Origin of the sequence: Streptomyces albiflavescens (assembly GCF_014645835.1) — a bacterium.
Taxonomy (GTDB): Bacteria; Actinomycetota; Actinomycetes; order Streptomycetales; family Streptomycetaceae; genus Streptomyces; species Streptomyces albiflavescens.
Map to the genome: position 1 here is coordinate 172,281 of NZ_BMMM01000009.1, position 56,357 is coordinate 228,637.

55 protein-coding genes and 2 pseudogenes (2 of these 57 cut by a window edge) are annotated in these 56,357 nt (G+C 70.3%); 34 read left to right on the plus strand and 23 right to left on the minus strand.

Annotated elements, in window-relative coordinates; genetic code table 11:
* The 4 genes from IEY95_RS24545 to IEY95_RS24560 all read left to right on the plus strand — a co-directional run.
* Positions 1-205, plus strand: partial view of an ATP-binding protein gene (locus IEY95_RS24545; protein ID WP_189188276.1) — the final stretch only. The gene continues 2,342 nt to the left of window position 1, outside the view; the window shows 205 of its 2,547 coding nt (coding positions 2,343-2,547); its start codon lies beyond the left edge, outside the window; its stop codon occupies positions 203-205.
* Positions 202-885, plus strand: a complete 684-nt coding sequence (locus IEY95_RS24550) for a response regulator (protein ID WP_189188277.1) — start codon at positions 202-204, stop codon at positions 883-885. The genes IEY95_RS24545 and IEY95_RS24550 overlap by 4 nt, the downstream gene beginning before the upstream one ends.
* 181 nt (positions 886-1,066) lie before the next feature.
* On the plus strand, positions 1,067-1,465 hold the full coding sequence (locus IEY95_RS24555; protein ID WP_189188278.1) for an OB-fold nucleic acid binding domain-containing protein: 399 nt from the start codon (positions 1,067-1,069) through the stop codon (positions 1,463-1,465).
* A gap of 3 nt (positions 1,466-1,468) precedes the next feature.
* Entirely contained in the window at positions 1,469-2,233 is a 765-nt protein-coding gene (locus IEY95_RS24560) for a DUF3159 domain-containing protein (RefSeq protein WP_189188279.1), read from the plus strand.
* A gap of 162 nt (positions 2,234-2,395) precedes the next feature.
* Here IEY95_RS24560 and IEY95_RS24565 read toward each other — a convergent pair whose 3' ends face one another.
* The gene (locus tag IEY95_RS24565) at positions 2,396-3,073 is read right to left on the minus strand and encodes a potassium channel family protein (protein WP_099506151.1); all 678 of its coding nucleotides are present in this window, start codon (positions 3,071-3,073) and stop codon (positions 2,396-2,398) included.
* Positions 3,073-3,744, minus strand: coding sequence for a potassium channel family protein (locus tag IEY95_RS24570; RefSeq protein WP_189188280.1), 672 nt, complete (start codon positions 3,742-3,744; stop codon positions 3,073-3,075). The genes IEY95_RS24565 and IEY95_RS24570 overlap by 1 nt, the downstream gene beginning before the upstream one ends.
* A 415-nt stretch (positions 3,745-4,159) precedes the next feature.
* Here IEY95_RS24570 and IEY95_RS24575 point away from each other — a divergent pair, with 415 nt between their 5' ends.
* Both IEY95_RS24575 and IEY95_RS24580 read left to right on the plus strand, forming a co-directional pair.
* Positions 4,160-6,268, plus strand: coding sequence for an APC family permease (locus IEY95_RS24575; protein WP_189188281.1), 2,109 nt, complete (start codon positions 4,160-4,162; stop codon positions 6,266-6,268).
* Positions 6,269-6,371: 103 nt separating this feature from the next.
* Positions 6,372-7,700 carry a class I SAM-dependent RNA methyltransferase gene (locus tag IEY95_RS24580; RefSeq protein WP_189188282.1) on the plus strand — a complete coding sequence of 443 codons (1,329 nt, stop codon included), beginning with the start codon at positions 6,372-6,374 and terminating at the stop codon, positions 7,698-7,700.
* A gap of 129 nt (positions 7,701-7,829) precedes the next feature.
* Here the strand turns inward: IEY95_RS24580 and IEY95_RS49180 are convergent, their stop codons facing one another.
* The 3 genes and pseudogenes from IEY95_RS49180 to IEY95_RS24590 all read right to left on the minus strand — a co-directional run.
* Positions 7,830-8,255, minus strand: coding sequence for an abortive infection family protein (locus IEY95_RS49180; protein WP_229703287.1), 426 nt, complete (start codon positions 8,253-8,255; stop codon positions 7,830-7,832).
* Positions 8,256-8,320: 65 nt separating this feature from the next.
* A pseudogene (locus tag IEY95_RS50750) lies at positions 8,321-8,740 on the minus strand (Cap15 family cyclic dinucleotide receptor domain-containing protein); the annotation flags it as partial.
* Positions 8,741-8,798: 58 nt separating this feature from the next.
* Positions 8,799-8,960 (minus strand): annotated as a pseudogene (locus tag IEY95_RS24590) (phage terminase small subunit); the annotation flags it as partial.
* A gap of 606 nt (positions 8,961-9,566) precedes the next feature.
* Between IEY95_RS24590 and IEY95_RS24595 the strand changes: the two are divergent.
* A complete protein-coding gene (locus IEY95_RS24595; RefSeq protein WP_189188285.1) occupies positions 9,567-10,361 on the plus strand; it encodes a hypothetical protein in 795 nt (264 codons plus the stop codon).
* A 435-nt stretch (positions 10,362-10,796) separates the two neighbouring features.
* Here IEY95_RS24595 and IEY95_RS24600 read toward each other — a convergent pair whose 3' ends face one another.
* Entirely contained in the window at positions 10,797-11,342 is a 546-nt protein-coding gene (locus IEY95_RS24600) for a PAS domain-containing protein (RefSeq protein ID WP_189188286.1), read from the minus strand.
* A 511-nt stretch (positions 11,343-11,853) separates the two neighbouring features.
* Here IEY95_RS24600 and IEY95_RS24605 point away from each other — a divergent pair.
* From IEY95_RS24605 to IEY95_RS24625, 5 genes are all read left to right on the plus strand, one after another.
* On the plus strand, positions 11,854-12,024 hold the full coding sequence (locus tag IEY95_RS24605) for a hypothetical protein (RefSeq protein WP_229703289.1): 171 nt from the start codon (positions 11,854-11,856) through the stop codon (positions 12,022-12,024).
* Positions 12,025-12,062: 38 nt separating this feature from the next.
* On the plus strand, positions 12,063-12,740 hold the full coding sequence (locus IEY95_RS24610) for a DsbA family oxidoreductase (RefSeq protein WP_189188287.1): 678 nt from the start codon (positions 12,063-12,065) through the stop codon (positions 12,738-12,740).
* Entirely contained in the window at positions 12,737-13,915 is a 1,179-nt protein-coding gene (locus IEY95_RS24615; RefSeq protein WP_189188288.1) for an FAD binding domain-containing protein, read from the plus strand. The genes IEY95_RS24610 and IEY95_RS24615 overlap by 4 nt, the downstream gene beginning before the upstream one ends.
* Before the next feature lie 167 nt (positions 13,916-14,082).
* On the plus strand, positions 14,083-14,979 hold the full coding sequence (locus IEY95_RS24620; RefSeq protein WP_189188289.1) for a LysR family transcriptional regulator: 897 nt from the start codon (positions 14,083-14,085) through the stop codon (positions 14,977-14,979).
* A 277-nt stretch (positions 14,980-15,256) separates the two neighbouring features.
* Entirely contained in the window at positions 15,257-16,237 is a 981-nt protein-coding gene (locus IEY95_RS24625) for an aldo/keto reductase (protein ID WP_189188290.1), read from the plus strand.
* Between the two features lie 134 nt (positions 16,238-16,371).
* Here the strand turns inward: IEY95_RS24625 and IEY95_RS24630 are convergent, their stop codons facing one another.
* The 3 genes from IEY95_RS24630 to IEY95_RS24640 form a co-directional block, all read right to left on the minus strand.
* Positions 16,372-17,178: a thioesterase family protein gene (locus IEY95_RS24630; protein WP_189188291.1), complete on the minus strand. Its 807-nt coding sequence runs from the start codon at positions 17,176-17,178 to the stop codon at positions 16,372-16,374.
* Between the two features lie 143 nt (positions 17,179-17,321).
* Positions 17,322-17,651 carry a branched-chain amino acid transporter permease gene (locus IEY95_RS24635; protein WP_189188292.1) on the minus strand — a complete coding sequence of 110 codons (330 nt, stop codon included), beginning with the start codon at positions 17,649-17,651 and terminating at the stop codon, positions 17,322-17,324.
* The gene (locus tag IEY95_RS24640) at positions 17,644-18,387 is read right to left on the minus strand and encodes an AzlC family ABC transporter permease (protein ID WP_229703291.1); all 744 of its coding nucleotides are present in this window, start codon (positions 18,385-18,387) and stop codon (positions 17,644-17,646) included. The genes IEY95_RS24635 and IEY95_RS24640 overlap by 8 nt, the downstream gene beginning before the upstream one ends.
* Positions 18,388-18,467: 80 nt before the next feature.
* Between IEY95_RS24640 and IEY95_RS24645 the strand changes: the two genes are divergently transcribed.
* Positions 18,468-18,908, plus strand: a complete 441-nt coding sequence (locus tag IEY95_RS24645; protein WP_189188294.1) for an Lrp/AsnC family transcriptional regulator — start codon at positions 18,468-18,470, stop codon at positions 18,906-18,908.
* 27 nt (positions 18,909-18,935) lie between these two features.
* On the opposite strand, the gene IEY95_RS24650 is transcribed toward IEY95_RS24645, so the two are convergent.
* Complete coding sequence (locus IEY95_RS24650) at positions 18,936-19,640, minus strand: alcohol dehydrogenase catalytic domain-containing protein (RefSeq protein WP_373294536.1); 705 nt, start codon at positions 19,638-19,640, stop codon at positions 18,936-18,938.
* A 56-nt stretch (positions 19,641-19,696) separates the two neighbouring features.
* On the opposite strand from IEY95_RS24650, the gene IEY95_RS24655 reads away from it, so the two are divergent.
* The 6 genes from IEY95_RS24655 (at position 19,697) to IEY95_RS24680 (ending at position 25,542) form a co-directional block, all read left to right on the plus strand.
* Complete coding sequence (locus IEY95_RS24655) at positions 19,697-21,508, plus strand: helix-turn-helix domain-containing protein (RefSeq protein ID WP_189188295.1); 1,812 nt, start codon at positions 19,697-19,699, stop codon at positions 21,506-21,508.
* 109 nt (positions 21,509-21,617) lie between these two features.
* Positions 21,618-21,863, plus strand: coding sequence for a hypothetical protein (locus IEY95_RS24660; protein WP_189188296.1), 246 nt, complete (start codon positions 21,618-21,620; stop codon positions 21,861-21,863).
* A 66-nt stretch (positions 21,864-21,929) separates the two neighbouring features.
* Positions 21,930-22,376: a cupin domain-containing protein gene (locus tag IEY95_RS24665; RefSeq protein ID WP_189188297.1), complete on the plus strand. Its 447-nt coding sequence runs from the start codon at positions 21,930-21,932 to the stop codon at positions 22,374-22,376.
* A 160-nt stretch (positions 22,377-22,536) separates the two neighbouring features.
* The gene (locus IEY95_RS24670; RefSeq protein ID WP_229703293.1) at positions 22,537-23,229 is read left to right on the plus strand and encodes a TetR/AcrR family transcriptional regulator; all 693 of its coding nucleotides are present in this window, start codon (positions 22,537-22,539) and stop codon (positions 23,227-23,229) included.
* Between the two features lie 270 nt (positions 23,230-23,499).
* Positions 23,500-24,036 carry a DUF7144 family membrane protein gene (locus IEY95_RS24675; protein ID WP_189188299.1) on the plus strand — a complete coding sequence of 179 codons (537 nt, stop codon included), beginning with the start codon at positions 23,500-23,502 and terminating at the stop codon, positions 24,034-24,036.
* A 165-nt stretch (positions 24,037-24,201) separates the two neighbouring features.
* On the plus strand, positions 24,202-25,542 hold the full coding sequence (locus IEY95_RS24680) for a hypothetical protein (protein WP_189188300.1): 1,341 nt from the start codon (positions 24,202-24,204) through the stop codon (positions 25,540-25,542).
* Here IEY95_RS24680 and IEY95_RS24685 read toward each other — a convergent pair.
* From IEY95_RS24685 to IEY95_RS24715, 7 genes are all read right to left on the minus strand, one after another.
* Positions 25,497-26,183 carry a response regulator gene (locus tag IEY95_RS24685; RefSeq protein WP_189188301.1) on the minus strand — a complete coding sequence of 229 codons (687 nt, stop codon included), beginning with the start codon at positions 26,181-26,183 and terminating at the stop codon, positions 25,497-25,499. The genes IEY95_RS24680 and IEY95_RS24685 overlap by 46 nt on opposite strands.
* Positions 26,180-27,436, minus strand: a complete 1,257-nt coding sequence (locus IEY95_RS24690; RefSeq protein ID WP_189188302.1) for a sensor histidine kinase — start codon at positions 27,434-27,436, stop codon at positions 26,180-26,182. Before IEY95_RS24690 ends, IEY95_RS24685 begins: the two co-directional genes overlap by 4 nt.
* A 112-nt stretch (positions 27,437-27,548) precedes the next feature.
* Positions 27,549-29,756, minus strand: a complete 2,208-nt coding sequence (locus IEY95_RS24695) for an MMPL family transporter (protein ID WP_189188303.1) — start codon at positions 29,754-29,756, stop codon at positions 27,549-27,551.
* A gap of 91 nt (positions 29,757-29,847) precedes the next feature.
* A complete protein-coding gene (locus IEY95_RS24700) occupies positions 29,848-30,222 on the minus strand; it encodes a hypothetical protein (protein ID WP_229703295.1) in 375 nt (124 codons plus the stop codon).
* A 54-nt stretch (positions 30,223-30,276) separates the two neighbouring features.
* Positions 30,277-31,047, minus strand: coding sequence for an SDR family NAD(P)-dependent oxidoreductase (locus IEY95_RS24705; RefSeq protein ID WP_189188304.1), 771 nt, complete (start codon positions 31,045-31,047; stop codon positions 30,277-30,279).
* A 91-nt stretch (positions 31,048-31,138) separates the two neighbouring features.
* Positions 31,139-32,881: a hypothetical protein gene (locus IEY95_RS24710; protein ID WP_229703297.1), complete on the minus strand. Its 1,743-nt coding sequence runs from the start codon at positions 32,879-32,881 to the stop codon at positions 31,139-31,141.
* A gap of 97 nt (positions 32,882-32,978) precedes the next feature.
* Positions 32,979-33,398: a TOBE domain-containing protein gene (locus IEY95_RS24715; RefSeq protein ID WP_189188305.1), complete on the minus strand. Its 420-nt coding sequence runs from the start codon at positions 33,396-33,398 to the stop codon at positions 32,979-32,981.
* A 227-nt stretch (positions 33,399-33,625) separates the two neighbouring features.
* On the opposite strand from IEY95_RS24715, the gene IEY95_RS24720 reads away from it, so the two are divergent.
* From IEY95_RS24720 to IEY95_RS24735, 4 genes are all read left to right on the plus strand, one after another.
* On the plus strand, positions 33,626-34,015 hold the full coding sequence (locus tag IEY95_RS24720) for a cell division protein SepF (RefSeq protein WP_189188306.1): 390 nt from the start codon (positions 33,626-33,628) through the stop codon (positions 34,013-34,015).
* A gap of 126 nt (positions 34,016-34,141) precedes the next feature.
* Positions 34,142-35,296, plus strand: a complete 1,155-nt coding sequence (locus IEY95_RS24725) for an AAA family ATPase (protein ID WP_229703299.1) — start codon at positions 34,142-34,144, stop codon at positions 35,294-35,296.
* The gene (locus IEY95_RS24730) at positions 35,293-35,634 is read left to right on the plus strand and encodes a nucleotide pyrophosphohydrolase (RefSeq protein WP_189188308.1); all 342 of its coding nucleotides are present in this window, start codon (positions 35,293-35,295) and stop codon (positions 35,632-35,634) included. Before IEY95_RS24725 ends, IEY95_RS24730 begins: the two co-directional genes overlap by 4 nt.
* 203 nt (positions 35,635-35,837) lie before the next feature.
* Complete coding sequence (locus tag IEY95_RS24735) at positions 35,838-36,317, plus strand: DUF6099 family protein (protein ID WP_189188309.1); 480 nt, start codon at positions 35,838-35,840, stop codon at positions 36,315-36,317.
* Between the two features lie 168 nt (positions 36,318-36,485).
* Here the strand turns inward: IEY95_RS24735 and IEY95_RS24740 are convergent, their stop codons facing one another.
* The 3 genes from IEY95_RS24740 to IEY95_RS24750 all read right to left on the minus strand — a co-directional run bounded on the left by IEY95_RS24740 (position 36,486) and on the right by IEY95_RS24750 (position 38,379).
* Positions 36,486-36,650, minus strand: a complete 165-nt coding sequence (locus tag IEY95_RS24740) for a hypothetical protein (protein ID WP_189188310.1) — start codon at positions 36,648-36,650, stop codon at positions 36,486-36,488.
* A 222-nt stretch (positions 36,651-36,872) separates the two neighbouring features.
* Complete coding sequence (locus IEY95_RS24745; protein WP_189188311.1) at positions 36,873-37,796, minus strand: LLM class F420-dependent oxidoreductase; 924 nt, start codon at positions 37,794-37,796, stop codon at positions 36,873-36,875.
* A gap of 97 nt (positions 37,797-37,893) precedes the next feature.
* On the minus strand, positions 37,894-38,379 hold the full coding sequence (locus IEY95_RS24750) for a DUF5990 family protein (RefSeq protein ID WP_229703301.1): 486 nt from the start codon (positions 38,377-38,379) through the stop codon (positions 37,894-37,896).
* 180 nt (positions 38,380-38,559) lie between these two features.
* Between IEY95_RS24750 and IEY95_RS24755 the strand changes: the two genes are divergently transcribed.
* The 8 genes from IEY95_RS24755 (at position 38,560) to IEY95_RS24790 (ending at position 49,986) form a co-directional block, all read left to right on the plus strand.
* Positions 38,560-39,546 (plus strand): alpha/beta fold hydrolase, encoded by a 987-nt coding sequence (locus tag IEY95_RS24755; protein WP_189188312.1) that lies wholly within the window; start codon positions 38,560-38,562, stop codon positions 39,544-39,546.
* A gap of 165 nt (positions 39,547-39,711) precedes the next feature.
* Positions 39,712-41,076, plus strand: coding sequence for an MBL fold metallo-hydrolase (locus tag IEY95_RS24760; RefSeq protein ID WP_189188313.1), 1,365 nt, complete (start codon positions 39,712-39,714; stop codon positions 41,074-41,076).
* Positions 41,077-41,460: 384 nt separating this feature from the next.
* Positions 41,461-42,204 carry a sulfite exporter TauE/SafE family protein gene (locus IEY95_RS24765; protein WP_189188314.1) on the plus strand — a complete coding sequence of 248 codons (744 nt, stop codon included), beginning with the start codon at positions 41,461-41,463 and terminating at the stop codon, positions 42,202-42,204.
* Between the two features lie 50 nt (positions 42,205-42,254).
* Complete coding sequence (locus IEY95_RS24770) at positions 42,255-42,617, plus strand: rhodanese-like domain-containing protein (RefSeq protein WP_189188477.1); 363 nt, start codon at positions 42,255-42,257, stop codon at positions 42,615-42,617.
* Between the two features lie 223 nt (positions 42,618-42,840).
* Complete coding sequence (locus IEY95_RS24775; protein ID WP_189188315.1) at positions 42,841-45,018, plus strand: MMPL family transporter; 2,178 nt, start codon at positions 42,841-42,843, stop codon at positions 45,016-45,018.
* Positions 45,019-45,124: 106 nt separating this feature from the next.
* The gene (locus IEY95_RS24780) at positions 45,125-45,391 is read left to right on the plus strand and encodes a metal-sensitive transcriptional regulator (protein WP_189188478.1); all 267 of its coding nucleotides are present in this window, start codon (positions 45,125-45,127) and stop codon (positions 45,389-45,391) included.
* Between the two features lie 528 nt (positions 45,392-45,919).
* A complete protein-coding gene (locus tag IEY95_RS24785) occupies positions 45,920-47,383 on the plus strand; it encodes a 3' terminal RNA ribose 2'-O-methyltransferase Hen1 (protein WP_189188316.1) in 1,464 nt (487 codons plus the stop codon).
* Positions 47,380-49,986, plus strand: a complete 2,607-nt coding sequence (locus IEY95_RS24790) for a polynucleotide kinase-phosphatase (protein ID WP_189188317.1) — start codon at positions 47,380-47,382, stop codon at positions 49,984-49,986. The genes IEY95_RS24785 and IEY95_RS24790 overlap by 4 nt, the downstream gene beginning before the upstream one ends.
* Before the next feature lie 62 nt (positions 49,987-50,048).
* Here IEY95_RS24790 and IEY95_RS24795 read toward each other — a convergent pair whose 3' ends face one another.
* Positions 50,049-50,942 (minus strand): NAD(+)/NADH kinase, encoded by an 894-nt coding sequence (locus IEY95_RS24795; protein ID WP_189188318.1) that lies wholly within the window; start codon positions 50,940-50,942, stop codon positions 50,049-50,051.
* Positions 50,939-52,018 carry an SPFH domain-containing protein gene (locus tag IEY95_RS24800; RefSeq protein ID WP_189188319.1) on the minus strand — a complete coding sequence of 360 codons (1,080 nt, stop codon included), beginning with the start codon at positions 52,016-52,018 and terminating at the stop codon, positions 50,939-50,941. Before IEY95_RS24800 ends, IEY95_RS24795 begins: the two co-directional genes overlap by 4 nt.
* 164 nt (positions 52,019-52,182) lie before the next feature.
* Here IEY95_RS24800 and IEY95_RS24805 point away from each other — a divergent pair, with 164 nt between their 5' ends.
* From IEY95_RS24805 to IEY95_RS24815, 3 genes are all read left to right on the plus strand, one after another.
* Entirely contained in the window at positions 52,183-53,406 is a 1,224-nt protein-coding gene (locus IEY95_RS24805; RefSeq protein ID WP_189188320.1) for an arginine deiminase, read from the plus strand.
* A gap of 72 nt (positions 53,407-53,478) precedes the next feature.
* Positions 53,479-54,486 (plus strand): ornithine carbamoyltransferase, encoded by a 1,008-nt coding sequence (gene argF / locus IEY95_RS24810; RefSeq protein ID WP_189188321.1) that lies wholly within the window; start codon positions 53,479-53,481, stop codon positions 54,484-54,486.
* Between the two features lie 291 nt (positions 54,487-54,777).
* Positions 54,778-56,229, plus strand: a complete 1,452-nt coding sequence (locus IEY95_RS24815; RefSeq protein WP_189188322.1) for an amino acid permease — start codon at positions 54,778-54,780, stop codon at positions 56,227-56,229.
* Here IEY95_RS24815 and IEY95_RS24820 read toward each other — a convergent pair.
* A protein-coding gene (locus IEY95_RS24820) for an ATP-binding protein (RefSeq protein WP_189188323.1) crosses the window boundary here: on the minus strand, positions 56,189-56,357 show its end. Its footprint extends 284 nt past the window's final position; 169 of the gene's 453 nt are visible here — the last part of the coding sequence; its start codon lies beyond the right edge, outside the window — the gene reads right to left on this strand; it ends in the stop codon at positions 56,189-56,191. The two genes, IEY95_RS24815 and IEY95_RS24820, sit on opposite strands and share 41 nt — an antisense overlap.

Below are 56,357 nucleotides of genomic sequence, written 5' to 3' on the forward strand. Positions count from 1 at the left end.
GCGCTACGGCGACGCCCCGCGCGGCACCGGAGTCGGCCTCGGCCTCGCGGTCGCCCGCGGCTTCGCCGAGGCGATGGGCGGCACCCTCAACGCCGAGGACACCCCCGGCGGGGGACTCACCATGGTGCTCACGGTCCGGGCGGTGGCCGGCCGGCCCGACCTGGCCACGGCAACAACAGCAGCAGCGGAAAGGCAGGTCTCATGACCCGGGTCCTCGTGGTCGACGACGAGCCGCAGATCACCCGAGCCCTCGTGATCAACCTGAAGGCACGCAAGTACGAGGTCGACGCGGCCCCCGACGGAGCCACCGCGCTCCAGCTCGCCGCCGCCCGCCACCCCGACGTCGTCGTGCTCGACCTCGGCCTGCCCGACATGGACGGCGTCGAGGTGATCAAGGGGCTGCGCGGCTGGACCCGGGTGCCGATCCTGGTGCTGTCCGCCCGGCACTCCTCGGACGAGAAGGTCGAGGCGCTCGACGCGGGCGCCGACGACTACGTCACCAAGCCCTTCGGCATGGACGAGTTGCTCGCCCGGCTGCGCGCCGCCGTCCGCCGCGCGGAGCCCAACGGGGGCGGCGAGGACGACGTGATCGTCGAGACCGACGACTTCACCGTCGACCTGGCCGCCAAGAAGGTCAACCGCGCCGGGGGCGACGTCCGCCTGACTCCCACGGAGTGGCACCTCCTGGAGGTCCTGGTGCGCAACACGGGCCGCCTGGTCAGCCAGAAGCAGCTGCTCCAGGAGGTATGGGGCCCGTCGTACGGCACGGAGACGAACTATCTCCGGGTCTACATGGCACAACTGCGCCGCAAGCTGGAGGTGGACCCCTCGCATCCTCGGCACTTCATCACGGAACCCGGGATGGGATACCGGTTCGAGAAATGACTTCGAGTAATGGCTCCGAGGAATCGCACCGAGGAATCGCACCGAGGATTGGCTCCGAGGATTGGCTCCGAGGATTGGCTCCGAGGCTTGGCCGCGGCCTTCACGGGCGAGGAGCGAGCGGTGATTGAGGGGGCGGTGCCGCGGGTACGTCGCTGTCGGCGCACCCCGGTAGGCTTTCGGTATGAGTGCTGTTCCTCGTTCCGAAAAGCCGGCGGGCCGGTTCCGGCGCATGATAGACCGGCTCTCCTCGTCCCAGGAGGACCTGGAGTCCGAGGAGCTGCGGGAGGACGCCGAGACCGCGGGCTGTACGCGTATCGGTGACTGCCACGACCGACAGATCGTCACGGTTACTGGTACGTTGCGCACGGTCACTCTACGACCACGGGCCGGTGTCCCGGCCCTGGAGGCCGAGCTGTTCGACGGCTCGGCCGCCTTGGACGTGGTCTGGCTCGGCCGGCGCTCCATCGTCGGGATCGAGCCGGGGCGCAAGATGATCGCCTCGGGCCGCATTTCGATGAGCCGGGGCCGTAGGGTGCTGTTCAACCCGAAGTACGAACTCAGACCGCTTGGACGGGAGTAGCCGGTGACGTCGCTCGACAAGCCGACCGAAGACGCCCAGCAGGATTCGAGGGCGGTGACCGAGGCCGCGCTCTTCGAGGCGTTCGGCGGTGTGCGGGGCATGGTCGAGACAGTGGTGCCCGGCCTCCTCTTCGTCACCATCTTCACGATCAACAAGGACCTGCACTGGTCGGCGATCGCCGCCCTCGGAGTGTCCCTGCTGCTCGTCGTGGTCCGCCTCGTGATGCGGGACACCGTCAAGCACGCCTTCAGCGGCGTCTTCGGCGTCGCCTTCGGCGTGGTCTTCGCGATGATGACGGGCAACGCGAAGGACTTCTACCTGCCGGGCATGCTCTACACGCTCGGCCTGGCCATCGCCTACATCGTCACGACCCTCGCGGGCGTCCCGCTGATCGGCCTGATCCTCGGCCCGGTCTTCAAGGAGAACCTCTCCTGGCGCACCCGCAACCCCGGCCGCAAGAAGGCGTACGCGAAGGCGAGTTGGGCCTGGGGCCTGATCCTGCTCGCCAAGTGCGCGGTCCTCTTCCCGCTCTACTGGTGGGCCGACACCACCAAGTTCGGCTGGATCCTGATCGCCCTCAAGATCCCGCCGTTCCTGCTCGCCGTCTGGCTGACCTGGGTCTTCCTGGCCAAGGCGCCCGCCCCCATCGACGTGTTCGCCGAGATGGAGGCCGAGGAGAAGGCGGAGAAGGAGCAGGCGGAGAAGGAGCGGGCGGTCGCCGTCGAGGGGAACGAGACGACAGCGGCCCGGCACCGTCGAGAGGCGTAACCGGCACACGTGTCGGCGTCGCTGGGGCCCTACCCCCAGACCTTCGTATCGGCCTGACCAGACCTTCGTATCGGCCTGAACGGCCTCGTCCACGGACGCCGGACGGACTGAAAATGGGGCACCCGGAGATTTCCGGGTGCCCCATCGTTCGTACGGCCGCGATCAGCTCGTCGCGTCCTCGCGACGCACCGACAGCAGGTCCTCCAGCTGCTCCTCGCGGGCCTGCGCGGCCACGAAGAGGAGTTCGTCGCCCGCCTCCAGGGAGTCCTCCCGAGAGGGAGTGAGGACGCGGGTGCCGCGGATGATGGTCACCAGGGAGGTGTCCTCCGGCCACTCGACGTCGCCCACCGTCGTGCCGGCCAGGGCGGACTCCGGCGGCAGGGTCAGCTCGACGAGGTTGGCGTCGCCGTGGCTGAAGCGGAGCAGGCGGACGAGGTCGCCGACGCTGACGGCCTCCTCGACCAGGGCCGACATCAGACGCGGGGTGGAGACGGCGACGTCGACGCCCCAGGCCTCGTTGAACAGCCATTCGTTCTTGGGGTTGTTGACGCGGGCGACGACCCGCGGGACCCCGTACTCGGTCTTCGCGAGCAGTGAGACGACGAGGTTGACCTTGTCGTCACCCGTGGCCGCGATGACCACGTTGCAGCGCTGCAGCGCGGCCTCGTCCAGGGACGTGATCTCGCAGGCGTCGGCGAGCAGCCACTCCGCCTGCGGGACGCGCTCGACCGAGATGGCGGTCGGCGCCTTGTCGATCAGCAGAACCTCGTGGCCGTTCTCCAGGAGCTCGCCCGCGATCGAGCGGCCCACGGCGCCGGCACCGGCAATGGCGACCCTCATCAGTGACCGGCCTCCTCTTCAGGGCCCTTGGCGAACGCCGCCTCGACCTTGTCCACCTCGTCGGTGCGCATCATCACGTGCACCAGGTCACCCTCCTGCAGCACCGTCTGGGAGGAGGGCAGGATCGCCTCGCCCAGCCGGGTGAGGAAGGCCACGCGCACGCCCGTCTCGTCCTGGAGCCGGCTGATCTTGTGGCCGACCCAGCCGGCGGAGGTGTGCACCTCGGCGAGCTGCACGCCGCCGGTGGGGTCGCGCCACAGCGGCTCGGCGCCCGAGGGCAGCAGCCGACGCAGCATCTGGTCGGCCGTCCAGCGGACGGTGGCGACGGTCGGAATGCCGAGGCGCTGGTAGACCTCGGCGCGGCGGGGGTCGTAGATCCGCGCCGCGACGTTCTCGATGCCGAACATCTCGCGGGCCACCCGGGCTGCGATGATGTTCGAGTTGTCACCGCTGGAGACGGCGGCGAACGCGCCGGCCTCCTCGATGCCCGCCTCGCGCAGGGTGTCCTGGTCGAAGCCGACGCCGGTGACACGACGGCCGCCGAACCCGGAGCCCAGTCGTCGGAAGGCGGTGGGGTCCTGGTCGACCACGGCGACCGTGTGCCCCTGTTGCTCCAGGGTCTGGGCAAGAGCGGAGCCCACTCTTCCGCAGCCCATGATGACGATGTGCACGACCGTCCTTCCGCATGTGAATGGTTACGGCTCAGGCTAAACAGGGTCTCAGACCGCCGCCCAAGCTACACAAGCGCGGTCTGTCGGGGGCACCCCTGTGCACGTTCGCCTGCGGGTTTTCCTCGGCCGACCGCGAGTGGGGAAGATCAGCGGCGTGTGATGCTGCGAACGCTGGCGATGGTCAGGATTCCGAGGCCGATGAGTCCTGCGGTGGCGCCGATGAGTTCAGCGGTGGCGTGCATGGAACCTCCAGAGCCGGTCAGAGATGGGGACTTTTGTCATATAGGCATGCGGATGTCCCCGGCCGTGGAATCCGCAGCGGGAGCCGTCCCTGTTTTCACCCGGAGAGCAGATCGGAAGCTCATGCGGGACGGCGGGTGGGCGGCCAGCCGTTCGAACGCTTACGATCCTCTGCGTGTCCAAACTGACCGACGTGCCCAAACGGATCCTGATCGGGCGCGCACTGCGCAGTGATCGGCTCGGAGAAACGCTCCTGCCGAAGCGCATCGCACTCCCCGTCTTCGCTTCCGACCCGCTCTCCTCCGTGGCCTACGCGCCCGGAGAAGTGTTGCTGGTCCTCTCCATCGCGGGCGTGTCGGCCTACCACTTCAGCCCCTGGATCGCCCTCGCGGTGGTCGTGCTGATGTTCACGGTGGTCGCCTCCTACCGGCAGAACGTGCACGCGTACCCGAGCGGCGGCGGCGACTACGAGGTGGCCAACACCAACCTCGGTCCCAAGGCCGGACTCACCGTCGCCAGCGCCCTGCTCGTCGACTACGTCCTCACCGTCGCCGTCTCCATCGCCTCCGGCATCGAGAACCTCGGCTCTGCGATCCCCTTCGTGGTCGAGCACAAGGTGGCCTGCGCCGTGGCCGTCATCGTGCTGCTCACGCTGATGAACCTGCGCGGAGTCAAGGAGTCCGGAAAGCTCTTCGCGATTCCGACGTATGTCTTCGTGGCGGGCGTCTTCATCATGATCGCGTGGGGCGCCTTCCGCGGACTCGTCCTCGACGACACCATGCGCGCACCCACCGCCGGCTACCACATCAAGGCCGAGCACCAGGGGCTCGCCGGGTTCGCTCTTGTCTTCCTGCTCCTTCGCGCCTTCTCCTCCGGCTGTGCCGCGCTCACCGGCGTCGAGGCCATCTCCAACGGTGTCCCCGCCTTCCGCAAGCCGAAGTCGAAGAACGCCGCGACCACCCTCGCGATGATGGGCCTGCTGGCCGTCACCATGTTCTGCGGCATCATCGCCCTGGCCATGACGACCAAGGTCCGGATGGCCGAGAACCCGGCCACCGACCTGATCCACAACGGCGTCGCGGTCGGCGCGGACTATGTCCAGAACCCGGTGATCTCGCAGGTCGCCGAGGCCGTCTTCGGCAAGGGCAGCTTCCTGTTCATCGTGCTGGCCGCCGCGACCGCGCTGGTCCTGTTCCTGGCCGCCAACACCGCGTACAACGGCTTCCCGCTGCTCGGCTCGATCCTCGCCCAGGACCGCTACCTCCCGCGCCAGCTGCACACCCGCGGCGACCGCCTCGCCTTCTCGAACGGCATCGTGCTGCTCGCCGGCGCGGCCATGCTCCTGGTCGTCATCTACGGGGCGGACTCGACGCGCCTCATCCAGCTCTACATCGTCGGCGTGTTCGTCTCCTTCACGCTCAGCCAGACCGGCATGGTGCGGCACTGGAACCGCCACCTCGCCACCGAGAAGGACCAGGCCAAGCGGCGACACATGGTCCGCTCCCGGGCGATCAACGCCTTCGGCGCCTTCTTCACCGGCCTGGTGCTGGTCGTCGTCCTGGTCACCAAGTTCACGCACGGCGCCTGGGTCGCGCTGCTCGGCATGGTGATCTTCTACGCGACCATGAGCGCGATCCGTAAGCACTACGACCGGGTCGCCGAGGAGATCGCCGCCCCCGAGGGCCCCTCCGACGACAGCGTCCGCCCCTCCCGCGTCCACTCCGTCGTCCTGATCTCCAAGATCCACCGTCCGACGCTGCGCGCCCTCGCCTACGCCAAGCTGCTGCGCTCCGACACACTCGAAGCGCTCAGCGTCAACGTCGACCCGGCCGAGACCAAGGCCCTGCGCGAGGAGTGGGAGCGGCGCGGCATCGACGTACCGCTGAAGGTCCTCGACTCGCCCTACCGCGAGATCACGCGGCCGATCATCGAGTACGTGAAGGGCCTGCGCAAGGAGTCGCCGCGCGACGCGGTGTCCGTGATCATCCCCGAGTACGTGGTCGGGCATTGGTACGAGCACCTGCTGCACAACCAGAGCGCCCTGCGCCTCAAGGGACGACTGCTGTTCACGCCGGGCGTCATGGTGACCTCCGTGCCCTACCAGCTGGAGTCCTCCGAGGCGGCGAAGTTGCGGGCCCGCAAGCGGCAGGACTGGAACGCTCCGGGTGCGGTGCGCCGGGGACCGGCGGAGGAGCGGCCGAAGGAGCCTTCGGCTTCGGGATCCGCCTCGAAGTCCTCGTCCGGTCCGTCTTCCGGCTCGTCCTCGGGGCCTTCGAAGCGCTGACGGTCTCGTGTCGATCGGCCGGGCGACGTCCACGTAGACTGGTGGGCTGTTGTCCGGCCGTTCCCCTTTGCTCGCCCCCCTTCTCAACTGGAGTCACCCCACCATGCAGGCAGAACCGAAGAAGTCGCTGGTGGGGGAGGAGTACGAGGTCGAGATCGGTCCCGTCGCGCACGGCGGGCACTGCATCGCCCGTACGGCCGAGGGCCAAGTCCTGTTCGTCCGGCACACCCTGCCCGGCGAGCGCGTCGTCGCGCGCGTGACCGAGGGCGAGGAGGGCGCGCGCTTCCTGCGCGCGGACGCGGTGCAGATCCTGGACGCCTCGAAGGATCGTGTCGAGGCCCCCTGCCCGTACGCGGGCCCCGGCCGCTGCGGCGGCTGCGACTGGCAGCACGCCAAGCCGGGCGCGCAGCGCCGCCTCAAGGGCGAGGTCATCGCCGAGCAGCTGCAGCGCCTCGCGGGGCTCACTCCCGAGGAGGCGGGCTGGGACGGCACGGTGATGCCCGCCGAGGGCGACAAGCTGCCGGCGGGCGAGGTCCCGGCCTGGCGTACCCGCGTGCAGTACGCGGTGGACGCGGACGGCAACGCCGGCTTGCGCCGCCACCGCTCGCACGAGGTCGAGCCGATCGAGCACTGCATGATCGCGGCACCGGGCGTCAGCGAGCTGGGCATCGAGGAGCGCGACTGGTCAGGCATGGCTGCCATCGAGGCGATCGCCGCGACCGGATCCCAGGACCGCATGGTCATCCTGGAGCCCCGCCCCGGCGCCCGCCTGCCCCTCGTCGAGCTCGACAGGCCCGTCTCCGTGATGCGCGTCGAGGAGAAGGACGGCGGCATCCACCGCGTCCACGGCCGCGCGTTCGTGCGCGAGCGCGCCGACGGCCGTACGTACCGCGTCGGCAGCGGCGGTTTCTGGCAGGTCCATCCGAAGGCCGCCGACACCCTGGTGCTCGCCGTGATGCAGGGCCTGCTGCCGCGCAAGGGCGAGATGGCGCTCGACCTGTATTGCGGCGTCGGCCTGTTCGCCGGTGCCCTCGCCGACCGCCTCGGCGACAAGGGCGCGGTCCTCGGCATCGAGTCCGGCAAGCGCGCGGTGGAGGACGCCCGCCACAACCTCGCCGACTTCGACCGTGTCCGCATCGAACAGGGCAAGGTCGAGACGGTCCTCCCGCGCACCGGCATCACCGAGGTCGACCTCATCGTCCTCGACCCGCCCCGCGCCGGCGCCGGCAAGAAGACGGTCGAGCATCTGTCGTCCCTCGGCGCCCGCCGCATCGCGTACGTCGCCTGCGACCCGGCGGCGCTCGCCCGCGACCTGGCGTACTTCCGCGACGGCGGCTACAAGGTGCGGACGCTGCGGGCGTTCGACCTGTTTCCGATGACGCATCATGTGGAGTGCGTGGCGATCCTGGAGCCGGTCGCCAAGGGGGCCTGACCTGCGGTTTTGTGCGTGCGCATGATGTGGGGTGTGGGCGTTACGGTCGATGTCTTGACGCTGAAATGACGCTCGTGACGTTCATTTGACGCTCGTTTTGATGGGGTGTCAGGTGTGCTGCTGTGCTGGTCAGCCGTCGGGGTTGGTGAAGAGCCGCTGGAGGGCTGCCTCACGGTACGCGTCTGGCCACCTCGCGGGATCCTCTGAACAGACGTCGATGCCCTCGATGCGGACGTTGAAGGTAGCGCGGGCGGCACGTTGGCCGATGGCTAGACCCAGTGCGCGCTGGTCTGCTTCTTCGAGGTTGACGATGTTGGCGGCTTGAAGGCGGTTGGTGAGATCGCCGCCGTAGAACACCCCACCCTCAAGAAGATCGTCGATGAGTGGTTGAACTGCACCCATGAGGACGGTCTGCAGGCGGGCGAGAGCCCATCTGATCCAAATGAGGGCGCCGTGGACGCATATCTCGGCAACCTCGTCGGTGATGTCGTGGACCACAGCGCGGCCGTGACCGGTGCCGTAGCGGTTGCGCAATTCACGGAGTTGGTCAGCCATCTTCTTTGCCGCAGTGGGTACCTGCCGCAGAGGGTCGTTGGCGACGAGGTCTGGTCCTGGCCCGTGACAGAGATGCGGCAGGCTCCTTCGTGCCGCGGGCTACGGTGCTGGTGCTCAACGCGGGGCGTGTTGTCGTAGAGCAAACCGATCTCGGCAGTGCCGGAGTTCTCCGGGCAACTGATGGTGGCGTTCGTCGAGCGGGAGGTGCTCTCTTTGGTGCGGAGCGTGGCGTGCAGGCTCCAGAAGGTCTGCTCGATCGTCATGTACGTGGTGATCGGGCCTCGGTTTCTGCCTTCAGGTATGTGGCTGCCCTGGCTCGGGGACAGGTGCACGCGCCAAGTGCCGGTGACCCAGGGCTGGCCGGTGAATCTGTGGATGCCGGGCCAGTGCCAGGCCCACTTATCGAAGACGACCACGCCGTATCCGACACCAGCCGGGATGCAGGCGAACAAGTATCGGAACTGCGATGGATACAGGCCCAGCACGAGCAGGATGACTGTGTAGAGAGTGGCGATGCTGCATCCGCAGCCAGGAGCGGTCCTCCTAGGTGGCGCCGAACTTCACACCCCTCAGCCGTAGTTCCGACGCGGCAGATGCCTCACCGTTCCACGGACGGGCGTGAATGAGCGCGGTGTCCAGCAGCGAGTCCCAGTCAGTGGTCGAGAAGTGCTCGGCCTGCGGCGAGGACTGCCACATCGTCCACCACTCCCGCGTGCGCTGCGGCTAGTCTCCCTCACTGGCAACTCCGGCAGTACGGCCTGCTCGAAACCGCCGGCTGGTCTGCGGCGCCGAGTCAGCGTTGCGGCGGGCGCGACGAGCGGGGCCACGGCCAACCATTGCCACCCCCTCCTGCGACGAACGTCCTTCGCGTCGTAACGCCCAGTGGTAATCTCATCGTGGCCTTCAGGGGGCCTGTCCTGACGCTGAGTTGCCCCAGTGCAGCGTCATCCACGGGATGAAGAAGCCTTAGCTTCACCGGGTTCGATTTGTGTGTCCGATTGCACCTTTACAGGGTGCGCCGATCAGTCATCGGGCGCTTTGGGGCAGCAGCGTTCGAGGACGGATCGTGCTGTGTCTGCTGGCGGACGCCTCTCCACCCTGGTTCGGACTCGGATTACCTACACCGGTGAGTCGTATCAATTCGCTCTAGAAGCCCTCAAGAACGCGGGTAACCCCACGCCTTTGCCGGACTCCACAGGCGATCAGGCGCTGCTTGAGTCACAGGTCTTGTCGAAACTCGGCGACGGCGGATCCTGGTCTGCTCACCCCGTGGGTATCGCTGGTGTACGTCTGAGCCCAGGCCGGCCCACCGTGGCCTATCTCGACAGTCACGTTGAGCTTTCCCAGGGCGAGGACTATCCCGTGGCATGGCACGCCCTCGATCGCCTCTTGCCGTACACCGAAGCTGACATCCAAGTAGGCGGCGTCTTGGGGCTGCGCATCGCTGCAATCCGTGGGAACGATCTCCACCTCACTCTGGCGGAGACTGAGAGTCGCCTCATCGTCCGCGGCGTCCCCGGCACCAAATGGGAGGACTACCTCGACGACCGATGGAAGGACCTGGTCAGGGCCCACGCCGCGCCCCTGTGGCAATCCCCCTCATTCACCGATCTCGAACGGCAGGACGAGCAGTCGCACCCGCTAGTCCGGGGCACGGAAAAGGACATTGCGTGGGTGGGCGCGGGTTTGCTGCGCAGGATCGCGCTGTTCCACTCGTCCAGCTCTGCCTACTCCACACGATCATGGATAACCGGCAGCGAGTGGATCTTCGAACTGGACACGCGCCGTGACGTGCGTCTTGATCACGACACCCTGCTTGCCAGGCTCACCGACCCCGTTTGGGGGCTGCCACTCCGTGTCGCCGAGCGTCACTGCACCTGTGACGACCCGCCTTTGGAGAACGACCGGTATATGCGGCAGTGCACTTACGAACTGGCGCACAGCGACGGCCCGGGATGCGGGCTCCAGTTCCGATTCCGATGGGGCCGCGCCGCATACGGCAAGGACGCCAGGAAACAGCTCGAAAGGCTCGGCGCCGACACCGGCTGGCTCGATCGTGTACTTCCGGGGGATACGCGAGGCTCTCGCGCGGAGGCGGCCTCGTGAACTGGGACACCATCACGCTTTACGTCTTGGCCAGCTTCGGCGTCGTTCTTCTCGTTCTAGGTCAGCTCCGCGAGCTGTTGGGAAAGGTCGCTGAGGTCGTCAGCGCCTGGCACGAACTTCGGAGCAGCGTGCGCCGGAGTTCCGACCCCCAGTGCACGCCGTCTACCGCGCAGCAGAGCCTCAATGATCAGCGATCCCCACATGCCCAGACCCGTACATCTACCCAGCGGCAATACGCTTGCGGTGTCCGGGCCGCCAGGGGGAGGACCTCCTCCCCTCCCGGGTCGTGAAGCGCAGGACGCTCACGCACTCGGTCGTCGACGTCGACGTTGGCTTCGACGAGCTCCTCGAGGTGCTGCGGCTGCCGGCGCCTGACAAGCCCTCAATTTCCGTGCGAAGGATGGGCTACCAGGGCGGGCAGACCTTGTTGTACCGCTATCTGGGCACGGCCGCGCCGACGCGCCTACCCACTGCCAGGGTACGCAGGCCGGCGAGGGGGGTGCGTAGCTCGTGGGAGGCGTTGGCGACGAAGTGGCGTTGGGCGTCGATGCCGCACAGGCCCAGCACCCGGCCGTCCTCCTCCAGCCGGTGGTAGACCGCACTCCACTGCCGATTCCTGAACGGTGAACGCGTCCGGGTGGTACCCGTGATCGACAGCGCGCGGGGCTGACCGTCATCCAGGACCATGCGCAAGATCTCTTCCGAGCGGTGGATGCCCGGCAGTACTTCGGCCATGGTCCGGCCGTGGAACATCGCCTGTGGCACGCCGCCCATCCGTGCCATGGCGGGGTTGACGTACCGGAAGCGCAGCTGCTCGTCGATGACGGCCACCGCGGCCGACGTTCCGTCCAGGACGTTCCGCAGGATCCGATATTCACGCGCTTGCTCCACCGCCTCCGTGGGAGCGTCGGCCGTCGCGGACACCAACGCGTCCTCGGCGCCAGAGAAGAGCCACCTCAGCGGGAACTGGTCGAAGCCCATGCGGATCCTCCTCATCCGCACCCGGATGTGAACACATCAATCCAGTGTGTCGCCCCCGGCACGGTGCCGCACGCGGGGACCGGTGCCGCCCGGGAGATCGAACATGTCCTTCGTCCCGAGAGCGGGCACATTCTGACGGCGGTCAACCGTCTGCCCGCCGAGTGAGGCAGCGCCGCCACGCTGACCATGCGGCGGTCGCCACCTGCTGGTTCGGGTGTCCATAGGTCGGCCGCACCGGCATCCAACGCGTGACGTACACGTGCAGTGCCTCCGAGGCCAGGCTTTCGTCGATCAGTCGGGGGCTTTCTCACCTGCCCTGGTGTGCGGCGACACCTGTCTGTCGGCACATGTACTCGGCGGAACGCTGTGGAACGGCACAGCTGTCTCTGCGCTGTGCGCTGTCATGCTGGCAATTGGTTCAAGCCATCGCATGGAAAGGCAGCGGATTCCTGATGTCCGAAGCTCGGCTCTCGCCCTTGAAGCTCACGGCGGTCGACACGAACACCGCGGAGTGGGAGCAGCTTCCGCTGACGGAGATCGGTGCGGGGGCGACTACCCGGCCGGCAGCTTCGTCTGGTTCCCGGTGGGCGGCACCATGACCCACGGCGCCACCGAGGACGGCGACTGCACCTTCCTGTTCATCACCAACAAGCCGTTCGACATCCAGTACGTGGATCACTGAGCGGTCCCCCACGCGCCAGTCCGGCGGAGGAGGTTTTCATGGTCAACCTTGATGTGTTCAGCGATCTGATCTGTCCCTGGTGCTACATCGGAGGGCGTCGGCTGCAGAAGGCCGTCGACATCGTGCAGGAGCGCACCGGGCTGGAGTTCCGCATCCGTCACCACGCGTTCGAACTGAACCCGACGATGCCGGTGGCCGGGATGGACCGGCGCGCCTACCGGAGTGAGAAGTTCGGTAGCTGGGAGCGTTCGCGGCAGCTCGACGCCGGTACGGTGCTCGCCGGCCGGGACGAGGGCCTCGTCTTCGACTACGAGGCCATCGCCAGGACGCCGAACACCCGGGCCGGGCATCGGCTGATCGCCCTGGCGGAGCGGGAGTCGGGGCAGGGAGCGGCGATGGCCGACCGCCTGCTCGTGGCCTACTTCTCCGAAGGGCAGGACGTCGGCGACATCGCCGTACTGGCCCGGCTGGGCGAGGAGTCGGGGCTCGGTGACGATGTGGCCGCGCGGTTGGAGGACCCGGCACTGGAGACCGCCGTACGGGAAGACGAGCAGCTTGCCGAGTACCTGGGCCTGCGCGGGGTCCCGTTGCTGATCGTGGGCGACGAGGCGATCAACGGGGCGGTCACGACCGAGGCGCTCGTCGAGATCCTCGAACGCCATGCCACCCAGGTGCCGGACGGAGCCGCGTGCGAGGACGGGGTGTGTTCGCCGTGAGCACAGTGCCGGACATCGAGTCGGTCGGCGTCGTCGGTGGTTCGCTTGGTGGTCTGTTCCAGGCGGTCGCACTAGCGGAACTGGGGCTGGACGTCACGGTCTGGGAGCGGTCCGCGGGCCGCCCCGACGACCGCGGCGCGGGCATCGTGCTGCAGCCGAGTGTCGCTTGGTTCCTGAGCACCTTCTGTGACGTCGACCCCGACCGGATCAGCGTCCCCGTCACCCACCGGCAGTTCTTCGCCCGGGACGGGCGAAGCCACCACACGCTCATGCGGCAGCAGATGATCTCCTGGGGAGCGATCTACAAGTCACTGCGGGACCGCCTCGACAGCGCTCGCTACCACGACGGGCAGTCGGTCACCGCCCTCACGCCCCGCCGTGACGCCGTCGACATCCACGTCGGCGACGCCGTCCACTCCGTCCACTCCGTCGACCTCGCGATCATCGCGGACGGCTCCGCGTCCCGGCACCGCGGCCTCGTCGCGCCCGACAGAGCACCGCATTACGCCGGGTACGTCGCCTACCGGGGCGTGATCGACGAGACCGATCTTCCCGCGGAGCTGAGCGCGGTCTTCCGCGACCGGTTCAGCTTCTACGACGGAGAGCACACCCAGTTCCTGTGCTACTTCATTCCGGGCGACTTCGGCGCCGTCGCGCCGGGCAGCCGCCGTATGAACTGGGTGTGGTATGTACGGGCCGACGCGGCCGGCCTCGACCGCATCACCACCGACCGCGACGGCACCGCCTACGGACTGTCCCTGCCCCCGGGTCTGATCGCGCCGCAGGTGCACGCCGAACTCCTGGACCGTGCACGGACGTTGCTGCCCGAGCCCCTACGGCGGCTGGTCGAGGGCACCCGTGAGCCGTTCGCGCAGGCGATCCTCGACGGCAGGGTGGGGCGAATGCGCCAGGGCCGGATGCTGCTGACCGGGGACGCCGCGTTCGTCGTACGGCCCCACACGGCGGCCAGCGCGGAGAAGGCAGCCGCCGATGCCATCACCCTCTTCACCGCCCTCCAGCAACTCCCCTCCATGGACGCGGCCCTGGCCGCATGGGAGAAGAACCGGCTCGCAGAGGGAACTGCCCTCTACCGGCACGGCATCGACCTCGGGCAGCGGCTCGGGCTCAACGACCCCACACCGACGACGGCTACCGGCGCCGGCCGGACCCTCTGACGTCCGGCATGCGCTCCTCGTGCCGCCGCTCGCGGCGGTCGGTGATGCCCCAGCCGATGTCCCGGCTCATGTCCTGCCACCCCCCTTCCCGCTGAGGTGCTGCCGGCGTCGCTCCGTCGCTAAGATGAAGCAAATCGATGGGTTGCATATGGTGATTGGATAGTTCGATGGATGTGACGTTGCGGCAGCTCGGTGTGTTCGTGGCGATCGCCGAACATGAAGGGTTCGGTGCTGCGGCTGCCGCGCTCGGCATGAGCCAGTCCTCGGTGTCGCACTCGCTCGCCGCACTGGAGCGCACGGTGCAGGGCGAACTCGTACACCGCGCCGCTCCGGTCCGGCCGACGCCGCTGGGCGACGTACTGCTGCCGCACGCCCGCGCCACCCTCTCCGCCGCCCGCGGCTTCACCGCCGCCGCGACGGCGCACCACAGCGCCGCGGCCGCCGGGTCGATCGGGCTGGCGGTCCCGCCGACGGCCGCGCGCGGGCTGCTGCCCGGACTGCTGCGGCTGTGGCACGAGCAGTTGCCCCACGTCGAGATCACACTGTTCGAGGGCCTCGACGAGGAGGTCGAGGAGTGGCTGGAGAGCGGCACGGTCGACGCGGCGATCCTCATCGACCCGGACCCGCTGCCCCGTGGCGCGCTGCACCTGGCGACCGACGCCTACGAGGCGGTGGTGCGCAGCGACCATCCGCTGGCGGGGGAGAAGTCCATCGAGCTGGCAGACCTGCTGGAGGACCCGCTGCTGGCCACCACCTCCGGCTGCGAGACCCAGGTCAAACACCTGCACTCCCTGGCCGGCCTGCCCTACCGGCCCACCCAGCGCATCCGCGAACTCACCACGCTGCTGTGCATGGTGGAGGCAGGTCTGGGCGTCGCCATCGTCCCGTCCCTCGCGGCGAGCATGCTGTCCGACACCCTCACCCTCATCCCGCTGCGGCCGCGCCTGGAGCGCCGACTGGTCCTGACCGGCCCGACCGGCCGCCCCTGGCACCCGAACGTCACGGCCGTCCGCGACCTGTCCGATAAGCGCGGCGCCGACACATCCGCACCTGCGCAGGGTTGATGCCGGCCTCAGGCCGCCCCTGGCGCCCGGCCGCCCCTGGTATCCGAATACGGCCGTGCTGCCGCCCGATGCCCACACTCCTCCGGGTGAGCATCATCGGGGAGCCGGAGGAAGCCGCCGCCAGGGCCAGGCCCATCGATTTTCTGCATCACCCGATGGCGATGATTCATTTGACTCATGTCGGTGGCGCTGGACAGGCTGAAAGCGGCACGAGGGCACAGCCGGGGGCGGTGCATCAGATCGGCCCCCCAACCCTCCATCGACAGAAGGGCGCACCATGTCCATCAGCTACCGTCAGCTCGGCAGCTCCGGTCTGACCGTTTCCACCGTGGGGCTCGGCTGCAGCAACCTCGGCAGGCCGAACACCGCCAGCGCCACCCAAGACGGCAGCACCGCCGTGGTGAGGGCCGCTCTGGACGCCGGCATCACTTTCTTCGACGTCGCCGACACCTATGGCACGCCCCCGGGACTGAGCGAACAGCTCCTCGGGGAGGCGCTGAAGGGCCACCGCGACGACGTCGTGGTCGCCACCAAGTTCGGCATGGACGCCGAGGGAGCCAACGGCCGTGACTTCGGAGTCCGGGGCTCGCGGCGTTACATCACCCGTGCCGTCGAGGAGTCGCTGCGTCGGCTGGGCACGGACCGGATCGACCTGTACCAGTTCCACACCCCCGACCCGGTCACGCCGATCGAGGAAACCCTGGCCGCGCTCGACGCCCTGGTGCAGCAGGGCAAGGTGCTCTACATCGGCCACTCCAACTTCGCCGGATGGCAGATCGCCCAGGCCGAGTACCTCGCACGCCAGCTCGGCACCACCCGCTTCATCGCGTCGCAGAACCACTACAACCTGCTCGACCGCCGTGCCGAGCTCGAAGTCCTGCCCGCCGCCAGGGAGTTCGGCCTGGGCGTCCTGCCCTACTACCCGCTCGCCAGCGGGCTCCTGACCGGCAAGTACTCCTCCGGCAAGGCCCCCGAAGGAGCACGCCTGACGCACTTCCGCCAGGACGACCTCGACAACGCCGACCTGGACCAGCTCGCGGCCTTCGGCGACTTCGCCGCGAAGCGGGACCTCGACGAGGTCCAGGTCGCCTTCTCCTGGCTCGCCTCCCGCCCCACCGTCGCCTCGGTCATCGCCGGCGCCACCCGACCCGAGCAGGTGACCCAGAACGCCGCCGCCGTCGGATACGAGTTCAGCGCGGACGACCGCGCCGAGCTGGACGAGATCTTTCCCCCGCTGCCGCCCATCGCGCTCTTCTGACCAGTCAGACAAGGAACGGACATTCCACGGGTCTTGGCGAGGCACAGGTCTTCTCACGGCCCTTGAGGCCACCGAGGCCCGCGCCCTCCTTATGCCCCCGACCCTTATGCCCCCGACCCTTATGCCCCCGACCCTTATGCCCCGGACAGGGGTCGGACCGTGAGGATCTGCTGGGCGTGTCCGACCGGGCCGTCGACGTCGTGCAGGACCGTGCTGGTGAGGCCCTGTCCGGAGGGGCCGAAGGTGACCGTGGTGTCCAGTCCCGTCCAGGTGCCTCGTGCTTGGCGGTGGAGGTGGACGGTCAGGTCGACGTTGGGGAACATCCACTCGGTGGGCGGCTGCCGGACGGCGATGCCGTTGGCGGTGTCGACCAGGGTGAGATACGACGCGAGCGGGCTGACCGGAACGCCGGCGACCAGATCCAGTGGGGTGGAGACCCAGGCGGTCGTACGGCCCGGCCGGGGCGGTGCGACCGGGCGGACGTCCAGGGAGGCGATGTAGCCGCCGGGCCAGACGTCGGACATCGGCCACGAGGCGAGTGACTCCGGCGGGGTGAGGCGGTCTTCCGCGCCGCCCGCGACCGCGGTGGTGTCGACGGCGGACAGGAACCAGGCGCGGGCCCGGACGACCGGGCGGTCGGCGATCCGCACGACCGCTTCGAGAAGCTCGATGGTCCGTCCGGGGCGGACGGTCTCCACCTCGATCTCGCACTCGTCCAGGGCGAGGCGGCCGAGGATGTCGTAGCTGATCCGGGAGAGAACCAGGCCGTCGTCCGGCCGGGCGGCCCTGTGGCGGTCGATGGCGTGGACGACGAGCCCGCCCAGCGGACTGAAGTGCTGCTCGTCCGGGTCCCAGGCCCCGCTCGCGTGCGGCGTCGGCTTGTAGCGGTGGTCGTCGATGGGTTCGAAGTAACCGCCCCGGGGTGCGGTGGAGCTGGGCAAGGGTCGTTTCTCCTTCGGTGCAGGGGGCTTCGAGGGGGGGGAGCCGGAGCCGTCGTCACGTCAGCTGGTCAAGACGCTACCGACATCCGATCGTCTCGCTGGGTGAGAAAGTGCACAGTGCAATTACTGCGTCGGTAGGCGGGTCAGGCGCAGGCGTTGAGCAGCACGACGTACACGGCCGTCCCTGCGCCGACGCTGAGGATGGTGCGGCGGCCGAAGGCCAGGTGGACGCCGACCGTGACGGCCACGGCGAGCAGCGCGTACCAGGTGCCGTGCGCGTCGGCCGTGATGGTGCCGTGCAGCGCGGTCACGGCGAGGATGGCGAGGATGCCGACCGGCATCCACACCGCCAGCCGCTGCACGATCGCCGAGCCGCGCAGTCGGCCCAGCACGGCGAAGGGGACGGCGCGCAGGGCGAGCGTGATGCTGAAGACGATCGCCAGTACGGCGATGAGATACGCGGTGCTAGGCATGCGCGGCCTCCTGGCTGGTGCGGCGGGCGGTGACGGCGTGGCGCACCAGGAGCAGGCCGACGAACAGCAGCAGCGCGGTGAACATGGCCATGCCCGGGGTGAGGACGAGCGCGACGGTGACGCTCCCACCCGCGAGCAGCAGGGACGGAAGCTCCTTGCGGGAGCGGAACGCGTCCAGGGTGAGCACGGTGAACAGGGCGCACAGGGCGAACTCCAGGCCCTTGATCGGTGCGGGCAGGGCAGCGCCCAGGGCGACGCCGACCAGTCCGCCGCCGACCCAGTACGTCTCGCAGGCGATCTGCATGGCCAGCAGCCGGGGCGCCGAGCGCTCGTGCTCGGGCAGGGAGGCGTTGACGGCGTACGCCTCGTCGATCATTGCGTAGACGGCGTAGGCCTTGGCCACCGGGTGCTTGACCAGGTGGAGCGGGAAGGAGAAGGCGTAGAAGACATGCCGGAAATTGACCACGAGCACGGTCAGGGCGACCGCGGCGAGCGGTGTGACGGTCGCCATCATGCCCACAAGCAGCAGTTCCAGGGAGCCGGCGAACGCGGCCAGGGACAGGGCGGGGGTGAGCCACCAGGGCAGTCCGGCCTGGATGATCAGCAGGCCGAGGGCTATGCCCAGGGGGAAGATGCCGAGGCCCGCGGAGAAGGAGTCGCGGACGCCTTCGGCCAGCTGCGTCCGGCGGGTCGTCGGCGCCGGTGCGGCCGAGCGGGTGAGTACGTCTTGTTGCACGGGTCCATCGTCTCGTAGAAGCCGTGACATGTGGTTGCGAATATTGCTCTGACTGGCTGCTGGCGTGCAATATTCTCACTATGGATGCCATCGACAAGGCAATTATTGGCGAGCTGGAGCGGGACGGTCGGCTGACCAACGTGGAGCTGGCGCAGCGGGTCGGGCTGACCACAGGGCCGTGTCTGCGCCGGGTCCAGCGGCTGGAGGCCGAGGGCGTCATCCGGGGCTACCGGGCCGTGATCGACCCTGCCTCCGTGGGCCGTTCCTTCGAGGTCCTGATCGACCTCAGTCTCGAGACGCAGGACGCGGAGACGGTCGAGCGCTTCGAGGGGACCCTGGCGCAGGCCGAGGAAGTGCTGGAGCTGCGGAGGCTGTTCGGCAGCCCCGACTACTTCGTACGCGTGGCCGTCGCCGATCTGCCCGCCTACGAGACCTTTCTCAGCAGGCGGGTCATGACCATCCCCCGGATCAAGAACGTCACCTCGCACTTCACGATGAAGACTGTCAAGCCGGGCCCGTAGGGGAGGACGGGACCGGCTCGACGGCCGTCATGATGTGGTCAGTCGTTGGTGAGGACCACCTTCAGCGCGCCGGTCTCGGCGCTGCGCGTGAACACGTCGTAGCCGTGCATGGTCTCGCTCAACGGCAGTCGGTGGCTGATGAGCCGGGGCGGCGGTGCGTTCGACGACGACGATGTTGCGCGGGGAGAACAGCCTGGCGGTGACGGTCGCGGACAGGCCCACCGGTCCGGCCCCGACGATGACGACGGTGTCGCCCGGTCGCACCCCGCCGTTGAGGACGCCGACCTCGTAGCCGGTGGCGAGGATGTCGGTGAGGAACAGCACCTGTTCGTCGGTGAGGGCGTCGGGGATCTTGTAGACGGAGTTGCGGGCGAAGGGGATGCGGGCGTACTCCGCCTGGACGCCGTCGATGGCGTGGCCGAGGGCCCAACCGCCGTTCACGCACTGGCCGTACATGCCGGTCGTGCAGAACCGGCAGTAGCCGCAGGCGCTGACGCAGGCGGCGAGGATCCGGTCGCCCGGCCGTACGTTCGTCACCGACGAGCCGACCTCCTCCACCACCCCGGTGGCCTCGTGGCCGAGGACGGTGCCCGGCTTCACCGTCGGTACACCGCCCTTGATGATGTGCGAGTCGGTACCGCAGATCGTGGTGTGGGTGACGCGCATGAGGAGGTCGGTGTTCTCGGTCGGCGGTGGGTCCGCGCGCGGCCGCCATCGGATGTGTGGATCCACAGCGATCCCTCACTAGCATGGGTGGCAGCACAGCTCAGTCATACGAGGAGGCACCGATGGCGTTGTCCCCGATCTCCGCCCCGCCGGATCTCCTGCGCTGGATGAGCGCCATCGACGAACTCGCCATCGCCGTGAATCAGCAGCGGGACCTGCCCGGCCTGCTCCAGCAGATCGCCCGCACGGCCTGCGAGTTGCTCGGCTATGAGAGCGCGGCCGTGCTGCTGGTGGACGACGAGCGCACGGCCTTGCGGATCGAGGGCTCCTGGGGCCTGAGCGACGGCTACCTGCGACTGGTGAACGAGGAGTCGCCGCTGCTGCTGGCGCCGTCGGACACCTTCGTCGGCAGCCCGTCCCGGGGCGCCTTTGTCGACAGCGCGCCCGTCATCGTCGAGGACATCTCCCGCGACCCCTCCTACGGCCCGTGGGCCAAGGCGGCCCAGGAGCACGGCCACCGCTCCATGGCATCCGTCCCGCTGCGCAACCAGGGCGAGACCGTCGGCACCCTGAACGTCTACGGCAGTGATCCGCGCCGACTCGGACCCGGCGGCCTGGAACTGCTCCAGGTCCTCGCCAGTCACGCGGGTATCGCCCTGGAGACCGGCGCGCAGTTGGAGCGCGACCGCCGCCGGGTACGGGAACTCAGTTCCCTGAACGAGCTGCTGCGGCAGCACGCAGCCATCCACGACCGGTTCATCGGCGTCGCCCGGCGCGGTGGCGGCGTCACCGACATCGCCACCGCGCTGGCCGAGATTACGGACCGGGCCGTCGCCGTCCAGGACGTCTCCGGACAGACCCTTGCCGCAGTGCCGCGCGCCGGGGTGTCGGTCCGGCCGCCCGACTGGCTGTCACGGCCCGAGCAGTGCGGCGGCGACTCACTGCCCGACCTCCTCGTGCACGCCACCCCGGTACTGTCCTCCGAGTCCTTCCCCGGCCTCCTCGCCGGTCCGGTCCGGGTCGGCGCGGAGACGCTCGGCGTGCTCTGGCTGGCAGGAGACAGCACGGACGACGACCTCCACCTGCGTGCCGTCGAACAGGCCGCCGTGGTCCTCGGCCTGGAGATGCTGCGCCGCCGGGCCGTCACCGACGCCCAGTGGCAGCTCAGGGGCGACCTGGTCGCGGAACTGGCGGGCGGGACGCTCGCCGACCCCGAGGCGGTTGTCGCGCGCGCCGATCGGCTCGGCAGCGACCTGCGGCTGCCCCAGCGCGTCCTCGCCGTGCGCCACGAAGAGGCCGAACAAGCCGGAGAGTCCGGCACCGCCCAGCTCCTGCGCCTGGTCCAGTCCCTGGTCCTCGCCCGTCCCCGGCCCAGACCGCTGCTCGCCCTCCGTGACGGCGCCATCGTGGTCGTCGCACCGGCGGCCCACCCGCAGGGCGTGGAGGAGTTCGCCCGGCACATCCGGACTGTCGCCGCCCAGGCCATGGAGGGAGGCGTGCGCGTCGCCGTCAGCGAGACGTGCCCGACGCCCGACCAGCTGCCCGGCGCCTTCCGCCTGGCCCTCGGACTGCTCCGGCTCGTCCCGTATGCCCCTGACGAAGACGTCCTCACGGTCACCTCGGCGGGCATGATCGGCATGCTGCTCGCGGACGTCGACCCCCAGCGCATGGGCGTCCTCGCCGAACGCTGGATCGGCCCCCTGCGCGACTACGACCGCCGCCGCGCCACCGACCTCGTCACCACACTGCGCAGCTACCTCGACCACGACCTGAACACCAACGCCACCGCCGAGGCCCTCTTCATCCACCCCAACACGGTCGGTCTGCGCGTCAAACGCATCGAGAGCCTGCTCGGGGTCTCCCTCACCAGCGTCGGCGATCTCACCACCCTGCGCGCGGCGCTCGCCATCGACGACATCACCCGCAGCGTCTGACCTGTTTCAAGAACCAGCATCTGCGGCAAAGAGTGTGCGGCGGCACAGCTCGCCTCCGGCACTGTGACCTCGAGCATGTCCTCACCCAGCAACGACGCGGGGAGGACCCATGGACGACCCACGCGGCCACGGCGTGGCTACCCCGGCACCCGAACCGAAACCCGCACCAGGCACCACCACTCCGTCCGCCGGCGCAACGCTGCTGATCGTGGCAGCACTGTCGTCGGCCACCTGGTGGCTCTTCATCGACCCCCGACGGGGAGTCCTGGACGTCTACGGCAACCCGGCGAACGCGGTGATCTTCTGGACCCTCTTCGCCATCGTCTGCCTGGGGGGAGAGAGTCCTGGCCGCTGACCCGCACAGACCGCCAATCCTGAACGCGCACCGACCGCACATCCTGAATCCGGAGAACGCAAACCCATGGCCGACACCCACTCCGACCCCCAGATCCGGGTCGTGCACCACGACCAGCTCGACGGCAACACCCCGCAGACCCCGGGACTGATCCGCGAGGTCGCCTTCGACGGCCGCAATCCCGGCGCGGCTCACCTTTCCGCCTTCCGCAGCACCGTACGGCCCGGCGCGGCGACCGGCGCCCACCACCACGGCGACCAGGAGACCGTCCTGTACGTGATCAGCGGCACCGCCCGCTACCGCTGGGGCGACAAGCTGGAGAACGTCGCCGAAGCCGGACCCGGCGACTTCGTGTTCATCCCGGCGCACGTCGTCCACCAGGAGATCAACGCCTCTCCGGAGTTCGAGACGGTCTGGGCCGTCGTCCGCTCCGGCGTCGACCCCGTCGTCGTCAACCTCCCCGAACTCGACGAGTACGCCGAGCCCGCGGCCGTGCACTACACCCACCCGTGACAGACCCGTCAAGGGTTCACGAGCGGCTCCGACAGTGTCGGTTTCTGGAGCGGCGCCGCCGGTGTCGGCCCTCAGGTTTGCCGGACGCGGGCCGTGCCGAATGCCGCCGGCAGGCGCACATGCCCCATGCCGGAGCGAACGTGTTCGTTACGGTGGGCTCGTGACTCCTGGAACCCCCGCACCCCGCAGCCGCCGTGAGCGGCCGGCCAAACCCGCCCTCACCTACGAGGGCATCGTCGCCACCGCGGTCCGCCTGATGGAAACCGAAGGACTGCAGCGCGTCACCATGCGCCGGCTCGCCCAGGAACTCGACACCGGCCCCGCCTCGCTGTACGTGTACGTGGCCAACACCGCCGAACTGCACGCGGCGATCCTGGAGGAGCTCCTGGGGGCCGTCGACCTGTCCGCGGCAACCACCGACGGCGACTGGCGCGACCGGCTCACGCGGTTGCTCGGCTCCTACACGCACGTGCTGTTCGAACACCCCAGCCTGGCCCACTCCGCGTTGGTCGCCCGTCCCTCGGGCCCCCACTACCTGGCCGTCGTCGAGGCCGTCCTCGTGCTCCTGCACGAAGGCCGGGTACCCGACGCCCAGGCCGCCTGGGGCGTGGACGTGCTGCTTCAGGTGGCCACCGCCACCGCCGCCGAGCAGTCCACCCGCAGCCAATCCGTCGACGCCGAAGCCGAACACAACGCCTTCGTCGCCGTCCTGCGCCAAGCCTCCTCCGAGACGTATCCGCGCATCGCCGCGCTCGGCGCCGACCTCTTCTCCGGCACCCCCGAGCAGCGCCTCGCCTGGATCTTCCACGCCGTCATCAACGGCACCCTGACCACGCCGCGCACCGCGCCGTGATACATCCGCCGACCGGTCGACGCAGCGTTCCCGCGATGCGAGCGCGGACCTGAGCCCATCCTTACTCCTCCCGCCGTCAGGCCGCCGCTCTCTCTCGGAGCAGGGCAGCCTGCTGCTCCGCCCTCGCGCACTTCACCGGTCGGGCCCCTGAGGCACTTCACCCGATCGGACGGGCCCGCGTGGCGGCGTGCCGGAAGGAGACGGAGGCTCGAAGTCCCCCGGCGTTCGCCGCAGTGGGCGAACCCGCCGATACCACGCAAGGGGTCGACCATGAACCAGGACGCCTCGCAGCCGTCGGGCACTCCGCCCGGCACCGGTACGGGAGCACAGCCGACCGGTGAGGGCAGACCGGTCTGGGGAGAGCAAGGACAGCAGGCCGGGAAGGCCACGGGAGCGGGCGGCCCAGGAGCGCCGCCGTCGGCGAGGAGCGCCTGGGCGACCGGGGGCGTCACCTTCGCGGGCGTCCTGCTGCTGGTGAACGGCATCCTCAACGTCCTCCAGGGCATCGCCGGGATCGCCAAGGACGAGGTGTACGCGCTCGTGGACGACTACATCTACCGCATCAACCTCACCGGCTGGGGCTGGATCCTGGTGGTCCTGGGTGTCGTACTCGCCGTCACCGGCGCGTTCATCCTCAAGGGCGCCGAATGGGCACGCCTCACGGGCATCGTGCTCGCCTCGCTGAGCATCATCGCCCAGTTCATGTTCCTGCCGTACGCGGCCCTCTGGGGTCTCATCATGATCGCCCTCGACTTCTTCGTGATCTGGGCGCTCGCCGTGTACAAGCCCGACGCCGCGCAGGCATGAGCCCGCGCTCTTCACCCCTCGCGGTTCGCCGCCCGCGCGATTCCCCGCCCCCTGGGCAAGGAGCCTGTCATGGCAGCTCACCCCGACCCCTCGGTGCTCGACGGCAGCTGGACCGTACCGCCTCCGACGCCGAGGAGCTGACCGTGCCGGACATCGAGGTGCGCCATGGCTGACGCGGCCGACGGGCCGGACACACAGCAGGAGCTGGCCGAACTTCGGTCCCGGATCGCCGAGTTGGAGAAGCGCGGCGGTCCTGCGGCCCGGGCCTCCAAGCACCGGCTGCGGTCACTCGTCGCCGCCCTGCTGATCTTCCTCGCCGCCGTGCTCACCCCGTTGAGCGCGGTCGCGGCTTGGGCGAGCGACGAGATCGGGGACACCGACCAGTACGTGGCGACCGTGGAGCCCCTCGCCTCGGATCCGGACGTGCAGGCCGCCGTCGCCAACCGGGTGACCGGCGCGGTGATGCAGAGGCTCGACCTGAAGACACTCCTCGAGTCCGTCGCCCCCGAAGACCGGCCGCGGCTCGCCAAGGCCCTGGACGCGCTGAGCGGACCGCTCACCAATGGGCTGGAGGGCTTCGTGCACAGCACGGCCGAGAAGTTCGTCAGCAGTGACGCGTTCGCCACGCTGTGGACCCAGCTCAACCGGAGGGCACACGCCGCCGCCGTGAAGGCTCTGACCGGGAGCGGCGGTGGTGCGGTGAAACTCACCAACGATGCCGTCGTCATCGATCTCGCGCCCGTCATCGACCAGGTCAAGCAGGCGCTGGTCGACAAAGGACTCAACGTGGCGTCGAAGATCCCCGAGGTGCACACCGACTTCACGGTCATGACCTCCGACGCCGTCGGCAAGACCCAGAAGGGCTTCCGGCTGCTGCAGCTCGCCGGATTCTGGCTCCCGTTGGTGACTCTGCTGCTCGCGGCGGCGGGCGTGTTCACCGCGGTCCGCAGACGCCGAGCCCTGGTCGCGGCAGCCCTCGCCGTGGCGGTCGGCGCCGCTGTCCTCGGACTCGGGCTCTGGGTCGGCCGCGCTCTCTACCTCGACAGTCTGCCGGCCGAGGTCTCCCAGCCGGCCGCGGGAACGGTCTACGACACGCTGGTGCGCTATCTGCGGACGACCGTACGCATGGTGATCACGCTCGGTGTCGTCGTGGCGCTGGCCGGCTGGCTGACCGGCGAAGGCCGGGCGGCCTCCAAGGTCCTGGCGGCGTGGACCGGTGGCATCACCGCCGTGCGCGACGCGACCGGCTTCGACGCCGGAGCCATCGGAGGATGGGTGCACCGGGCCAAGACCTGGCTCAACTGGACGGTGGTCGCCGTCGCCGCCGCCACCCTGATCGCCTGGGACCACCCCACCGGCGCCGTCACCCTCTGGATCGCGCTCGGAGCCCTGCTGGCCCTGGCCCTGATCGAGTTCGTCGACGACCGGGCACCGCACCTCGCGAACTCCATCGGGAGCGGTCAGCGCGGCGCGGACGGCGGTGTGGGGCGTACCAGGCCCGACTGATAGGCGATCACGACGAGTTGGGCGCGGTCCCGGGCGTTGAGCTTCGTCATGGCGCGGTGCACATGGGTGCGTACGGTCAACGGGCTGACGACGAGCTGCTCGGCGATCTCGGTGTTGGACAGGCCCTCGGCGGCCAATGCCATCACCTCGCGCTCGCGGGCGGTGAGCGCGTCGAGGGACTCGGGGAGCGCCAGCGGGCTGCCGGGTGCCGGGGTGGTGAGGAAGCGGGTGATCAGGGCGCGGGTGGCGGCAGGAGAGAGCAGGGCGTCTCCGCAGGCCACGGTACGGATGGCGTCCAGGAGGGCGTCGGCGCCCACGTCCTTGCCGAGGAAGCCGCTCGCGCCGGCGCGCACGGCCTGCGCGACGTACTCGTCGATCTCGAACGTGGTCAGGATGAGGACCCGCTTGGCCGACAGGTCCGGGTCGGCGCAGATGGCGGCGGTGGCGGTGAGACCGTCGGTGCCGGGCATACGGATGTCCATGAGGACGACGTCGGGGTGGTGCACGCGGGCGAGTTCGATCGCTTGCCTGCCGTCGGTGGCCTCGGCGACCACCTCCAGGTCGTCGCAGGAGTCGATCAGGATCCGGAAGGTGGCCCGCAGCAGGGCCTGGTCATCGGCGAGCAGGACGCGGATGGTCATCTGGGGCGGTCTTCTTCCGAGGTGGGGGGCAGGGGGACCGGCGGACCGGCGGGAGCGAGGGATCCTCGGCTCCCGGTGCGGATCGGCAGTTCGGTGGTGACGGTGAAGCCGCCCTCGGGGCGGTGCCCCGCCTGGAGCCTTCCACCGACCGACTGGGCGCGCTCCCGCATCCCCATGAGACCGAAGCCGCCACTCGGAGACGGGGCGGCGGGGGCCGGGGCGTCGCCGTCGTCGCTGACCGTGATGGTCAGGTGGTCGTGGGTGTAGGCCAGCCTGACGCGCGCCGTCTTCGCGGCGGCGTGCTTGGCGACATTGGTGAGCGCCTCCTGCACGATCCGGTACGCCGTGAGGTCCACGCCCGGTGACAGCGGCTGTTCCTCCCCTTCGGTGGTGACGGTGACCGTGAGCCCGGCGGCCGCGAACGCGGTGGTGAGGTCGGAGAGCTGACCGAGTCCGGGGGCCGGTTCCAGGGGCGCGTCGGGGTCGTCCACCTGGCGCAGCAGGCCGACGGTGGCCTTGAGTTCGCGCAGCGCCGAGGACGTGGTGCCGGCCAGGTCGTCGAGGATCCGCTGGACCTGGTCGGGACGGGTCCGCGCGAGGTGCGCGGCGGTCCCGGCGAGGGCGTTGGCCAGCGCCATGTGGTGGGCGACGACGTCGTGCAGCTCTCGGGCGATGCGCATGCGTTCCTCGTCGACCCGGTGCCGTGCTTCCTCCTCACGGGTGCGCTCGGCGTACTCGGCGCGGGCGTGCGCGGCCTCCAGGTAGGCGCCCCGGAGCCGCGTCGCGGTGCCCACGGCGACCGGCGCCAGCACCCAGAAGGCGGGGCCGATCGTCTTGAGCGGCCAGGGATGGCCGTAGTGGTCGCTGGTCATCGCGGTGATCACCAGCAGGGCGACGACCACGACGAGGGCGATGCGTGACGTCCTGCGGTCGGTGTATTTGGCGAGCGCGTAGAGCGCGAGCATGAGCGGCGCGAGCAGCAGGGGTGTGATCAGATAGCCCACCGCGCTCGCGGTGTTGGCGAGGACAGCCGTCACCGCCACGACGGTGCGCGGATGGCTACGACGCCACCACAGGGCCACGCAGCCGGCGCCGCCCAGGATCGCGCCCGGCCACCAGGGGATCTGGTCGCCGGTCGGTTGCTTCAGGCTCGTCGCGCTGCCGAGGGCGGCGAGGAGCCACACCTGAATGATGACCATCACATCGACGACGCGGGGATGGTCCTCCACGTATCGCTTCAAGCTGGTGATCATCGGGTCTCCCGGTCGGGTGAGCTGCGTCCATGGTGGGCGCCTTGGTGCGGAAACGGCCAATGAGGGCCGCCCGCGCTGCCACGGGCGGCCCTCGGTGCGGGCGGGGGAGTGGTCAGACGCGAGCCGATTCCGGTTCGGCCGCGTCGTCCCGCGCCGGGACGGTGGAGGGGTGACTGAGCCCCTCGCCCTCCACGTCGACCTTGGGCAGCAGCTTGTCCAGCCACCGCGGCATCCACCATGCCGCCTTGCCGAGCAGGGCGAGCACCGCCGGCACGAGCGCCATACGGACGACGAACGCGTCGAAGAGTACGGCGATGGCGAGCCCGAAGCCGATCATCTTGATCATGGCTTCACCGGCGCCGATGAAGCCGGAGAACACGGCCATCATGATCAGCGCGGCGGCCACCACGACACGGGCGCTGTACCGGAACCCGGAGACGATGGCCTGCCCCGGCCGGTCCCCGTGGACATACGCCTCCCGCATCCGCGCTACGAGGAACACCTCGTAGTCCATCGCGAGGCCGAAGACGATCCCCACCAGGAAGATCGGCATCATGCTCATGATCGGCCCGGTCGTCTCGACGCCGAGGAGATCGGCGCCCCAGCCCCACTGGAAGACCGCGACGACGGAGCCGAGGGCGGCGAGCACCGAGAGGAGGAAGCCGAAGGCCGCCTTGATCGGTACGAGGACGGAGCGGAAGACCACCATCAGGAGCAGGATGGCCAGACCCACCACGACGACGAGGTACGGGATCAGCGCGTCCTGCATCTTCTGGGCGACGTCGATGTTCAACGCGGTGGTGCCGGTGACCTCGAACTCCGCTCCGGTCGAGGCCTCGGTGGCGGGACGCTCGTCGCGGATGGTGTGGACGAGATCCTTCGTCTTCTCACTGGTGGGCGCCTCGGCCGGGACCGCGGAGAAGACAGCGGTGTCGCCCGAGCTGTTGAACCGGGCGGCCGAGACGGAGACGACTCCCTCGGTCGCGCCGATCTTCTGCTCGATCGACTGCACCGCGGCCTTCGCGTCATCGGCACCCTTGGCGTCCACGACGATGGTCAGCGGGCCGTTGAAGCCGGGGCCGAAGCCCTTGGCGAGGTCGTCGTAGGCGCGGCGCTCGGTGGTGGACGTGGGCTTGGCCTCGTCTCCGCTCATGCCCAGTTGCAGGTCCATCACGGGTATGGCGAGCACGCCCAGGCCCACGACCGAGGCGAGGAGTACGGGGAGGGGGCGGCGCAGCACGAAACGGGCCCAGCGGGTTCCCCCGTTGTTCTCGCCGGCTTCCTTGATCCGGCCGCGCTTGCGGGCGGAGCGGGCCAGCACGGCGTTCGGCCAGAAGCCGAGCACGGCCGGGACCAGTGTCAGGGCGACGGTGACACCGATGGCGACCGCACCGGCGGCGGCCAGGCCCATCTTGGTGAGCATCGGCACGCCGACGACCGAGAGACCGGCCAGCGCGATGACGACGGTGAGTCCGGCGAAGACGACCGCGGACCCGGCGGTGCCGACGGCGAGCCCGGCCGCCTCCTGCGGCGGGTGGCCCTTGGAGCGCTCCTCGCGGTACCGGGAGACGATGAACACGGCGTAGTCGATGCCGCACGCGAGGCCGAGCATCGTGGCGAGCGTGCCGGTGGTCGACGACAGGCCCAGGGCACTGGCCAGAGTCATGATCGAGGCCATGCTGACGCCGACGCCGATGATCGCGGTCAGCAGCGGAAGCCCGGCGGCGGCCAGCGAACCGAAGGTGATCAGCAGCACCAGGGCCGCGATGGCGATACCGATCGCCTCCGCCGACCCGCCCGCGGCGGGCTGGGTCGCCAGCGCCGTGCCTCCGACCTCGACGGTCAGGTCCGAGCCCTGGGCCTGCTTGATGGCGTCCTCGAGGCGGTCCTTGCTGACGTCGGTGAGGTCGTCGGAGTTCACCTTGTAGGTGACGGTCGCGTACGCCGTGGAGGCATCCTTGCTGACCGCCTTCGCACGGAAGGGGCTGACCGCACTGGCGACCTGCGATCCGTCGGCCGCCTCGGACACGAACTTCTCGATGACCGCCCGGTTGTCGGACGCGGTGACCTTCTGCCCGTCGGGAGCGACGAAGACGACCCGGGCGCTCGCGCCGTCCGCCTTCGCCCCCGGGAAGCGCTGCTCCATCAGGTCGAACGCCTTCTGCGACTCGATGCCCGGCATCGAGTTGCCGGTGTCGGGGGCGGCGGGCGCCGTGGCCGCGCCGAAGCCGGCAGCGGAAAGCACCGCCACCCACAGGAGGGCGACGAGCCAGCGTCGCCGGAAGGCCAGTCGGCCCAGTCGATAGAGAAAAGCAGCCACGGGCAGGGGTCTCCACATCTGATCTCGGATACGCCCCAAGGCTCCCGGGGGCGGGGGTGTCCTGTCGTCGTGCGCCTGCCGACAATCCGGACTACTGAGAACGCAGTACACGCGGCGGGGCGTATGGTCCCCGAGCACGACGGGGCCCGCCCCGCGGGCATGCGGTGCGCGCGGGGGCGGGCCGGGTGGAACCACGGCTACGGTGCGGGGGCCCACGACGCGTCGTCGAAGGTGACGACCACCTTCTCGGCCGCCCCGGCGTCAGCGTGAGCGCGAAGGCGTGCCCGGCCTCGGCGAAGGGGACGCGGTGGCTGATCAGCTGGGCGAAGCGCTCGTGGTGCTCGGCGATCTCCTGGGTGACCTCGAAGATCTCCGTGGGGCAGCCCTGGGAGGCGATGAGGGTCAGTTCGCTGCGCGGCATGCCGCCGAGATCGACCGCGTCGGACTTCTTCTGTACGGCGACCATGACCATCCTGGCGCCCCACTTGGCGGGCGTCGGCGAGGCCTGCCCCGTGAACAGTCAGACGCTGTAGCCCCCGTCGACCCCCAGCGCCTGGCCGGTGATGAAGCCCGCGCGGTCCGAGGCCAGGAACGCGACCGCTTCGGCGATGTCCGTCGCCTCACCGAAGCGGCGCAGCGGGATGTTGCGCCGGGTGATGTCCAGCGCCGCGTCGTCCAACTCCCCGGAGTTGATGAGGCGCGCGGCGATGCCGTCGGTCAGCATGCCGGGGCCGACGCAGTTCACGCGGACCCCGTACCGCCCCTCTTCCGCGGCCAGCGCTCGCGCGACCGCCTCGACCGCCCCCTTTGTGCCCGACGAGAGCCCGTCGCGGACCGGGAAGCGTCGGGTGGCCACGGTGGTGACGGCGACGATTCCGCCCCGGCTCTTCCGCAGCCGGGGCAGCGCGGGATGGACCAGGTTGAAGAACGCCCCGGCATCGGCGTCGAGTTGGGCGCGGTACTGGCTCGGTGTGACCTTGCTGAGATGCACCATCGGCACGTGCGGGCCCGCCGCGTACACGAGGGTGTGGATACCACCGAACGTCGAGTCGGCCTCGGCCACCGCCGCCGCCGTCGCCCGCTCGTCGCTCAGGTCGAGCCGCAGAGTCAGGACGTGACCCCCGTACTCCTTGACTTCACCGGCGAGTGAATCGGCCGCGGCCTGACGGGCGCGATAGGTGAACGCCACGTCGCTGCCCCGCTCGGCCAGCATCCGCACGATCGCCGCGCCGATGCCGCCCGTGCCACCGGCGACGAACGCGGCCCCTGCCCTGCCGGAGAAGTCAGCCATCGAAGTACCTCACAGTCCCGGGGAGTCGGCGGCAGCCGTGCGATGGGGCACTTCAGCATGTACCCCTGCCCGTGGCTCGCCCACCGCGCCGTCAGGGACTGAGCTGCGACAGATGGACGTCCTTGCTCGACAGGGTCATCGGTGTCGCCGATACGGCCCGGACGCGGATGCGGGTGCCGGCTTTCGGGAGGGTGAACCTGCCGTCGGGTGGCAGGAGTCGGTAGCTGGCCGAGCCATGGCCCGGGAGCGTGGCGGGGCCGGCCGCGATGGACCAGTAGCGGCTCATGCCCTGGCCCGTGGTCAGAGTGAAGTGGGGGGCCAGGGCCGTGCCACCGAGATTGGTGACGCGGACGGTGAGTTCGGTGACGGCTCCGGTGGCGCGGCGGGCGCCGACGACGTCCATACGAAGAGGCGGTGTCCCCGTGACCGCCAGGGTCACCGCTGCGGCGGTCGGGGCCAGCAGGAGCGCGGCCGCGGCCACCCGGGCCCCTCGCTTGTGCCGGCCGCGCAGGAAGGCGGGGCGGGGCTGCCACGCGGTGGTGAAGGACTGCCAGGGGGCGGTGACGGCCGCGGCCAGCCACAGCGGAGTCATCATCAGGTAGTAGCCGTCCTGCGAGCGCGTCGCCACATAGAACGCGCACCAGGGCAGCACCGTCGCCGCCGGCCCCAGCCGCCGAACGAACAGGACGAAGAGGCCCAGCAGTCCGACGGCCAGCAGCAGACTCGCGTGGGAGTACCAGGTCAGCCGGTCGCTGCCGTCGGTGAAGTAGAGCGCGAGGCCGACCAGGCCCTGGCCGTGGATGTTCGCCTTCTGGGTGAGCGGGAGCGCGATGCCGGAGATCCATGAGCGGGGCTCGCTCACGATGAAGTAGGCGTTGATCAGCAGCCAGGTCGTGGCGGCCACGCCGACGATCCGGCCCACGGCGACCGCGGCGGCGCGCGGGCCCAGCTCACCGCGGCGCAGCGCGTAGACCCCGGCCAGCAGGAACGGCGTGAGGAACCAGGGCAGTTGCTGGGCCGCGCAGGCCGCGCCCAGGCACGCCGCCCGCAGCCAGTCGCCGCGGCCGCCGCCCCCCATCCGCGGCCAGCCCGTCACCACCGGGATGAGCAGGGCGCAGGCGACGATCGCCGGGTAGCCGAGCCGGGCGTACGCGGGCAGCAGACCGAAGCCGAGGCAGACCAGGGTGGCCGCGGAACGCCACTGCACCGGCAGCATCCGCCACATCACGATCGCGCCCAGGATCAGCGCTCCGGCGCTGACCGTGATCGCCGCGGCCGGGCCGTGGCCGATCCAGAGCAGCGGCGCGGTGAGCATCAGGGTCAGCGGCGGATAGCCGTACGTGTAGTCGTAGCCGCCGTTCATCGTCGCGGTGAGGGCGACGCCGTGACCGAAGAGCCAGGGCCACGGCCGCCCGTAGACCTGGTGCCCGGCGAGGAACTCGTGGGCGGCCTGTGTGGTGAGGACCGACTCGTCGCTGCCGCTGTGGTACATGACAAACCCGCACACGGCGAGCGTCACGGCGGTCACCAGGACGCACAGGTCGAGCCGGGCCAGCGTACGGCCCCTGCGCACGACCAGGGTCAGGACGCCCGTCACGAGGATCGAGGCGTAGCAGAGCGAGACGATGGCGGCCACGACGAGACGGTGGCTCGCGGCCTGCGCCCACAAGGGGCGCGTGCCGATGAAGAGGCTGATGTCGGCGAGCAGGGTCAGGACACGATGCCACTGGGCGGGCGCCTCGTCCGGGTGCCACTGCGCGGGCGCCCCGTCGGGCGAGGCTTTCGAAGGGGCCTGCCGACCGGTGGGCGACAGTCTGGTTTCTGCCAAGTACACGGCTCCAGACGCTAATTCCTGCAGGTGAGCGGCGCGCCGCCGGACGTGAAGAGTCCGGTGTGAGGCGGGTAAGAAGCGCGACCGTCCATGCCGCGTCTCATGCGTTGGACAGGGACACCTCGGTGGACTTGACGAGCGCCACGACCTGGGAGCCGGCGGCCAGACCGAGCTCCAGAGCCGCGTCCTTGGTGATCGCGGAGGTCAGCTCGCCGCCCGCGACCTCGACCTTGACGCGGGCCATGGCTCCGCCGGTGGTGACGTCGGTGACCGTGCCCGGTAGCTGGTTGCGGATGCTCACGCCGTCGACCGGGCCGGTGGCCAGGGACACCTCCGTCGACTTGACCAGGGCGCGCACGCTGGACCCGGTGGTCAGCCCCAGGTCCTGTACGGCCTCCTGGGTGACGGCCGCGGTGATCTCCTGGCCGCCGTCGAGACGGACCTTCACCGTCGCCATCACCTCGCCCGGAGTGACGGAGCTGACGGTGCCGGGGAGCTGGTTGCGGATGCTCAGGCTCATGGGGGAGGCCTCGATTGCGGTGAGGGGTGGCGAGTTTGGTCGGCTATGTGCAGTTTGCCGTAACCAGCGCTCCCGCGACCGCGTCGCGGACCGTGTCGCTGTTGGGCCGAACGGGTGACCATGCGTAAGAATTGCCCGGTGCAGACAACGAGTGCGAGCCAGCAACAAGAGGTGTGGCGCGGAGCGCCTCGTTCAAGGGTGGCGATGGGCGACGGGTGGGAGGTCCGGTGAACGGCCACGACGTCACCGACGAGCAGTGGGAGGGGCTCGCCCAGGTCGTGCCGTTGCGGGGCCGCGACGCGTGGCCGTCGGCGGTCGACCACCGGTCGATACCCGAGGCCCCGACCGAGGCCCGCCGCCGTTTCGTGGTCCTGCGGGTCAATGTGTTCGCGGACGCCCGCGACGTCGCCGAGACGCTGATGGCGGGCATCCCCGTGCTGCTCGACCTGACCTCCGCGGAGACCGAAGTCGCCAAGCGAGTCCTGGACTTCAGTACGGGTGTGGTCTTCGGGCTGGCGAGCGGCATGCACCGGGTCGACCGGAACGTGTTCCTGCTGACGCCGCCGGGGACCGAGGTGCGGGGGCTGATGGAGGGGGCGGGGGTTCCCGGGGTCTGATCTCGCGGCCGAGGCGGCGATCGTACGGCGGGACGGGGCCCGGGCACGGGCGGCGCGGTCCCTCGATCGTAGGAAGGTCTCCCGGGTGGAACGGTTCGCCTGATGGCGGAGGCCTACCTTCCGGATATGACCGTGTCATCTCCGGAGGCCCCAGCGGCGCAGGCGCGCCCCGACCGCCCGGGCGTCACCGAGCTGCGGCTCGCCGCCTTCGCCACACACCGCCGCGTCCGGTTCCCGCTCGGACCGCTCACCCTCGTCGCCGGCCCGAGCGGCAGCGGCAAGACCGTCGCCCTGCGGGCGTACGAGGCCCTGGCGCGGCTCGGCAGCGGCGCCGAGCTCGCGGAGGTGTTCCCGGACCCGGTCACCTGCGTACCGGAACGGGCCCGGCCCGACGCCCAGCGTCGACGCGGCTTCCGTATCGGCTGCACAGTCGACGGCCCCGAGGGCCCCGTGCGGCTCGACATCGCCGTCCAGGCCGAGCCCGAACTGCGCATCGTGGGCGAGCGGTTGACGGCGAGCGGGCAGATCCTGCTGGAGACCGCGCTGCGCGACCCGGGGCGCCCGGTCGTGCAGGCGGCCTGGCACACGGGGGGCTCGTCCGTGGTGACCCGGGGCCCGCTCCCCGACGATCGCCTCGGCACCGCCCTCCTGCCCCTGCGTGTCGCGGGCCGCACGGACGGCGAACGCCAAGTCCTCGCCGCCGCCGAGCAGATGGTCCTCGCACTGCGCTCCGTCTACGCCTGCGACCCGCGCCCGCGCCGTATGCGCACACCCGTTCCGGTCGGCTCCGGCCGCCTGCTGCGGGGCTGCGACAACCTGGCCGAAGTGCTCTGGCGTACGAGATCGGAGTGCGGCCACCGCTATGCGCATCTGGTCGCGGCGGTACGGGCCGGATGCGCGGGCACGGTCACGGACGTACTGGCCGAACCGCTCGGCGACGGCACGGTCCGCGCGCTCCTCGACCGCGGCGACGACGTGCGGACGCACCTCGGGCTGCTCGGAGACGGCGAGTTGAGGTATCTCGCGCTGGCCCTGGTGCTGCTCACCGGGCCCGGCGTGCTGGAGGTCGACCAGGCGGGAGAGGTCCCCGCGGCGCTGCAGTCGCTGACGGTCCTGGCCGACGGCTTCGACCGTTGCCTGGACGCCCGGCAGACGGGCGCGCTGGTGCGGCTGGCGGCGCGGATGTGCGAGCGCGGGCACATCCGGCTGGTGGGAGCGGTGAGCGACGCCTCTTGGGCCTTCGGGGTGGCCGGGGTCACGGTGGTAGACCTTGAGCCGTGACAGAACTGGACGTAGCGAAGCTGCAGCGCAGACTGGCCGAGTTCGCGGCCGCGCGGAACTGGCAGCCGTACCACACCCCCAAGAACCTGGTCGCCGCGCTGAGCGTGGAGGCCTCCGAACTGGTCGAGATCTTCCAGTGGTTGACGCCGGAGGAGTCGGCCCGGGTCATGGACGACACGGACACCGCCCACCGCGTCACCGACGAGGTCGCGGACGTCCTGGCGTATCTGCTCCAGCTGTGCGAGGTGCTCGGCATCGACCCGCTCGCCGCGCTCGACGCGAAGATCGACCGGAACGAGCAGAGGTTTCCGGCGCCGGGGGGCCGTGAGGCGCCGTGAGGCGCTGCAAGGGGGCCGCCGCGGGGTGAGGAGCAAGCAGGTTCGTCACTCTATGGAGTTGGTGAGTTGTCCACATCCAATTCCGTGTCCACAGATTTCGGGCTTCCTCTGGCTTTTCGTCCCATCGAGCTTCACTCTGGGTAGTGGACAACGGAGTTCGGGCAGACGTGCGACAAACGCGTCGGGAAAGACGGGGGCAGCCCATGGAGGCGGTGCGGCTCATCGTGGCGAGCAGGCGTGCCCTGGCGGAGAGGGGCGACACCCGGGAGGTGATGGCGGAAGCGTGGCAGGCGCAGTCCCTGGCCCAGGCGATAGGCAGCCGCCTCGCCGTCTCCGGACCCCCTGAACTCCGAGGCGAGGCCCTTGGCCTGACCGAGCTGGCGGGCCGGGGCTGCGGAGTCCTCGACACTCCCGCCCTCGGCCTGGGTGCCTTACGCGCAGCCCAGCTCACCGAGTTGGGCGACGCCCGCGAGGCGCTGCTCAGCCTCGGCGGTCTCCTCGGCGAGGTCGGCATTGCCCTCGTCGGGATCGCCTGCGCGGCGGACGACGAGGGGACGTACTGGCAGTGCATGGAGGCCATCGACGCGGCGGACGAATCCCGTGACCGGGTACGGGAGATGCTGAGACGGCTGGCGGTGCGGGACGAGAAGAGGGTCGTGGAACCGGATTCGGCGGCGGGGTAGCTGTGTTCGCCCCTTGCGCACGTACCTGGGGGCTCCGCCCCGCAAGGGGCGCGAGGAACTGCGCGACCAGCCCCCACCCAGCCGCAGCCGAAGGACCACGCGGGGGTCTGGGGCGGAGCCCAGGTACAGGACGGGTAGCGGCGGAGGGGGCGAAAACCCTTCTGAGCCTCAGCCGTGGTCCACCTCGCCCGATCCCCTGGCCCGGCCGCCCGAAAGTTCCGCGTCCAACTGGGTCAGATCCGCGTTGAGCGCAGCCATCAGCTCCTCCATCTGCTGGAGCAGCCCCTTCGGCGGTGCGGACGCGCCCTGTTGCGGCACGGCTTCCTGGGACACGACGGCCTCCTCGGCCCGCCCCGGGGGAGGGCCACTGACAAAGGTGACGCCCCGGCGACCGCCGGCGACGGGCGCCGGGCGGTCCGGCTCCGCCCGAGCCAACGATCACCACCGACCCGAGTCACTGGCACGGACCCGCCCACCCGTCGGGTTGACGGATTTTCACCCGACCGGGGACCCAAGTTCCGGCAGGACGGCGGGGTTGACTCGGCGCTCGGTGCTCTACCCGAGCTGGGACATCACCTCGGTCGCGATCAACTCCAGGTGATCCAGGTCGTCGAGGTCCAGCATCTGAAGGTACATCCGCTGCGATCCAGCGGCCTGGTACTGAGCGATCCGCTCGACCACTTCTGCGGGCGAGCCCGCGAGCCCGTTCGCCTTCAGTTCCTCGGCGTCACGCCCAATGGCGTCGGCCCGACGCTTCACCTCGCTGTCGGTCTTCCCGACACAGGCGACGAGCGCGTTGGAGTACACCAGCTCGTCCCCCTTGCGCCCGGCCTGCTCGGCCGCCGCGCGCACCCGGGCGAACTGCTGCTCCGTGTCCGCGACGGACGCGAAGGGGATGTTGAACTCGTCGGCGTACCGCGCCGCGAGCGCCGGTGTCCGCTTGGCTCCATGTCCGCCGATGATGACGGGCACCCTCGACTGCGCGGGCTTCGGCAGCGCGGGCGACTCCTTGAGCTGGTAGTACTTCCCGTCGAAGGCGAACCGCTCGCCGACGGGCGTGGCCCACAGACCGGTGACGATGGCGAGCTGTTCCTCCAGCCGGCCGAACTTCTCCTTCGGGAACGGAATGCCGTACGCCTCGTGCTCGGCCTCGTACCAGCCGGACCCGAGGCCGAGCTCCACGCGCCCGCCCGACATCTCGTCGACCTGCGCCACGTGGATCGCGAGAACGCCGGGCAGCCGGAAGGTCCCGGCGGTCATCAGCGTGCCGAGGCGGATGCGGCTGGTCTCACGGGCGAGTCCGGCAAGCGTGATCCATGCGTCGGTGGGCCCGGGGAGGCCGCTGACGGATCCCATGTGCAAGTAATGGTCCGAGCGGAAAAAGGCTCCGTAGTTGAGGTCTTCAGCGGCCTTGGCGACGCGGAGCAGCGTCTCGTAGGTGGCGCCTTGCTGCGGTTCTGTGAAGACTCGAAGATCCATGCATCCATCATGCACCGGTCACAACTGCCGTCCCGCCTTGAACCGCTGGCACACCCGCAACCATGGACCGACTTCGGCTCGGGGCAGGTGAGGCACCCTAGGTGGCGGGCTCTGCGGGCTCCGCGGGCTCGGCGGTCCAAGTGATCCGAGGGGGCTCGACCCGCGCGCACAAGGGGTTGCCGCATGCGTCGGTCAGGCCGAGGCGTCCGACCAACAGGCCCTCGCGCGCCGCCGCGGCGAGCACCTCGGCGGGGACGGAGTCGAGCATGAGCTTGGCGCGACGGAACATCGTGAAGGTGCCGGACTCGTCGACCGTGCCCCACGACAGGTAGATGAACCGGCGGCCCAGACGGTTCTGCACATAGGGGCCCTGCACATCGGTGCCGGTCGGCGAGGCGGTCGCGGTGCACTCCAGGGTCCAGGTCGCGGACGCGGCGTCGCCCGGCTGTGGTTCGAGGAGTTCGGCCGGACGGTCGCGGCGTTGGACGGCGACATGGATGTTGTCGTACGCGGAGACGTTGCCGTCGGCGGGGGCAGGGCAGGTGAGTCCGGGCAGGTCGACGGCGTCGATACGGATGCGCATACCGGCCATCATCCCCGGGGCGGGCGGCGTGGTCGTACGCGGCTCACCTGTTCTCGACCGCGGGCCGTTCGCCGTGGAGCCGAATTGCCGAATCGGCAACAAGCCTCGCGAGGGCCGCGCGAGTGTCACAGCATCGGGAATCGATCCCGGCCAGGACAGCCGGCGAAACGTGGAGGATTCATGTCGCAGCAGACCGTGGACGTCACCCACCGGATCGTCTCAGCCCCCGCGGGCCGGATCCACCTCGTGGAGCAGGGCGCTGGGCCGCTGGTGCTGCTCGTGCACGGGTTCCCGGAGTCCTGGTACTCCTGGCGCCGTCAGCTGCCGGTACTGGCCGAGGCCGGGTACCGCGCGGTCGCCGTCGACGTGCGCGGTTACGGCCGTTCGTCCAAGCCCGATGCCACGGACGCGTACCGCATGCTCGAACTGGTCGAGGACAACGCGGCGGTGGTACGGGCCCTCGGTGAGCGGCGCGCGGTGATCGTCGGGCACGACTGGGGGGCGACCATCGCCGCCCACTCGGCCCTGGTCCGACCGGACGTGTTCCGCGCCGTGGGGCTGCTCAGCGTGCCCTACGCTCCTCCTGGCGGGCCGCGGCCCAGCGAGGTCTTCGCGCGGATGAGCGGGGGCGGGGGAGACGAGTTCTACGTCTCCTACTTCCAGGAGCCCGGGCGCGCCGAGGCCGAGATCGAGCCGGACGTACGCGGCTGGCTCGCGGGTTTCTACGCCGCCCTGTCCGCCGACACCATGCCCCGACCCGGCGCGCCCGACCCCCACTTCGTGGGCCGGGGCGGGACGCTGCGCGCCCGGTTCCCCGCCGGTCCGTTGCCCGCCTGGCTCAGTGAGAAGGATCTCGCGGTCTACGCCGAGGAGTTCGAGCGGACCGGTATGACCGGGCCGCTCAACCGCTACCGGAACATGGACCGGGACTGGGAAGACCTCGCCGACTTCGAGGGCGCCCCCATCACCCAGCCGTCCCTCTTCATCGGCGGGGGCCTGGACGCCTCCACCACGTGGATGGCCGACGCGATCAAGGCCTATCCCGCCACCCTGCCCGGCCTGGTCTCCTCCCATGTCCTCGAGGGCTGCGGCCACTGGATCCAGCAGGAGCGTCCTGCCGAGATCAACCGGCTCCTGACCGACTGGCTCGCGTCCCTGCCGTCCTGAGGGATCCTGTCCATCAATGGCCCCAGGCCTCCGTTTCCGGAGGCCCGGGGCTTTGTCGTCGGGCCCCCGACCACGCGTCGGCTCGGCTTGGCGGAATACGGGTGGGGGTATACGCTGCTGCAGATGGATACCCCCCCCTGGTATCTGACGTGAGGAGGAAAGCACATGTACTTCGTGGAGACACTGGCGACGGAAGGCCTGGGCAACCGGTCCTACCTGGCCGGTGGACGGGAGACGGTGGTGATCGTCGATCCGCCGCGCGACATCGACCGGGTGCTGGCCGCCGCCGCCCGCCGCGGAGTGCGTGTCACGCACGTGGCCGAGACCCATGTGCACAACGACTACGTCAGCGGTGGACTCGAACTGGCACGGATCACCGGCGCCGCGTACCTGGTTCCCGCCGGAGCTCAGGTCGCATACCCGCGGGTGCCGGTCGCCGACGGCGACCGGGCCGCGATCGACGACGGTCTGATGCTGCGGGCGGTGGCCACGCCCGGCCACACGCCGCACCACACCTCCTACGTCCTGTACGACGGTGACGCCCCGGTGGCCGCGTTCACCGGCGGGTCGCTGCTGATCGGGTCGGTCGGCCGACCCGATCTGGTCGAACCACGGCTGACCGAGCGCCTCGCCCGCGCCCAGCACGCCTCCGCGCACCGGCTCGCCGAACTCCCCGAGGACGTACGGGTGTTGCCCACGCACGGCTTCGGGAGCTTCTGCTCCGCGGTTCAGGCCGACGGCGAATCGAGCACGATCGGCCGGGAGAAGGTCCGCAACACCGCGCTGACCAGCGACGTGGACACGTTCGTCGCCGAGCTGCTCGCCGGTCTCGACGACATACCCGCGTACTACGCCCACATGGGCCCGGCCAACGGCGCGGGCCCCGCACCGGTCGATCTCACCGCTCCGCGGGTGGCGGATTCCGCCCAGCTCGCGCACCGGCTGGCCGTCGGGGAGTGGGTGGTGGACCTGCGCAACCGGGTGGCCTTCGCGGAGGGCCATCTGGCCGGGTCGCTGAACTTCGACGGTACGGGGCAACTGGCCACTCACCTCGCCTGGCTGATCCCGTGGGGCAAGCAGGTCACTCTGCTCGCGGACACCGCCGAGGGCATCGCCGCCGCGCAGCGCGAGCTGGTGCGCGTCGGCATCGACCGTCCGGCGGCCGCCGCCACCGGCCCGGCCGATCGGTGGGCGGCCGAGGGTGAGGAGCTGCGCTCCTTCCGGCGGGCGGACTTCGCCGACCTGGCGGCGGCTCGCGAACGCGGTGAGGACCCGGTGATCGTGGATGTGCGCCGCACGAGCGAGCGTGCCGCCGCCGGGTGGGTGACCGGGGCGGTGCACATCCCGCTGCATGAACTTCACCGGCGGATCGGTGAGTTGGCGTCCGGCACCGTGTGGGTGCACTGCGCCGGAGGGCTGCGTGCCGCGATCGCCGCGTCGTTCCTGGACGCCGCGGGCCGCGAGGTCGTCGCCGTTGACGACGGCTTCGACCACGCGCGCGACCTTGGCCTCGTCGCCGTACGGGGCTGATCACGTGGTGGGCCTGATCGCGCGCCCGGTCCGATCCTGCGGACGGCCTGATCGTCCGACTCGTCTCCTCGTGCGGACACCCTGATCGTCCGACTCGTCTCCTCGTGCGGCCGCTTCGGTCGTCCTGTCTGCGCCCCGGGCCCGGCGCCCTGCCGACGTGATCGCTCGGCCGGTCCGATCGTCCGGCCCGCCGGTCGGCTGGTCCACCTGATCGTCCCGCGCCCGCCCGCAGTCCCGCGCCCGCCCGCGGTCCCGTGCCCGCCCGCAGTCCCGCGTACGACCAAGGAACCTCGCCATGACCTCCGTATCCGTCCGGTCCACAGCTGTCGGCCCCGTCCCGGAACCGTCGGCACTCCCGGTGGGTTCCCGTCGCCGGTGGCGGGCATGACCGTCACGGTTCTGGCGCTGGTGGCCGGGGCGCTGGTCGGGCTCGTGCTGGGCGGCCTGGGTGGCGGTGGCAGCATGCTGGCCGTGCCCGCGCTGGTCTACCTGTTGGGGTTCAGTCCGCGGGAGGCCGCCGGCGCCGCGCTGGTCATCGTGGCGCTCACCTCGGTCGGCGGGCTGCTCGCCCATCTCCGTACCGGCACCTGTCGTTGTCGGGCCGGGGCGTTGTTCGCCGTGGCCGGGCTGCCGTTCGCCGCCGCGGGGGGACTGGTCTCCGCGCGGCTGCCCGGAGGTCTGCTGACGGCGGGGTTCGCTGCCGTGGCCGCGCTCGCCGCCTGGCGGATGCTCCTCCCCGACGGGTCCGTACGTGCCACCCGCGCGAGCCGTGGGCGGGTCGCCGCCACCGGCGCCGGTCTGGGGACGCTCACCGGGCTGCTCGGCGTGGGCGGCGGCTTCCTGGCGGTACCCGCCCTGGTCTCCGTACTGGCCTTCCCGATGGCCGAGGCCGCCGGTACCAGCCTGCTGGTGATCATCGCCAACGCGCTCGCGGCGCTGGCCGGCCGCTCCGGGTCCCTGGCCGGACTGGACTGGGCGGTGATCGGTCCGTTCACCGGCGCCGCCGTACTCGGCGCGTGGGACGGCAAACGGCTCGCGGCGAGATTCTCCGGAGCCGCGCTCCAACGCGCCTTCGCGCTGGTACTGCTCGCGGTTGCCGCCCTGATGTTCCTGGACGCCGTCCTGTGAGCTCCCCCTTCCCCGTCTGTTCCCCAACCCGAGTAGTGGAGTGATGTGTGATGTTCGGTTTCCTGCGCGGTGGCCCCGGCCGTGTGACCCCCGCTGGGGCCCATGAGCGTACGAGCACGACCGAGGCCGTCCTGCTCGACGTACGCGAGAAGTCGGAGTGGCGGGCCGGGCATGCTCCGACCGCCGTTCATCTGCCGCTGGGCAGCCTGCTGGCCGGGGCCTCGCTGCCGAAGGCGGCGCAGGGCAGGCCGGTCGTGGCGATCTGTCGCGGTGGGCACCGTTCCCGCCAGGCCGCCAAGGCGCTGGCCGCGCGCGGTGTGGACGTCGTCGACGTCAGCGGCGGCATGAGTGCCTGGCAGCGGGCCGGGCTGCCGGTCGTGGACGATCGCGGCAGGCCCGGCACCGTCGCCTGACGCCTGACGCCTGACGCCTGTCGCCTGTCGCCTGTCGCCTGTCGCCTGACGCCTGACGCCTGACGCCTGACGCCTGACGCCTGACGCCTGACGCCTGACGCCTGACGCCTGATCTCCGCGTACCCCCGATCGCATACGGGTGGGGGTATCCCCTCGCCCTGACCTCATCAATACCCCCATGGGTATCCAGACATGTCCAGCGGTATCCCTCAAGGAGTCCTCCATGACCAGCACCGACCGGGTCGCCGCCCCGCGCGCGGCCACAGAACCCACCGCCCCCGGCGGCTCTCCGCCCGGCCCTCTCGGCCGTCTGGGCCTGTGGTCCGCCGCCCATCTGCGGCTGGTCGCGGTGATCTGGCTGGCCCTGGTCGCGGGGCTCGGCGCGCTCGCCCCCTCGGCGACCTCCGCGCTGGCGGGGGCGGGCTGGCAGGCCGACGGTTCCGACTCCGTCGCCGTACGCGAGCTCGCGCAGAAGCACTTCGGCGGTAACTCCTCCGCCGCCCTGCAGGTTGTCGTCAAGGCCGATCGGCCAGTCACCGATTCGGCCGTGCGGGACGTCATCGGCGAGGCGACCGCGCTGCTGAGGGCCCACCCGGACATCTCCGAAGTCGTCGCCCCGCAGCCCGGGTCCACCATCAGCCGCGACGGCAGGACGGCGATCATCCTGGGCGGCGCGGGCGCCGACACCAACGAGATGGTCAAGGCCGCCGAAGCCCTCAAGGGCCCGCTGACCGCCCTGTCGACCGACGGCATCCAGGTGAGCGCCACGGGCTCGTCCATGATGTGGAGCGACTTCAACACCGCCAGCCACGACGCGATGATGAAGTCCGAGATGCTGTCCTGGCCGGTCACGCTCGGCATCCTCGTGCTTGCCTTCGGCACGCTGGTCGCCGCCGGACTCCCGCTGCTGCTCACCGTGGCGGGGCTCGCCGCCTCCGCCGGGACCCTCGTCCTGCTCGATCACGTCACGCCCGTGTCGATCTGGGCGATGAACTTCGCGATGATGTTCGCCCTCGCGCTGGGTATCGACTACGCGCTGTTCCTCGTCGTGCGTTTCCGGGCCGCCCTCGCCCGGCACGGAGATGCCCGGCAGGCGGTGGGCGAGACCATGGACACCGCGGGCAAGGCCGTTCTGTTCTCCGGGATCACCGTCGTGGCCAGCCTCGGTGTCGTGCTGCTCGTGCCTTCGCCCGCCTTCCGGACCATGGCGCTGGGCATCATGCTCGCCGTCGCCTTCGTCCTGGTCGCCACGCTCACCCTGCTGCCCGCCGTGCTCGGCAGGCTCGGCACCAAGGTCAACTCCGGTGCCCTGCCCTGGCGTCGCGGGAAGACCGAACCCGTCGGCGGGTCACCGCGCTTCGGCTCCTGGGGTGAGCGGCTGTGGGCATACCCACTGCGTTACGGCATCCCCGCCCTGGTCGTGCTCGTGACGCTGGCCGTGCCGATCGTCGGCCTGAAGGTCGCGATGCCGTCCATCGACGTCGTCCCGGACGACTCCTCCTCGCACACCGGCTACACCGCCGTACAGCAGGCGTTCGGCGACGGCGCCGCCGGCACGCTGCAGATCATCGCCCCCGCGGCCCAGGCCCGGGCCACCACCGCCGTACTGAAGGACGACTCCGGGATCGCCGCCGTGATGCCCGCCGTGGGCGCGGCCGACGACTCCGGACTCGTTCTCATCCAGGCGGTCCCCGCGGTCGACCCCTCGGACGCCGCTCTCTCCTCCACTGTCGACCAACTCCGCGACGACCTGCCGGACCGGGCCCTTGTCGGCGGCGCCGCCGTGGAGAACCTCGACCTGCAGCGCGTCCTGGACGAGAAGACCCCGCTCGTCATCGGCACGATCCTCGGCCTGGGCTTCCTGCTGCTGCTCTTCGCGCTCCAGGCCCCGCTGGTCGCGCTGCTCGGCACCGTCACCAACCTGCTGGCCACGGGGGCCGCCTTCGGTGCGGCCCGGCTGATCTTCCAGGAGGGCCACGGTGCGAGCCTGCTCGGCTTCACCCCGCAGGGCTTCATGGACGGCTGGGGGCCGGTCTTCTTCTTCGCCATGATCTTCGCGATCGCCATGGACTACACCGTCTTCCTGCTGTCCTCCGCTAAGGAGCAGTACGAGCGGACGGGCGACCCGCGCCAGGCCATGGTGGGCGCGCTGGCCCACTCCGGGCGGGTCGTCTTCGCCGCGGCGGCCGTCATGGTCGCCGTCTTCTTCACCTTTGCGCTGTCGGGGCCGCTGCCGCCCAAGGAGATGGGCATCATCCTCGGCCTGGCGGTGCTCCTCGACGCCGCCCTCGTGCGACTCGTACTGCTGCCTGTCCTGCTCCGGCTGACCGGACGCGCCGCTTGGTGGAGCCCCGCGTGGCTGCACAAGGTGCTGCCCGACATCAAGTTCTCGCACGACTGACCCGGCCCCTCGTGATCGGTGGCCCCGGGCTCCGCTCGGGGCCACCGATACCCCAGGGGGTACCATGGCGCAAGGAAGAACCCACCAGGAGGACCCACTCATGGCCATGTCCGTCGACGAGGAAGCCAGCACCGCCATCCTCAACCGCCTGCGCCGCGCTCAGGGGCAGCTCGCCGGCGTCATCGCCATGATCGAGGCCGGCCGTGACTGCAAGGACGTCGTCACCCAACTCGCCGCCGTCTCCCGGGCCCTGGACCGGGCCGGCTTCAAGATCGTCGCCAGCGGTATGCGCCAGTGCATGGCGGCCGCCGACGAGGACACACCCCCCATGACCGAAGCGGAACTCGAGAAGCTCTTCCTCGCCCTCGCCTAGGTCCTGTCGTCACATTCCCGTCGTCCGCCCGGAGGGCGGGCCCTGCGGCGTCAGGTGCGTGCTCTGGGGGTCCCCCCGGCCGAAGGCTGGGGGAGTGCCGGGCACAGGCCCTCGTACTGGATGTACTTGGGTCTGTGCCCGGTGCGGCGAGAGTGCGTGCATGGCGTCGCGGGGCAGACGGGAATGTGACGACAGGGCCTAAGAGCCCCCGCCTGTCGGCTTCGAGTTCGTCCCACCCGGCATCGACCGGGGCGAGCGAGGGCTGGGGTGGAAAAATGCCTGAGTATGGCCAGGGTGTTCGCTGTACGTTGTGCGGGCGCGCCGACAAGGGGCGCCGCGCGGGGGGCCGACCGCGTCGCGGCGCATGCACCGCTACGAGGGCGAGGAAGCGCCTGGAGCAGTGATCGCCAGGGCGCGTACTCCTTCAGCTGTGGTCCACCGGATTCCGGCGTGTGTGCACGCGATGTGCACGGCGTTGCCGCACGGCAAGTATCCGCAGCTCAGCATACGTTTCGAGGCAGACCCACTGTGTTCCTGACGATCAGTACCACCGGTACTCCAGAGCGCCCCGCGACCGACCTCGGCTTTCTGCTGCACAAGCATCCCGACAAGGCGCAGGCGTTCTCGACCTCCTACGGCACGGCACACGTCCTCTACCCGGAGGCGTCCGTCGAGCGGTGCACGGCCGCGCTGCTGCTCGAGGTCGACGCGGTGGCGCTGGTCCGGCGGGGCAAGGGCAAGGGGCGCGGAGGCGCGCCCGACGCCGCGCTCGCGCAGTACGTCAACGACCGCCCGTACGCGGCCTCCTCCCTGCTCGCCGTGGCGCTGAGCGCTGTGTTCTCCAGCGCGATGAAGGGCCAGTGCACCGCGAGGCCCGAACTGCCGGAGCAGCCCAGGCCGCTGCGGATCGAGGTGCCCGCGCTGCCCGCCCGCGGCGGCGCCGACCTCGTACGGGCGCTGTTCGAGCCGCTCGGATGGACGGTGACGGTCGAGGCCGTGCCGCTGGACGAGCAGTTCCCCGAGTGGGGCGACTCCCGCTATGTACGTCTGGAACTGGAAGCGACGCGGCTGACGCTCGCCGAGGCCCTGCGCCATCTCTACGTGCTGCTCCCGGTGCTCGACGACGCCAAGCACTACTGGGTGTCGTCCGACGAGGTCGACAAGCTGCTGCGGGCCGGTGAGGGCTGGCTGCCGGACCACCCGGAGCAGAAGCTGATCACCAGCCGGTATCTCTCGCGCCGCTGGTCGCTGACCCGTGAGGCGATGGAGCGGCTGGAGCTCGTACGGCTCGCCGAGGCCGACGACACCGAGGTCGAGGAGATCGACAACGCGGTCGACGAAGAGACGGACACCGAAGAGAAGCCGGTGCCGCTCGCCGTGCAGCGCCGGGACGCGATCCTCGCCGCGCTGCACGCGTCCGGCGCGGGCCGCGTCCTCGATCTCGGCTGTGGACAGGGCCAGTTGGTGCAGGCGCTGCTCAAGGACACGAGGTTCACCGAGATCGTCGGCGTCGACGTGTCGATGCGCGCGCTCACCATCGCTTCGCGGCGGCTCAAGCTGGACCGCATGGGCGAGCGGCAGGCCTCGCGCGTACAGCTCTTCCAGGGCTCGCTCGCCTACACCGACAACCGCCTCAAGGGGTACGACGCCGCCGTGCTCAGCGAGGTGATCGAGCACCTCGATCTGCCCCGCCTTCCCGCCCTGGAGTACGCGGTGTTCGGCTCCGCCCGCCCGAGGACGGTCCTCGTGACGACGCCGAACGTCGAGTACAACGTCCGCTGGGAGACCCTCCCGGCCGGACACTCCCGGCATGGCGACCACCGCTTCGAATGGACGCGGGAGGAGTTCCGGACCTGGGCGCGGACGGTCGCCGAACGGCACGGGTACGAGGTGGAGTTCACGCCCGTCGGACCTGACGACCCCGAGGTGGGCCCGCCCACGCAGATGGCCGCATTCACGCTCACCGCCCCGAAGGAGGAGAAGGCCGCATGACGAACGAGACGCACACCAAGGCGCGCACCCTGCCCGTGACCGACCTTTCCCTCGTGGTGCTGATCGGCGCGTCCGGCTCCGGCAAGTCCACCTTCGCCCGCAAGCACTTCAAGGCGACCGAGGTGATCTCGTCCGACTTCTGCCGCGGCCTGGTCGCCGACGACGAGAACGACCAGAGCGCCAGCGGCGACGCCTTCGACGTACTGCACTACATCGCGGGCAAGCGGCTCGCGGCGGGCCGCCGAACGGTCGTGGACGCCACCAACGTTCAGCAGGAGAGCCGCCGCCAGCTGATCGAACTCGCCAGGAAGTACGACGTGTTGCCCATCGCGATCGTGCTGGACGTGCCGGAGGAGGTGTGCGCCGAGCGCAACGCCGCCCGAACCGACCGCGCCGACATGCCGCGCCGCGTCATCCAGCGCCACATCCGCGAACTCCGCCGCTCTCTGCGCCACTTGGAGCGCGAGGGGTTCAGAAAGGTGCACGTCCTGCGTGGCGTGGAGGAGGTCGAGAGCGCCGAGGTCGGCACCGAGAAGCGGTTCAACGACCTGACCCACCTCACCGGCCCCTTCGACATCATCGGCGACATCCACGGTTGCGCCTCGGAGCTGGAGGCCCTGCTCGGCAAGCTCGGCTACGTCGACGGGACGCACCCGGCAGGCCGTACCGCCGTCTTCGTCGGCGACCTCGTCGACCGCGGCCCGGACAGCCCGGGCGTACTGCGCCGGGTGATGTCCATGGTCGGCTCGGGCAGCGCCCTGTGCGTGCCCGGCAACCACGAGAATAAGTACGGGCGTTACCTCAAGGGCCGCAAGGTCCAGCACACGCACGGCCTCGCCGAGACGATCGAGCAGATGGAGGGGGAGAGCGAGGAGTTCCGGCAGCAGGTGCGGGAGTTCCTCGACGGACTCGTCAGTCACTACGTGCTCGACGGGGGCAAGCTCGTCGTCTGCCACGCCGGTCTGCCCGAGAAGTACCACGGGCGGACCTCCGGCCGGGTGCGCTCGCACGCGCTGTACGGCGACACGACCGGTGAGACGGACGAGTTCGGGCTGCCGGTGCGCTATCCGTGGGCGGAGGAGTACCGCGGCCGCGCGGCCGTCGTCTACGGTCACACCCCGGTGCCGACGGCCACCTGGCTGAACAACACCATCTGTCTGGACACGGGTGCCGTCTTCGGCGGAAAGCTCACCGCACTGCGCTGGCCGGAGCGCGAGCTCGTCGACGTACCGGCCGAGCAGGTCTGGTACGAGCCCACCAGGCCGCTCGCCTCCGAGGCGCCGGGCGGCCACGAGGGCCGTCCGCTCGACCTCGCGGACGTGCACGGCCGGCGGGTCGTCGAGACACGGCACGCCGGACGCGTGTCGATCCGCGAGGAGAACGCGGCGGCGGCCCTGGAGGTCATGAGCCGCTTCGCCGTGGACCCGAGGCTGCTGCCGTACCTGCCGCCGACCATGGCACCGACCGCGACCTCGCACATCGAGGCCCGCGGCGGAGCCGCTGATGAACACTTCCTGGAGCATCCGGCCGAGGCCTTCGCGCAGTACCAGGAGGACGGGGTCGCCCGGGTCGTGTGCGAGGAGAAGCACATGGGCTCGCGGGCGGTGGCACTGGTCTGCCGGGACGCGGGGGTGGCACGCGAGCGCTTCGGCGTTGGGGGCACCTCCCGCTCGAGCGCAGCCGAGAGTGGGGGAGGTCCCACCGGTTCGCTCTACACCCGCACCGGCCGTCCCTTCTTCGACGACGCCGCCGTCACGGAGGAGATCCTCGGCCGGGTGCGGGCCGCCGCGACCGAGGCGGGGCTGTGGAAGGAGCTCGAGACCGACTGGCTGCTGCTCGACGCCGAGTTGCTGCCCTGGTCGCTGAAGGCGTCCGGGCTGCTGCGCAGTCAGTACGCGGCGGTCGGCGCCGCGTCCAAAGCCGCGTTCCCGGGAGCGCTGGCCGCGCTCGAAGGGGCCGCGGAGCGCGGGGTCGAGGTACGGGACCTGCTGGCGCGCCAGCGTGGACGCGCCGCGGACGCCGAGGCGTTCACGGACGCCTACCGGCGCTACTGCTGGACCACGGAGGGCCTGGACGGTGTCCGGCTGGCACCCTTCCAGATCCTCGCCGTCCAGGGCCGGAGCCTCGCCGGCCTGCCGCACGACGAGCAGCTCGCGCTGATCGACCGGCTCGTGGAGCACGACGGGAGCGGGCTGCTGCAGACCACCCGGCGGCTCTTCGTCGACACCGGTGACCCGGAGTCGGTGCGGGCCGGCGTCGACTGGTGGCTGGAGATGACGGGCCGCGGGGGCGAGGGCATGGTCGTCAAGCCGGTCGGCGCGGTGGTGCGCGGCGCGCAGGGGCGTCTCGTGCAGCCCGGCATCAAGTGCCGGGGGCGTGAGTACCTGCGGATCATCTACGGTCCGGAGTACACGCGTCCCGAGAACCTCGCGCGGCTGCGTGGGCGGTTCCTGAACCACAAGCGGTCGCTCGCGATACGGGAGTACGCCCTGGGGCTCGAAGCCCTCGACCGGCTCGCGGAGGGTGAGCCGCTGTGGCGGGTGCACGAGGCCGTGTTCGGGGTGCTGGCGCTGGAGTCGGAGCCGGTGGATCCGAGGCTGTGAGGGTTTCGTCCCCGCCGCCCGCAACCGCGACGGGTAGGGACGGAGGGGGCGCAACCCCCACGTCACTCCACCAACCGCAGCCGCACCCCCGCAATCCCCACCCGCACCGTCTGCCCCCACACCAGCTCCACCGCGTCCCCCTCCATCCCGTCGCCGAACACGATGAGCCGGTCCGATTCGACGGTGAGGGACAGCCGGGCGGAGGAGGTGAGTTCGCCGGCCACGAGGGATGTTCCGGTGGCCGGGGACGGCCAGGCCTCGCGGACGAACCAGAGGAGGCGTTCGTCCGTGGGGCCGGGCAGCGGCAGTTCGCCGCCCCGCTCCTGCCACACGGAGCGGAGCCAGCCGCTGGCCCCCGTCCCGGTGCCGACCAGGACCCCGGAGGAGGCCTGGGGCTCGACGGCACCCCCGTACTCGTCGAGCCCCAGCCGATAGCGGGCCGTCTGATGGCCCGCGGCTCCCAGGTAGATCTCGTTGAGCGCGACCAGCCGTTGCGTGTCGTCCGCGACCGCCTCGACCATGGTCAGCTCGTCGACCCGGCCGCCGTGCGCCGAGGCGAGCAGCGCGCCCGCGTCCTTGGGGCGGTGCCGCACCAGCACCCCCGGGTTGCGCCCGGGATCGGTGTCGATGCCCACCACCGGCTGCCCGGTCACGTACTTGGCCACGTTCGCGACCAGCCCGTCCTGCCCGACCACGACCACGATGTCCTCCGGCGCGAACAGGAAACGGTCCAGGTCCGCGCGCTCCACCCGGGCCTGACGCCAGGTCAGCGGAACCGCCGACACCACCTCGGCCAGTGCCTCCCGCGCCCGCCGGTGCCGCTCGGCCACCTCCCCGATGTCCCGCCCCCGGGAGGAGAGGAAGAACGCCGCCTGCCCGTGTGTGCCGTGCCGGGCCACCAACTCCTCGTACTCCGTGGTGCGATGGACGAGGACGACCCGCGGCGCGAGACTCACGCCGGTTCCCCGGAGGCCCCGTTGCCCAGCTTGGCGAGCAGTCCTGTCAGGACGTCCGGCGACACCGTGACGCTCTCGATCCGCGGCAGGTTCTCCGCGAGCCGCGTGCCCGTCAGGGCGTGCAGTGTGGCGACGTCCACGTCCCCGTGAACCCGCAGCCAGGCGGCCTGCGCCTCGGCCCGCGCCGCGCCGACCTCGCGCGCGGCCTGCGCCTCGGCCCCGGCCAGCCGCACCTTGCGGGTGGCCTCCGCCTCGGCGAGGCGCAGCGACCGGGTGGCCTCCGCCTCCGCGAGGCGGACCGTGCGCGCGGCCTCCGCCCCGGCGCGCACCGCGTCCGCCGCCGCGTGCTCCTCGGCCTCGCGCCGCGCGTTCGTGCCGCGCTGGTCGACCAACTGCTCCTCGCGCCGGGCGAGTTCGATCTGGCTGGCGAGTTCGTTCTCGGCGATGGCGCGCTCCCGCTCGACGGCGACGGCACGGCGTTCGTACGTCGCCTTGTCCGCGTCCTGCTGGATCTGCTCGCGGGCCGGCGTGCGCAGTGCCCGCTCCACCTCGGGCTCCGGGCGCAGCGCGACGACCCGTACGGCCACCACCTCGATCCCCGTCGCGGGCAGCCGGGGCTCGGCGGCGAGCCCGCCCGCGACCCGTTCCCGTACCGCCGCGACGCCGTCGACCAGGGCGGCCGCCAGCGACGTACGGGCGAGGACGTCCAGCGCGTGCTGCTGGGCCGTCTCGGTGAGCAGGGTCGAGAGCTGCTCCAGGGGAGCGCCGCGCCAGGCGCCCGTGTCGGGGTCGATGGAGAAGTCCAGGCGCGCGGCCGCGATCGCCGGATCGCTGATGCGGTAGGTGACCGTCGCCTGTACCGCGACGTCCTGGAAGTCGGACGTACGGGCGTGAAAGGTCATCGCCAACTCGCGGTCGTCGACCGGGACTTCGGAGAGCGCGGCGGTCAGGGAGCGGTACCAGAAGCTCAGTCCGGGGCCGTCGTGCACCAGGCTGCCGGAGCGGTGGTGCCGGACGTGGGCGGTCGGCGCCCCGCGCAGATGGCGCCAGCCGAGACGCCGGGTGATGTCGGCCATGAGTACCCCCTTGTCGCCGGGCGATCCCGGCGACCCCTCGTTCGTCTTTGTCGTCACTAAGACGATAATGGCGGGGCTCGCTTATCGTCAAGGGGACGAAATGAATGATGCGCAGGTCCCGCGATCGGCGGGTGAACAGGCGTCCGGATGGTCAGGATGGAGGCATGGGATTCCACGTCGACTCCGAGGCCGGGCGGCTGCGCCGCGTCATCCTGCACCGGCCGGATCTTGAGCTCAAAAGGCTCACCCCCAGCAACAAGGACGCCCTGCTCTTCGACGACGTGCTGTGGGTGCGCCGGGCGCGCGCGGAGCACGACGGGTTCGCCGACGTACTGCGCGACCGCGGGGTCACCGTCCACCTCTTCGGTGACCTGCTCACCGAGGCCCTGGAGATCCCGGTGGCCAGATCGCTCGTCCTGGACCGGGTCTTCGACGAGAAGGAGTACGGGCCGCTCGCCACCGACCACCTACGGGCCGCCTTCGAGACGCTGCCCGCCCCGGAGCTGGCATCCGTGCTCGTCGGCGGCATGACCAAGCGGGAGTTCCTGGACGCCCATCCGGAGCCGACCTCCGTGCGCTTCCATGTCATGGACCTCGACGACTTCCTGCTCAGGCCGCTGCCCAACCACCTGTTCACCCGGGACACCTCCGCCTGGATCTACGACGGGGTCTCCATCAACGCCATGCGCTGGCCGGCCCGGCAGCGCGAGACCGTGCACTTCGAGGCGATCTACCGGTACCACCCGCTCTTCCGTCACGAGACCTTCAATCTCTGGTCGGAGGGGCAGATCGACTACCCGTCCACCATCGAGGGCGGTGACGTGCTCGTCATCGGCAACGGTGCGGTCCTCATCGGCATGAGCGAGCGGACCACGCCCCAGGCCGTCGAGATGCTCGCGCACAAACTGTTCGCGGCGGGCTCGGCGCGCACCATCGTGGCACTCGACATGCCCAAGCGGCGGGCCCTCATGCACCTCGACACCGTGATGACGATGGTCGACGGCGACATCTTCACCCAGTACGCCGGGCTCGGCATGCTCCGCTCGTACACCATCGAGCCGGGCGCGGAGGAGAAGGAGTTGAAGGTCACCGACCACCCCCCGGAGCACATGCACCGTGCTATCGCCGCGGCGCTCGGCCTGAACGAGATTCGTGTCCTCACCGCCACCCAGGACGTGCACGCGGCCGAGCGGGAGCAGTGGGACGACGGGTGCAATGTGCTCGCCGTCGAACCGGGTGTCGTGGTCGCCTACGAGCGGAACTCCACCACCAACACGCATCTGCGCAAGCAGGGCATCGAGGTCATCGAGATTCCGGGCAGCGAGCTGGGGCGGGGGAGGGGCGGGCCGCGCTGTATGAGCTGTCCGGTCGAACGCGAGGCGGTGTAGTCCCCGTATAGAAATTCTGGGCATCGTATAGAATTCCAATGCCCCCGTCTTCGTAACCTTGGAGCGCCCCCCATGGCGACAGTCCCGACCGCCCTCGCCGGCCGCCACTTCCTCAAGGAGCTGGACTTCACGGAAGAGGAGTTCCGCGGTCTGATCGAGCTGGCCGCCGAGCTCAAGGCGGCCAAGAAGGCCGGGACCGAGACCCCGTACCTGCGGGGCAGGAACATCGCGCTGATCTTCGAGAAGACCTCCACGCGTACGCGCTGCGCGTTCGAGGTCGCGGCGGCGGACCAGGGCGCCTCGACGACGTATCTGGACCCGTCCGGCTCGCAGATAGGCCACAAGGAGTCCGTGAAGGACACCGCGCGCGTCCTCGGCCGGATGTTCGACGCCATCGAGTACCGGGGCGACAGCCAGGCCTCCGTCGAGGAGCTGGCCGCGTACGCCGGTGTGCCCGTCTACAACGGTCTGACCGACGACTGGCACCCGACCCAGATGCTCGCCGACGTGCTCACGATGACCGAGCACTGCGACAAGCCGCTCGGTGAGATCGCCTTCGCCTACCTCGGCGACGCCCGCTTCAACATGGGCAACTCGTATCTGATCACCGGCGCGCTGCTCGGTATGGACGTCCGTATCGTCGCCCCGCAGGCCTACTGGCCCACCGACGAGATCGTCGCCCGAGCCCGCAAGCTCGCCGAGAGCAACGGCGGGCGGGTCACCCTCACCGAGGACATCACCGAGGGCGTCCAGGGCGCCGACTTCGTCGCGACCGATGTCTGGGTCTCCATGGGTGAGCCCAAGGAGGTGTGGGACGAGCGCATCGGTGCCCTCTCCCCGTACGCGGTGACGATGGACGTGCTGCGCGCCACCGGCAACCTCGACGTGAAATTCCTGCACTGCCTCCCGGCCTTCCACGACCTGGGCACGAAGGTCGGCCGTGACATCCATGAGACCCACGGTCGCGACTCCCTCGAGGTCACCGACGAGGTCTTCGAGTCGGCGCACTCGGTCGTCTTCGACGAGGCCGAGAACCGGCTGCACACCATCAAGGCGATCCTGGTCGCCACGCTGGCCTGACGGGCGTTTCCGGCGTGCCCTGTGGGTGCGGCCGGCGTTTCCGGCGTGCCCTGTGGGTCCGGCCGGCGTTTCCGGCGTGCCCTGCGGGTCCGCCCGGCGTTTCCGGCATGCCCTGCGGGTCCGACCGGCGTCGCGTCGGGCCTGTCGGTCTGCCCCACACGGCAGGCCTTGCCGGTCCGGCCCATGTCCCAGCAGGCCTTATCCTGACCGGCGGTCCGGAACCACCCCTTCCGTGGCCGTCGCGCGATCTACCCCGTCGCACTCGCACCACCAGAAACGAGCACCACCCGCATGCCCGCTCCACGGATACCTCGTATCAAGTCCCCCGAGCTGCTCATCGCCGAATCCGGCACGGACCTCGAAGGCCATGGCCTCAAGCGCACCATGGGCCTCTTCCAGCTCGTCTGCTTCGGCGTCGGCGCGATCGTCGGCACCGGAATCTTCGTCGGGCTGTCCGACTCGGTCGCCCAGGCCGGACCCGCCGTGGTCGTCTCCTTCATCCTCGCGGCGATCACCTGTGTCTTCACCGCGTTCGCGTTCGCGGAGCTCGGCGGCGCGATCCCGGTCTCGGGATCCTCGTACTCCTTCGCCTACGCCGGACTCGGCGAGAGCACGGCCTTCCTGGTCGGCTGGTGTCTGCTCCTGGAGTACGGCGTCTCCGTGTCGGCCGTCGCCGTCGGCTGGAGCCAGTACGTGAACGAGCTGCTCGACAGCCTCACCGGCCGGCAGCTCCCCGCCGCGCTCTCCTCGGGACCGACCGACGGCGGAGTCATCAACGTTCCCGCGGTCATCGTGATCGCCCTGGCCTCGGTCCTGCTCATGCGCGGCGTGCGGGAGAGCGCCCGGGCGACCGCCGCCATGGCCGTGCTCAAGCTGGCGATCCTGGTGCTCTTCTGTGCGATCGGGTTCAGCGCCTTCAAGGACGGCAACCTCACGCCGTTCTCGCCGGCCGGACTCGGCGGCATCGGCGCGGGCACCACGGCCGCGTTCTTCTCGTACATCGGCTTCGACGCGATCACCACGGCCGGCGAGGAGGCCAAGAACCCGCGTCGCAACATCCCGATCGCCATCATGATCTGCATCGGCCTGGTCACGTTGCTGTACTGCGCCGTGGCGCTGGCCGCGATCGGCGCGATCGGCGGGGACAAGGTCGGCGGTCAGCCGGCCGCGCTGTCGTACGTCGTCAACGAGGTGACGGGCTCCACCGTCGGCGGCGGGGTCATCGCCTTCGGCGCGGTCGTCGCCATCGCCTCGGTCGTGCTCGCGGTGATGTACGGCCAGACCCGCATCCTCATGTCGATGTCGCGCGACGGACTCATCCCGCGTGTCTTCGAGAAGATCTCGCCGAAGACCTCGACGCCGGTGGCGGGCACCTTGATCGTCGCGGTCGTCTTCGCCGTCCCTGCGGCCTTCGCCTCGCTCGACGCCGCGGTCAACCTGTGCACCATCGGCACGCTCGCCACCATGGCCGCGGTCAATGTCGCGGTGATCGCGCTGCGCCGCCGGGAGCCGGGCCTCGCCCGCACCTTCCGGGTGCCGCTCTACCCCGTCGTACCGCTGCTCGGTGTGGGCTTCTGCCTGTACCTGATGTACGAGACGGGCTGGACGACCTGGGTGCAGTTCGCCCTGTTCCTGGTGGCCGGATTCCTGGTGTACGTCCTCTACGGGCGCCGCCATTCCCGGCTGGCCGCGCGGGCGGAGGCTACAGCGGCCGTCGCTGAGCGGGAATCACAGGCAGTCTGAACCAGACCGCCTTGCCGGAATCGGTCGGGCGGTGGCCGCAGGACGAGCTGAGGGTGCGGATCAGCAGCAGGCCGCGCCCGTGCTCCTGCCAGGGGTCGGGTTCGCCGGCCTGGTGGGGGACCGTGAGA

Bases quoted from the DNA above. Each gene is read 5' to 3' on its own strand.
- IEY95_RS24715 (WP_189188305.1), bottom strand. From the start codon at position 33,398: ATGAGCCTGAGCATCCGCAACCAGCTCCCCGGCACCGTCAGCTCCGTC.
- IEY95_RS24680 (WP_189188300.1), top strand. From the start codon at position 24,202: ATGGCTGACGCGGCCGACGGGCCGGACACACAGCAGGAGCTGGCCGAA.
- IEY95_RS49180 (WP_229703287.1), bottom strand. From the start codon at position 8,255: ATGGCTGACCAACTCCGTGAATTGCGCAACCGCTACGGCACCGGTCAC.
- IEY95_RS24620 (WP_189188289.1), top strand. From the start codon at position 14,083: ATGGATGTGACGTTGCGGCAGCTCGGTGTGTTCGTGGCGATCGCCGAA.
- IEY95_RS24805 (WP_189188320.1), top strand. From the start codon at position 52,183: ATGGGATTCCACGTCGACTCCGAGGCCGGGCGGCTGCGCCGCGTCATC.
- IEY95_RS24815 (WP_189188322.1), top strand. From the start codon at position 54,778: ATGCCCGCTCCACGGATACCTCGTATCAAGTCCCCCGAGCTGCTCATC.
- IEY95_RS24770 (WP_189188477.1), top strand. From the start codon at position 42,255: ATGTTCGGTTTCCTGCGCGGTGGCCCCGGCCGTGTGACCCCCGCTGGG.
- IEY95_RS24780 (WP_189188478.1), top strand. From the start codon at position 45,125: ATGTCCGTCGACGAGGAAGCCAGCACCGCCATCCTCAACCGCCTGCGC.
- IEY95_RS24760 (WP_189188313.1), top strand. From the start codon at position 39,712: ATGTACTTCGTGGAGACACTGGCGACGGAAGGCCTGGGCAACCGGTCC.
- IEY95_RS24700 (WP_229703295.1), bottom strand. From the start codon at position 30,222: ATGGTCGCCGTACAGAAGAAGTCCGACGCGGTCGATCTCGGCGGCATG.
- argF (WP_189188321.1), top strand. From the start codon at position 53,479: ATGGCGACAGTCCCGACCGCCCTCGCCGGCCGCCACTTCCTCAAGGAG.
- IEY95_RS24735 (WP_189188309.1), top strand. From the start codon at position 35,838: ATGGAGGCGGTGCGGCTCATCGTGGCGAGCAGGCGTGCCCTGGCGGAG.
- IEY95_RS24755 (WP_189188312.1), top strand. From the start codon at position 38,560: ATGTCGCAGCAGACCGTGGACGTCACCCACCGGATCGTCTCAGCCCCC.
- IEY95_RS24690 (WP_189188302.1), bottom strand. From the start codon at position 27,436: ATGATCACCAGCTTGAAGCGATACGTGGAGGACCATCCCCGCGTCGTC.
- IEY95_RS24600 (WP_189188286.1), bottom strand. From the start codon at position 11,342: ATGGGCTTCGACCAGTTCCCGCTGAGGTGGCTCTTCTCTGGCGCCGAG.
- IEY95_RS24610 (WP_189188287.1), top strand. From the start codon at position 12,063: ATGGTCAACCTTGATGTGTTCAGCGATCTGATCTGTCCCTGGTGCTAC.
- IEY95_RS24790 (WP_189188317.1), top strand. From the start codon at position 47,380: ATGACGAACGAGACGCACACCAAGGCGCGCACCCTGCCCGTGACCGAC.
- IEY95_RS24685 (WP_189188301.1), bottom strand. From the start codon at position 26,183: ATGACCATCCGCGTCCTGCTCGCCGATGACCAGGCCCTGCTGCGGGCC.
- IEY95_RS24750 (WP_229703301.1), bottom strand. From the start codon at position 38,379: ATGCGCATCCGTATCGACGCCGTCGACCTGCCCGGACTCACCTGCCCT.
- IEY95_RS24775 (WP_189188315.1), top strand. From the start codon at position 42,841: ATGACCAGCACCGACCGGGTCGCCGCCCCGCGCGCGGCCACAGAACCC.
- IEY95_RS24550 (WP_189188277.1), top strand. From the start codon at position 202: ATGACCCGGGTCCTCGTGGTCGACGACGAGCCGCAGATCACCCGAGCC.
- IEY95_RS24580 (WP_189188282.1), top strand. From the start codon at position 6,372: ATGCAGGCAGAACCGAAGAAGTCGCTGGTGGGGGAGGAGTACGAGGTC.
- IEY95_RS24725 (WP_229703299.1), top strand. From the start codon at position 34,142: ATGACCGTGTCATCTCCGGAGGCCCCAGCGGCGCAGGCGCGCCCCGAC.
- IEY95_RS24555 (WP_189188278.1), top strand. From the start codon at position 1,067: ATGAGTGCTGTTCCTCGTTCCGAAAAGCCGGCGGGCCGGTTCCGGCGC.
- IEY95_RS24645 (WP_189188294.1), top strand. From the start codon at position 18,468: ATGGATGCCATCGACAAGGCAATTATTGGCGAGCTGGAGCGGGACGGT.
- IEY95_RS24625 (WP_189188290.1), top strand. From the start codon at position 15,257: ATGTCCATCAGCTACCGTCAGCTCGGCAGCTCCGGTCTGACCGTTTCC.
- IEY95_RS24665 (WP_189188297.1), top strand. From the start codon at position 21,930: ATGGCCGACACCCACTCCGACCCCCAGATCCGGGTCGTGCACCACGAC.
- IEY95_RS24635 (WP_189188292.1), bottom strand. From the start codon at position 17,651: ATGCCTAGCACCGCGTATCTCATCGCCGTACTGGCGATCGTCTTCAGC.
- IEY95_RS24660 (WP_189188296.1), top strand. From the start codon at position 21,618: ATGGACGACCCACGCGGCCACGGCGTGGCTACCCCGGCACCCGAACCG.
- IEY95_RS24765 (WP_189188314.1), top strand. From the start codon at position 41,461: ATGACCGTCACGGTTCTGGCGCTGGTGGCCGGGGCGCTGGTCGGGCTC.
- IEY95_RS24705 (WP_189188304.1), bottom strand. From the start codon at position 31,047: ATGGCTGACTTCTCCGGCAGGGCAGGGGCCGCGTTCGTCGCCGGTGGC.
- IEY95_RS24675 (WP_189188299.1), top strand. From the start codon at position 23,500: ATGAACCAGGACGCCTCGCAGCCGTCGGGCACTCCGCCCGGCACCGGT.
- IEY95_RS24655 (WP_189188295.1), top strand. From the start codon at position 19,697: ATGGCGTTGTCCCCGATCTCCGCCCCGCCGGATCTCCTGCGCTGGATG.
- IEY95_RS24800 (WP_189188319.1), bottom strand. From the start codon at position 52,018: ATGGCCGACATCACCCGGCGTCTCGGCTGGCGCCATCTGCGCGGGGCG.
- IEY95_RS24745 (WP_189188311.1), bottom strand. From the start codon at position 37,796: ATGGATCTTCGAGTCTTCACAGAACCGCAGCAAGGCGCCACCTACGAG.
- IEY95_RS24565 (WP_099506151.1), bottom strand. From the start codon at position 3,073: ATGAGGGTCGCCATTGCCGGTGCCGGCGCCGTGGGCCGCTCGATCGCG.